This window comes from Streptomyces sp. NPDC005151 (assembly GCF_053599875.1).
In genome coordinates this window covers 1-41,507 of sequence record NZ_JBSFYR010000070.1, presented here as the reverse complement: position 1 = coordinate 41,507, position 41,507 = coordinate 1, and the positions used below count along the sequence as shown (strand labels likewise).

The window sequence follows — 41,507 nt, the reverse complement described above, 5'->3', positions numbered from 1 at the left end:
AGCTTCCTACGCCCCTGCGGCCCCCGGTCCGCGCGTATCTCGAAGTCCATTGCATCCCCTGAGCTGGGGTGTTGCAACGACCACTAGAACTCAAGCGGTGACGGAGGGCCCTTCGGCGTTTCGGCGGAGGGCCGGCCGGCATCGGCGGCGGACGACGGTGTCCGCAGCGCCGCCGGGGTCATCGGGGAGCCGGCCGCCGATGCGACGGCGCGCCTCGCGCCGCAGCGGGCGGCCGGGCGCGACGCCCCGGCAGCCCCCGCGCGGTCGGGCGGGGGCTGCCGGGGCGATCGGGGTCAGGGCCTGCGGGCCGAGGTCACGCGGTAGACGTCGTACACGCCCTCCACGCCCCGTACGGCCTTCAGCACGTGTCCGAGGTGCTTCGGGTCACCCATCTCGAAAGTGAACCGCGAGGTGGCCACCCGGTCCCGTGAGGTCTGGACGGCCGCCGACAGGATGTTCACGTGCTGGTCGGACAGGACGCGAGTGACGTCCGAGAGCAGCCGCGACCGGTCGAGGGCCTCGACCTGGATGGCGACCAGGAAGACCGAGGACTGGGTCGGTGCCCATTCGACCTCCAGGATCCGCTCCGGCTGCTGGGACAGCGAGTCCACGTTGACACAGTCGGCCCGGTGCACGGAGACGCCGCTGCCACGGGTGACGAAGCCGATGATCGGGTCGCCGGGGACGGGCGTGCAGCAGCGGGCCAGTTTGACCCAGACGTCCTCGACGCCCTTGACGACCACACCCGGGTCGGCGTTGGAGCGGCGGTTGCCGCGGCTGCGCGAGGGCGGAGAGCTCTCCGCCAGGTCCTCGTTGGCCGCGTCCTCGCCGCCGAGCGCCTGGACCAGCTTCTGCACGACACCTGCGGCCGCGACATGACCCTCGCCGATCGCCGCGTACAGGGACGAGATGTCCGGGTAGCGCATCTCGTGGGCCAGGGTGACGAGCGAGTCGCCGGTCAGGATCCGCTGGATCGGCAGGTTCTGCTTGCGCATGGCGCGCGCGATGGCGTCCTTGCCCTGCTCGATCGCCTCGTCGCGGCGTTCCTTGGAGAACCAGCCGCGGATCTTGTTCCGGGCACGCGGCGACTTGACGAAGCCCAGCCAGTCCCGGGACGGTCCGGCGCCGGCCGCCTTGGAGGTGAAGACCTCCACGAGGTCGCCGTTGTCAAGGGTGGATTCGAGTGGCACGAGCCGCCCGTTGACCCGTGCCCCTATGGTCCGGTGGCCGACCTCCGTATGCACGGCGTACGCGAAGTCGACCGGGGTCGCGCCCGCGGGCAGCGCTATGACGTCGCCCTTGGGCGTGAAGACGAAGACCTCGTTGCGGGAGAGGTCGAAGCGCAGGGACTCCAGGAACTCGCTGGGGTCCTCCGTCTCCTTCTGCCAGTCGAGGAGCTGGCGCAGCCACGCCATGTCGTTGACGGTGTCCTGGCCGCGGCCGGTGTTCTTGGGTACGTCGGTGCGGACCTTGGAGGCGCCGGCGACGGCCTCCTGCTTGTACTTCCAGTGCGCGGCGATGCCGTACTCGGCGCGGCGGTGCATGTCGAACGTACGGATCTGCAGCTCGACGGGCTTGCCACTGGGACCGATCACCGTGGTGTGCAGTGACTGGTACATGTTGAACTTGGGCATCGCGATGTAGTCCTTGAACCGGCCGGGGACCGGATTCCATCGCGCGTGCACGGTGCCGAGCGCCGCGTAGCAGTCACGGACGGTGTCGACGAGGACGCGGATGCCCACCAGGTCGTAGATCTCGGCGAAGTCCCGGCCTCGCACGATCATCTTCTGGTAGACGCTGTAGTAGTGCTTCGGCCGTCCGGTGACGGTGGCCTTGATCCGGGCTGCGCGCAGGTCGGCCTGGACCTCGTCGGTCACTATGGCGAGGTATTCGTCGCGCTTGGGGGCCCGCTCGGCGACGAGGCGGACGATCTCGTCGTACATCTTGGGGTAGAGGATCGCGAACGCGAGGTCCTCAAGCTCCCACTTGATGGTGTTCATCCCCAGGCGGTGGGCCAGGGGCGCGTAGATCTCAAGCGTCTCGCGGGCCTTCTTTTCCTGCTTCTCCCGCTTGAGGTAGCGCATGGTGCGCATGTTGTGCAGCCGGTCGGCGAGCTTGATGACGAGGACCCTGGGGTCCTTGGCCATGGCGACGACCATCTTGCGTACGGTCTCGGCCTGCGCCGCCTCGCCGAACTTCACCTTGTCCAGCTTGGTGACGCCGTCGACGAGCAGGGCGACCTGGTCGCCGAAGTCCCGGCGCAGGGTGTCCAGGCCGTACTCGGTGTCCTCGACCGTGTCGTGCAGCAGACCGGCCATCAGCGTCGCCGGGTCCATGCCGAGCTCGGCGAGGATCGTCGTGACGGCGAGCGGATGCGTGATGTACGGGTCGCCGCTCTTGCGCTTCTGACCGCGGTGCCAGCGCTCGGCGACCTGGTAGGCGCGCTCGATCTGGCGCAGCGTGGACGTCTCGATCTTGGGGTCGTTGCTGCGGACCGCCCGCAGGAGCGGTTCCAGGACCGGGTTGTACGGGCTGGAGCGCTGCACGCCGAGCCGGGCGAGCCTGGCCCGTACCCGGTTGGAGGAGCCGCTGGAGCGGACCGGGCCGACCGGGGACACGGGCTTGGCCGGGGGCTTCGGGGCGACCGGAGGCGGAAAGACGGGGGCCGGCTGGGCAGGGGACACCGGCACGGCCCCGTTCGCCTTGGGGGGAGTCTGCGAGGCGCTGCTCGCCGGTTCGGGAGCCGGGGGCTTCGGCTTCTCCTTCGCCGCAGGCTGCTTCTTCCCGGGCGTGGCTGGGACCGCCGCGGGCTTGTCGGGCTGCGGGGCGGCGACTGGCTGGGCCTCGTCTGGCAAGAGCGCTCCTCGTGCGGATCCGGACTCCCGGAAAGGCCATCGTATCGAGACTGCGGCCCGACCTCCCCCGGGGACCGTGGGACCCTCACAACGCGGGACGGGCACCCGGGTGTTCCCGGTGCCCGTCCTGTGTGTGCCGGTGTGCCGATGTCCGAAGCGCCGCAGGGGCTGAGCAGCGGCGCGATGCGTGAGGCGGGGCCCGGCCCGGCTTCTTGGAACGTGGGTGTGAATACCGCAGACGCACCATCGGGTGCCCGGAAATTGTTCCGGGCACCCGATGCATGCGTGACAGTCTCAGACGCGGATGAGCGCCTCCAGCGGAGCACCGGCCAGACCGGACTCCAGACGGGCCCGGCCGTCGAGGAAGCCGAGCTCCATGAGGACCGCGACACCTGCGACCCTGGCGCCGGCCCGCCGGATCAGCTGCAGCGACGCCTCGGCAGTGCCGCCGGTGGCAAGGACGTCGTCGATGACCATGATCTGGTCCTCGGCCGTGAGGTCCTCCGCGTGTATCTCGATCTCCGCGGTGCCGTACTCCAGCTCGTACGCCTGGCTGAGCGTGGCACCGGGCAGCTTCCCCGCCTTGCGGACGGGTACGAAGCCGAGCCCGGCCCGGACCGCGACCGGCGCGGCCAGGATGAAGCCGCGCGCCTCCAGACCGACGACCTTCGTGGCGCCGTGCCGTACGCACAGCTCCGCGAGGGCGTCGGTGAGGGCCGTGAACGCGACCGGGTCCGCGAGCAGCGGGGTGATGTCCTTGAACATCACGCCCGGCTTCGGATAGTCCGCCACGTCACGGATACGGCTGAGCAGCAGTTCCCTGGTGCTCTCGGTGGTGCTGGTCATCGACGCTTCTCCGAGGTCCGGCCGTGGCCCCTGGGGGGCTGCTGGCGCTGACCGACGACCGCGGCGGCGGGGGCGGGGTCCTCGATGACGTCGTCCTCGTACGGCTGCTCGTCCTCGGCGGACTCGCCCTTGGCGGCGGCTGCCGCGCGCTTGGCGCGGATCCGCTTCGTCAGGGCCTTCATCTGCGGGTCGAGTTCCTTGAGGTCGGCGACCAGCGGGGTGGCGATGAAGATCGAGGAGTACGCGCCGGCGGCGAGGCCGACGAACAGGGACAGCGAGATGTCGTTCAGCATGCCGGCGCCGAGGACACCGCCGCCGATGAACAGCAGGCCGGCGACCGGCAGCAGCGCCACGACGGTGGTGTTGATGGAGCGGACCAGCGTGCCGTTGATCGAGCGGTTGGCGATCTCGCTGTACGTCCAGCGGGTCTGCTTGGTGATCCCCTTCGTGCCCTCCTTGAGGCTGTCGAAGACGACGACCGTGTCGTAGAGGGAGTAACCGAGGATGGTCAGCAGACCGATCACGGTACCCGGGGTGACCTCGAAGCCGACCAGGGCGTAGATCCCGACCGTGATCGTGATGTCGTGGATCAGTGCGACCAGGGCCGCGATGGCCATGCGCCACTCGAACGCGATGGCCAGGTAGATCACCACGAGGATCATGAAGACGCCGAGGCCGGTCCAGGCCTTGTTGGCGATCTGCTCACCCCAGCTGGGGCCGACCAGGTCGGCGTTGATCTTCTCCTCGGGGACCTTGAGGTCCTTGGCGAGGTCCGCCTTGATCGCGTCGGACTTCGCCAGGTCGACCTCGGCGATCTGAATACGCAGCTTGCCGTTGCCGAGCTTCTGGACGATCGCCTGGTGGCCGGAGGCGGAAACCGCGGATTCCTCCGCCTGGGCAACCGTGGCACTGGTCGACGGGGTGGTGAAGACCGCGCCGCCCTTGAATTCGATCCCCATGTTGAGTCCGCTGACCGCCAGGGCGACGACGGCCGTGATGGTGATCAGGATCGAGATGCCGTACCAGATCTTGCGCTTGCCGATGAAGTCGTAACCGACCTCGCCGCGGTAGAGCCGGGCGCCGAGACTGCCGAGTCGCGACATCTCACGCCTCCTTCGGGTCGGTGGGGGCGTTGACACGGCGCGAGCGGCGCAGCGGCGGCTTGGCGCCGAGCCGCTTCGGGTCCAGGCCGGACCACGGGTGACCGCTGGAGAAGAACTTCGTACGGGCCAGCAGCGTCATGACGGGCTTGGTGAAGAGGAACACCACGACCACGTCGAGCAGGGTGGTGAGACCCAGTGTGAAGGCGAAGCCCTGGACCTTGCCGACGGTGACGATGAAGAGCACCGCCGCGGCGAGGAACGACACGAAGTCGGAGACCAGGATGGTGCGACGGGCGCGCGGCCAGGCACGCTCGACGGCCGGACGCAGGGTGCGGCCCTCGCGGATCTCGTCCCGGATGCGTTCGAAGTACACGATGAACGAGTCCGCGGTGATACCGATCGCCACGATGGCACCACAGACCGCGGGGAGGTTCAGCGCGAAGCCGATGGCCGGGCCGAGCAGCGCCATGAGCGTGTAGGTCAGTATGCCGGAGGCAGCGAGGCTCAGGAGCGCGATGAGCGCCAGACCGCGGTAGTAGGCCACCAGGTAGATGACGACCAGGGCCAGACCGATCGCACCGGCGATCAGACCCGCCTGGAGCTGCTCACCGCCGAGCGCCGCGGTGACCGTGGTGACCGTGTCCTCGCTGAAGGACAGCGGGAGCGCACCGTAGGACAGCACGTTCGCCAGGTCCTGGGCGGACTGCTGGGTGAAGCTGCCGGAGATCTCGGCGCTGCCGCTGAGCGTCTCGTTCACCTGGGGCGCGGAGACGACCTCGCCGTCGAGCGCGATGGCGAACTGGTTCATCGGCGGCTGCTGCGTGGACAGCTTCGAGGTGATCTGCTGGAACTTCTTCGAGCCCTTCTTGGTGAAGTCCATCTGCACGATCCACATGCCGCGCTGCTGGTCGATCGCGGCCTTGGCGCTGCCCACGTCCGTACCGGAGACCGCGGCCGGGCCGAGGACGTACTTGGCGTCGCCCTCGGAGCTGCACGCGACCGTGGTGTCGGTGGGCTTCACGTCGACACCGGCCTTCGCGCGGCCGGCCTTGGTGGAGCAGTCCAGCGCCGCGAACTTCTTCTGCAGCTCGGCGGCGGCCGGGTCGACCGGGGCCGACGGGCTCGCGGACGCCTTCGGCGTGCCGGAGGCGCTGGGGCTGGGGGACGTGTCCTTCGTCAGCGCGCCGGTGACCGCGCGGCCCTGGGTGGTGGCGCTCGCCGCGGGAGTGGCCTTGGATCCGGAGGCCGTCTCCTTGTTGCTGGGCGACGCGCTCGGCTTCGGCGAGCCGGAGGCCGAGGGGCTGGCGGTGCCGGTGGGCGTCGCCGTGCCCTCGGTGACGGCGAGCACGGGCCGGAAGTAGAGCTGGGCGGTCGTACCGACCTGTTCCCGGGCCTGCTTCGAGTTCGTTCCCTTGGGGATGTTGACGATGATGTTGTCCCGGCCCTGGGTCTGGACCTCGGCCTCGGAGACACCCAGACCATTGACACGGCGTTCGATGATGCTGACCGCGGTGTCCATGTTGGTCTGGTTGATCGCGTCCGGCTTACCGGGCTGGCTCTTCGCCTTGAGCGTGATCGACGTGCCGCCCGCCAGGTCGATACCAAGCCGTGGCGTGGTGTGACCGGACAAGAACATCCCGCCGGTGAGCGCGACCATGGCGATCAGGATCAGAGCCAGGGCGCGCCCCGGCCTGCCCTGACCGCCGGACGGCCCTCGGCCCTTCTTCGGTGCTGCCACCTTCTCGTTTCTCCCTGTCCAACCGCCCCGCGCCGGGTGTGCGCCCAGGCGGCCACGAAGTGTTGTGGGGACCTGCCCCCGCAGAAGATCGCACAGTCCTGGGGATGCCGGACGCCGGTGGGCTCATGGCATCCCCAGGTCGTGAACTACTTCGCGTCGGCCTCGCCGTCGGCCTTGTCCTCGGACTTCTCGTCGGCCTTGGCGTCCTTCGGCTCGATGTCGCCGGCCTCGGCCTTCTTGCCCAGGTCGATTTTGGCATCGTCAGCGTCGTCCGCGTCGGTGTCGACGTCCGTGTCGGCCTCGACGTGCTCGGTCAGCGAGGACGCGTCGTCCGGCACGACCGCGCCGTCGATCTCGTCGTCGTCACCGTGGACGATGCGGTTGTACTCCGCGTCGTCGAGGACGGCACCGATGGAGTTCTTGGCGTAGATGGCGTGGACGCCGGGCGCGACCTCGAGGAGAACCGTGTCGTCGTGAAGCTCCTTGACGGTGGCGTACATGCCCCCGATCGTCCGAACGCCGGTGCCGGGCTGCATCTCGTTGCGCATCTGCGCGGCAGCGGCCTGCTTCTTCTTGGCGGACCGGGTCATCAGGAACATGGCCCCGATGAGCACGATGAAGGGGAGGAGAGTCACGGGATTCACGGGACGATTTTCCTTCGCACGACCGCGCTGGAATGCGGCCTGATCTACGGGGGTGGGTACGCCGCCCTGTACGGGCGGCATCGGCGGAGTCTAAGCGAGTCCGCATCGATGGAACAACGCCCAGCATCGCACCCGGGTTCCAGTCCGGGCGAACCTGTGACGCATCACGCCCCGAACAGACCCTGTTGTCCCTTTCCGCCGTGCTGAGGGGGGACGAGACCGAGATGTGCCCAGGCCGCGGGGGTGGCGACCCGGCCCCGCGGCGTCCTGGCCAGGAGTCCTTCCCGTACCAGGAAGGGCTCGGCGACCTCCTCGACCGTCTCGCGTTCCTCCCCCACGGCGACCGCGAGGGTGGACAGACCGACCGGTCCGCCGCCGAAGAGCTTCAGGAGCGCGCCGAGCACCGCCCGGTCCAGCCGGTCGAGACCCCGCCCGTCGACCTCGTACACCCCGAGGGCGGCGGAGGCGACGCCGCGGTCGATCCGGCCGTCCGCCTTGACCTGGGCGTAGTCGCGGACGCGGCGCAGCAGCCGGTTGGCGATACGGGGCGTGCCGCGGGAGCGCCCGGCGATCTCGGCTGCACCTTCGGCGTCTATCGCGACGTCGAGGAGGCGGGCGGAGCGGTGGATGACGCGTTCCAGTTCGGCGGGGGCGTAGAACTCCATGTGTCCGGTGAAGCCGAAGCGGTCGCGCAGCGGGGGCGGCAGGAGTCCGGCCCGGGTGGTGGCGCCGACAAGGGTGAAGGGCGGCAGTTCCAACGGGATGGCGGTGGCGCCGGGACCCTTGCCGACGATGACATCGACGCGGAAATCCTCCATCGCCATGTAGAGCATCTCTTCGGCGGGCCGTGACATGCGGTGGATCTCGTCGAGGAAGAGGACCTCGCCCTCCTGGAGGGAGGAGAGGATCGCGGCGAGGTCGCCCGCGTGCTGGATGGCGGGGCCCGAGGTGATCCGGATCGGGGCGCCCATCTCGGCGGCGATGATCATGGAGAGGGTGGTCTTGCCGAGGCCGGGGGCGCCGGAGAGCAGGACGTGGTCGGCGGTGGCGCCGCGGGCCAGGGCGGCCTTCAGGACCAGGTCGAGCTGTTCGCGCACCTTCTCCTGGCCGACGAATTCATCGAGGTCCTTCGGCCGCAGGGCAGCTTCGACCGCCGTGTCCTCGCCGTCCGCGCCGGCGTCGACGACGCGCTCGTCGGTGTCGGGTCCGGTGTCGTCCCAGTTCATTCGGTCAGTCCCGCCTCGGGTGTTTCGGTGCCGGGCCGTGCGGTGCCCGGGCGTCGGGGGTGTCGCGTCCGGCCGGCGTGCGGTCAGCGTGCGCGGTTGAGGGTCTGCAGAGCGGCCCGCAGCAGCTGCGGTACGGGCGGCTGGGCGCCCTCCGCGAGCGCAGCCTCGGCCTGCGGGGCGACAGCGGTGACCGCCTCGTCGGCCTCACGGGTCGCGTATCCGAGGCCGATCAGGGCGGCCTGCAGCTTGTCGCGCCACGAGGAGGTGACGGCGGTGCCGATGCCCTGGTGGCCGATGTGGGCGCCGACGGGCTCGCCCAGTCTGTCCTTCAGTTCGAGGAGGAGTTTCTGCGCGCCCTTCTTGCCGATGCCGGGGACGGCGGTGAGGGCCTTCTCGTCGCCGGTGGAGACGGCAAGGCGCAGGGCGTCCGGGCTGTGCACGGCGAGCATCGCCTGGGCGAGCCGGGGGCCGACGCCGCTGGCGGTCTGGAGCAGCTCGAAAACCTGCCGCTGGTCGTCGTCGGCGAAGCCGTAGAGGGTGAGCGAGTCCTCCCGTACGACGAGGGAGGTGGCCAGCCTGGCCTCCTGGCCGATCCGCAGGTCGGCCAGGGTGTGAGGGCTGCACTGGACGGCCATGCCGATGCCGCCGACCTCGATCACGGCCGTGGTCGGGGCGAGTGCGGCAACGGGGCCGCTGACGAAGGCGATCATCGGGGGACCTTCCGGACGGGAACTGCGGGTGTACGGGGAACTCGGGGGCCACGGGCGGCGGCCGCGTGCGCCTGCTGGAGGCGGTTGACGGCCGGGCCCCGCCAGATGTGGCAGATGGCGAGGGCCAGGGCGTCGGCGGCGTCGGCGGGCTTCGGCGGTGCGTCGAGCCGAAGCAGCCGGGTGACCATCGCTCCGACCTGCGCCTTGTCGGCGCGGCCGCTGCCGGTGACGGCGGCCTTGACCTCGCTGGGGGTGTGCAGGGCGACGGGGATGCCGCGGCGGGACGCGCAGAGCATGGCGACCGCACTGGCCTGAGCGGTGCCCATCACCGTACGGACGTTGTGCTGGCTGAACACCCGCTCCACGGCGACGAATTCGGGGCGGTGCTCGTCGAGCCACTCCTCGATGCCTCGCTCGATCGCGACCAGCCGGTGGCCGAGCTCGGCATCGGCGGAGGTGCGGACGACGCCGACCCCGAGCATCGTCAGAGGGCGGCCTCCCACTCCTTCGACGACGCCGACGCCGCACCGGGTCAGTCCAGGGTCCACGCCCAGTACCCGCATGAAGCGTCCCCTCTGCCGATCGGTCAACTGTTCCCGCAGGCTATCGGCTCGCACTGACAATGCGACGGGCCGACGGGGTGTGTCCCCGTCGGCCCGTCGGCTCCGCCCGCGCGGAGAGTGCCCCTGTACCGCGGCCGGACGCTGCCCGTCTCCGGGTCATCCCCGCTCACGCGGGGAGGCGTCGTCCGCCGTCTCAGAGCCTGTCGGGCGACCTTCGATCGGAAAGCGGACGCGGTCTGGTGCGTACGATTCCAAGGCGCCGGAAGGCCCTCGGATGGGATCTCCCCTGCTCGAACGAAGCTGAGAGCTTGGGGAAGGAGCTACTAGGGCATTTCGGCAACGCGGAAGCGTGCGTGCCAGGGCGTGGCCGCCCGATCAGAGGTCACCCGACAGGCTCTCAGGCGTCGACCTTCTCCATGACCTCGTCCGAGACGTCGAAGTTGGCGAAGACGTTCTGCACGTCGTCGCTGTCCTCCAGCGCGTCGATCAGCTTGAAGATCTTGCGCGCGCCTTCCTCGTCCAGCTCGACCTGCATGGTGGGCAGGAAGTTGGCCTCGGCCGAGTCGTAGTCGATGCCCGACTGCTGGAGCGCGGTACGGACCGCGACCATGTCGGTGGCCTCGCTGACGACCTCGTAGGACTCACCGAGGTCATTGACCTCCTCGGCGCCCGCGTCGAGCACCGCACCGAGGACGTCGTCCTCGGTCAGCTCGCCCTTCGGGACGATGACGACGCCCTTGCGGTTGAAGAGGTACGAGACCGAACCCGGGTCGGCCATCGAACCGCCGTTGCGGGTCATCGCCACACGCACGTCGGAGGCGGCACGGTTGCGGTTGTCGGTGAGGCACTCGATGAGCACCGCGACACCGTTCGGGCCGTAACCCTCGTACATGATGGTCTGGTAATCGACGCCGCCCGCTTCGAGACCGCCACCGCGCTTGACCGCGGAGTCGATGTTCTTGTTCGGGACGGAGCTCTTCTTCGCCTTCTGGATCGCATCGACGAGGGTCGGGTTGCCCTCGGGGTCCACGCCGCCGGTGCGGGCCGCGACCTCGATGTTCTTGATCAGCTTGGCGAAGAGCTTGCCGCGCTTGGCATCAATCACGGCCTTCTTGTGCTTGGTGGTAGCCCACTTAGAGTGGCCGGACATCGCCAGCTCCTTACAACGCGTCGCCAGTAGAAATGAACAACGGAGATCCTACCGGGATCCGTTCACCCCTTGGCGCGCACCATGTCGACGAAGAGTGCGTGAACCCGGTGGTCACCGGTCAGTTCCGGGTGGAATGACGTCGCCAGGGCGTTTCCCTGACGTACGGCGACAATATGGCCGCCGTGCTCGGCGACCACCTCGGCCCGGGCGCCGACCGATTCCACCCAGGGGGCGCGGATGAAGACGCCCTCGACCGGGCCGCCCTCGATGCCGGCGACCTCGACGGCGGCCTCGAAGGACTCGTTCTGCCGCCCGAAGGCGTTACGACGCACGATCATGTCGATGCCGCCGATGGTCTCCTGGCCCGAGCGCGGGTCGAGGATCTTGTCGGCCAGCAGGATCATTCCGGCGCAGGTGCCGTAGACCGGCATGCCGGCGCGGACCCGCTCGCGCAGTGGTTCCAGCATGCCGAACAGGGTGGCGAGCTTGGACATCGTGGTGGATTCGCCGCCGGGTATGACGAGTCCGTCGACCTCGGCGAGCTCTTCGGGGCGCCGGACCGGCCTGGCCAGGGCGTCTGCCGAGGCCAGGGCGATCAGGTGCTCCCGTACGTCGCCCTGGAGAGCCAGGACTCCGATCACAGGGGTGTCGCTCATCTGTGACTACCAGCCGCGGTTGGCGTAGCGCTCGGCCTCGGGCAGGGTGTCGCAGTTGATGCCGACCATGGCCTCGCCCAGGTTGCGGGAGGCGTCCGCGATGATCTTCGGGTCGTCGTAGAAGGTGGTGGCCTTCACGATGGCGGCGGCGCGCTTGGCCGGGTCGCCGGACTTGAAGATGCCGGAGCCGACGAAGACGCCCTCGGCGCCGAGCTGGCGCATCAGCGCGGCGTCGGCCGGGGTGGCGACGCCACCGGCGGAGAACAGCACGACGGGCAGCTTGCCGAGCTCGGCGACCTCCTTGACCAGCTCGTACGGGGCGCGGAGCTCCTTGGCGGCGGCGTACAGCTCGTTGTTGTCGTAGCCGCGCAGCCGGGCGATCTCGTTCTTGATCTGGCGCAGGTGGCGGACCGCCTCGACGACGTTGCCGGTGCCGGCCTCGCCCTTGGAGCGGATCATGGCCGCGCCCTCGGCGATGCGGCGCAGCGCCTCGCCCAGGTTGGTGGCGCCACAGACGAACGGCGTGGTGAAGGCGAACTTGTCGCTGTGGTTGACCTCGTCGGCCGGGGTAAGGACCTCGGACTCGTCGATGTAGTCGACACCGAGGGACTGCAGGACCTGCGCCTCGACGAAGTGGCCGATGCGGGACTTCGCCATCACCGGGATGGAGACGGCCTCGATGATCTCTTCGATCATGTTCGGGTCGGACATCCGGGCCACGCCGCCGTCCTTGCGGATGTCGGCGGGCACCCGCTCCAGGGCCATGACGGCCACGGCGCCCGCGTCCTCGGCGATCTTCGCCTGCTCGGCGTTGACGACGTCCATGATCACGCCGCCCTTGAGCTGCTCGGCCATGCCGCGCTTCACGCGGGCGGTGCCGGTAGCCGGGGAGTCGGCGGACTGCGGGGTGCTGGGAAGCGTGGACACGGATCGACCTCACTCGGAGAAAAAGATGCTGAAAGTGCTGGGTGATGCACTGCAGAGCAAACTCTCCGGGACCAGTCCACGACAAGGGCCAATAAGAGGCCGGTGGATCATTTTGGCCGTGTACGGCCGCGTACCGCCCCGTACGGCCCCGTACGGGGCGGGCGGCGGCCGCGTCCGGGTCAGCTGACCGGGCGGTCCGCCAGGGCCACAGGCGGCTCGTCGTCCATCTCGAAGGCCAGCGGGAACGGTGCGTGCCCGGCCAGCCGGAACCAGCGCACCGTGCGGTGGCGGCGCAGCGCCCGCGCCGCGCGCACCGCGTCGTTGTGGAACCGCCGCGCCATCGGCACCCGGCGCACGGCCGCGGCCAGTTCGGACGCCGCCTCCTCACCGCCGGGAATCTCCTTCACCGCCTCCACCTGCGCCGTCTCGCCGAACACCGCCCGCAGCGCGGTGCTGAGCTCGCTCTCCGCCACCTCACGCTGTTCCTCCTCGGACTGCCGGGCGGCGTGCGCGGCCTCGTACAGCACGATGGACGCGGCCGGGTCGAGGACACCGGACGTGGCCAGTTCCTGGGTGACCGAGGCGCGGCGCAGCAATTGGGCGTCGAGGGCGGCGCGGGCGGCGTCGATCCGCGTGTGCAGCCGGTCCAGCCGTCCGGCGGTCCAGCCGAGGTACAGGCCGATCGCGACGAGCGCGACGGCGATCCAGATGAGGGTTTCGATCACGGGCCGCAAGGCTACCGTCGAGGGCGCCCCGCCCCGCCCTCCGGCCCGCCGCAGCGCGGGACACCGGGCCGGGGGCCAGGCCCCGGCGTTGCCGATGGTGCCGACGCCCGCCGCCGGGAGCGGGGTGCCGACGCCCGTCCCTCAGAGCCTGTCGGGTGACCTCTGATCGGGCGGCCACGCCCTGGCACGCACGCTTCCGCGTTGCCGAAATGCCCTAGTAGCTCCTTCCCCAAGCTCTCAGCTTCGTTCGAGCAGGGGAGACCCCATCCGAGGGCCTTTCGGCGCCTTGGAATCGCACGCACCAGACCGCGTCCGCTTTCCGATCGAAGGTCACCCGACAGGCTCTCAGCCGATACCGCCGAGCGGCCCGTCAGCGAGACGGTCCTGCCAGGTACCGGTGATCAGGAAACCGTGAACGGGCTGAGGAAGGACACCGCGTGCGCGCTCCCGCCGGCCGGCCGGGCCACTGCCGACGGCCGGGCGGAGGACAGTGCCCGCGCCGCGTAACAGCGTTCTTCCGCTCGGTCCGGGGCCGCGGACGGCGGGGTTCCGACCCGGCCATCGTGCCCCCTCGGGGGGAGCGCCCGAGCCCGCCTCAGTCCCGGGCCAGCCCGAGCCGGGCCCGCAGCCCCGTACGTTCGTCCGTCGCCACCGACGCGGCCCCGTCCGTCACCGTCTCGTACACCGCGAGGATGTCCGCCCCCACCGTCGACCAGTCGAACCGTCGCACATGCGCCCGACCACGGTCGCTCAGCTCCGCGCGCCGCTCCGGGTCGCCGAGCAACCGGATCGCCGCCGACGCCAGCGCCTGCGCGTCCTCGTTGGCGAACAGCTCGCCCGCCGCACCCAGGTCCAGTACCTGGGCGAACGCGTCCAGATCGCTGGCGAGGACCGGCGCGCCCGCCGACATCGCCTCGACCAGGATGATCCCGAAGCTCTCGCCACCCGTATTCGGCGCGACGTACACATCGACACTGCGCAGCAGCCGCGCCTTGTCCTCGTCGCTCACCATGCCGAGGAATTCGACGCGCTCGCGCATCGCCTCGGGCAGTGAGGCGACCGCCTCCTCCTCGTCGCCGCGCCCCGCCACCAGCAGCCTGGTCTCCGGGCGTGCGGCGAGGATGGCGGGCAGCGCCCGCATCAGGACGGGCAAGCCCTTGCGGGGCTCGTCGATACGCCCGATGAAGCCGATCGTCCCGCCCTGCCACTCGCCCTTGGGCTCGGCCTTGTCGAAGAAGCCGACATCGACCCCGTTCGGGATGACGACCGCGTCGCCGCCGAGGTGCTCGACCAGGGTCCGGCGCGCGTACTCGCTCACCGCGATGCGCGCACTGATCTTCTCCAGCGCGGGCTGCAGGATCGGGTACGCGGCGATCATCGCGCGGGACCGCGGATTGGAGGTGTGGAACGTGGCGACGATCGGTCCCTGCGCGGCCCAGCAGGTGAGCAGGCCGAGTGACGGCGAGGTCGGCTCATGGATGTGGATCACATCGAAGGTGCCGTCGTGCAGCCAGCGGCGCACCCGCGCCGCGGACAGGAAACCGAAATTCAGCCGGGCGACGGAGCCGTTGTACGGGACGGGCACGGCACGGCCCGCCGACACCACATACTGCGGCAGCGGTGTCTCGTCGTCGGCGGGGGCCAGCACCGATACCTGGTGGCCCAGGCGGATCAGGTGTTCGGCCAGGTCGCGGATGTGGAACTGGACGCCGCCCGGTACGTCCCAGGAGTACGGGCAGACGATGCCGATCTTCATGGCTGCTCTCCACGGGGTTCGAGGTCGGCGAGCCAGAGCCGCTGCAGCATGTGCCAGTCCTCCGGGTGCTCGGCGATTCCGGTGGCGAAGGCATCGGCCAGCGCCTGCGTCATCACAGACGTCTTCTCCGTGCGCGTACCTGACTCGGGCACCTCGACGGCCGGGTGGATCCGGGCCTTCATCACGGGGGTCGCGTCGTACCGGAGCGTCACGGGCAGCAGCAGCGCGCCGGTCTGCTGGGCCAGCAGCGCGGGTCCGGCGGGCATCCGTGCCGTGTCACCGAAGAACTGCACCTCGACGCCGGAGGCGGAGAGGTCGCGGTCGGCGACCAGGCAGACCAGTCCGCCGCCCCGCAGCCGCCGCGCCAGGGTGCCGAAGGCCGACCCGCCGGTGTGCGGCAGGACCTCCATGCCGAGCCCCTCGCGGTAGGCGACGAACCGGTCGTACAGTGACTCGGGCTTCAGCCGCTCGGCGACCGTGGTGAACGGCACCTTCAGATCGGTGGTGACCCAGGCTCCCGCCAGGTCCCAGTTCCCCAGGTGCGGCAGCGCGAGGATCACACCGCGCCCGACGTCCAGGCCCCCGGTCAGCCGGTGGACGTCCGCGACGTCTATGCCGGCCTTGATCCGCTCCGGGCTCCAGGTGGGCAGCCGGAACGACTCCATCCAGTAGCGCATGTACGAGCGCATCCCGGCCTTGGAGAGTGCGGCGAGCCGGGCCGGGCTCGCGTCCGGCACCACCCTGGCCAGGTTCGACTCCAGCCGCAGCACGCTCTTGCCGCGCCGCTTCCAGACCTGGTCGGCGAGGGTACGGAAGAGTGCCTGGGCGGCCGGCTCCGGAAGCCTCTTGACCGCGCCCCAGCCGAGCCCGTACAGCCCGTCGGTCAGCCGGTCCTTCAGCCCGGTCCTCGGTTCCCGCTCGGCACCGCTCACTGCGTCGCCTCGCTCCCCCGGTCCGCCGCGGCTGCCGCGTCGGCCTCCGCGGACTCGCGGCGCACGGTCACCACCCGCTGCACCAGTGTCACCAGGCTGCCCACGGCGACGATCCACAGCGCGATCGGCAGCAGGATGTCGATCCCCGGCACACCGAACGTGTGGAGCCCGGCGAGTCCGGCCGCCACCAGCGAGATGACCAGCCGCTCCGCCCGCTCCACCAGACCGTTGACCGCGACCGGCAGCCCGATCGACTCGCCCCGCGCCTTCGTGTAGGAGACCACCTGGCCGCTGGCCAGGCAGAAGATCGCCACCGCGCACATCACGTTGTCGTCGCCGTTGCCCGCGTACCAGAGTGCGAACCCGCCGAAGATCGCCCCGTCGGCGACCCGGTCCAGGGTCGAGTCCAGGAAGGCGCCCCAGCGGCTGGAGATGCCGGCCTGCCGGGCCATGTTGCCGTCGACGAGGTCGGAGAAGACGAAGATCGTGATGACGATCGTGCCCCAGAAGAACTCCCCCATGGGGAAGAAGACCAGCGCACCTGCCACCACCCCGGCCGTACCGATGAGCGTGACCGCGTCAGGGCTCACGCCGAGCCGGAGCAGCAGCGCGGCGAACGGTGTGAGGACACGCGTAAAAAATGCACGCGCGTACTTGTTCAGCATGGCCTTCCCGAGGGGTCGGTGGGCCGCGCGGCCCCTTCGGCCACCGGCTGGCCCATCGTAGTCACCAGTCGGACGCGTCCACTGTCCGGGCGTCCGTCCTCGTGCGTCGGCGTCCGACGTATGGACGCAGCCTGACCGGAGTGGAAAGCTCGAATTACCGCGGGCGTCGTCGTAGCCGCCGCGGCGGCTCCTCGTGCCCGCGCCCTCCTTCTCCCCTCACCGCGCCAGGCAATCTCCCCGCACAGCGCACCCCACCGGGAGGCACATCATGGGCGACAAGGCACATGCACACACCGGGGCCGCCGGCAGAGCAGCAACGGCCGACCGGCCCTCCTCCATACGGAACGTGGTGCTGGTCGGCCACAGCGGATCAGGCAAGACCACCCTCGTCGAAGCCCTCGCGCAGACGGCCGGAGCGGTCAACCGGGCCGGCCGGGTCGAGGACGGCGGCACGGTCTCCGACTACGACGAGATCGAGCATCGCCAGCAACGCTCCGTACAGCTCTCCCTGGTCCCCGTCGAATGGGGCGGGTACAAGATCAATCTGTTGGACACCCCCGGATACGCCGACTTCGTCGGGGAACTCAGGGCCGGTCTGCGGGCAGCGGACGCGGCCCTTTTCGTTGTCTCGGCGGCCCAGGAGGCCGACGCCGTGGCGGGCACCACCCGCGCGGTGTGGGAGGAGTGCGCCGCCGTCGGCATGCCGCGCGCCATCGTCGTCACCCACCTCGACACCGCCCGCACGTCCTTCGACGGGATGACCCGCGTCTGTGGCGAGATCTTCGGGGGCGACGACCCCGACGCCGTACTGCCGCTCTATCTGCCCGTGCTCGGCCCCGAGGGCCCGGACGGGCACGCCCCGCTGACCGGGCTCACCGGACTGCTCACGCAGCGTATCTTCGACTACTCCTCCGGCGAGCGGAAAGAGACCCAGCCCGCCGACGACCAGCACGCACCGCTCCAGGACGCCCGCAACCGGCTGATCGAAGGGATCATCGCCGAGAGCGAGGACGAGACCCTGATGGACCGGTACCTCGGCGGCGAGGACATCGACATCAAAACCCTGATCGACGACCTGGAGCGCGCCGTCGCCCGCGACGCCTTCCACCCCGTCCTCACGGCGGCGCCCGCCGGCGAGGGCGCCCGCCAGGGCATCGGTACGGTCGAACTCCTGGATCTGATCACCGGGGGCTTCCCGACCCCGCTGGAGCGCCCGCTGCCCGCTGTCACCACGCCGAGCGGCGCCCTCCGCCCCGCCCCGTCCTGCGACCCCGACGGACCGCTGGTCGCCGAAGTCGTCAAGACGGCCTCCGACCCGTACGTCGGCCGCGTCTCCCTGGTCCGCGTCTTCTCCGGCACGCTGCGGCCCGACGAAACGGTCCACGTCCTCGGCCACGGACTCACCGACCCCGGCCACGAACCCCGTCCCTTCCACGAGTCAGAGGTCCGCGTCGGCGCGCTGTCCGCCCCGTTCGGCAAGCAGCAGCGCGCCCTGACCAGTTGCATCGCCGGGGACCTGGCCTGCGTCGCCAAACTGGGCGGCGCCGAGACCGGGGACACCCTCTCGGCTCCGGAGGATCCGCTGCTGATGGAGCCCTGGTCCATGCCCGACCCGCTGCTGCCGCTCGCCATCGAGGCCCACAGCAAGACGGACGAGGACAAGCTCTCCCAGGGGCTCGCGCGGCTCGTCGCCGAGGACCCGACGATGCGCCTCGAACAGAACCAGGACACCCATCAGGTGGTTCTGTGGTGCCTCGGCGAGGCCCATCAGGACGTGGCACTGGACCGGCTGCGTACCCGGTACGGGGTACAGGTCGACGCCGTCTCCCACAAGGTGTCCCTGCGCGAGACGTTCGCCGGCCCGTCGAGCGGCCGCGGACGGCACGTCAAACAGTCCGGCGGCCACGGCCAGTACGCCATCTGCGAGATCGAGGTGGAGCCGCTGCCACCCGGTTCGGGCATCGAATTCGTCGACAAGGTGGTCGGCGGAGCCGTACCCCGCCAGTTCATCCCGTCCGTGGAGAGGGGGATACGCGCCCAGGCCGCCCGCGGAGTGGCGGCCGGCCACCCCCTCGTCGACGTGAGGATCACCCTGCGGGACGGAAAGGCCCACTCCGTGGACTCGTCCGACGCGGCATTCCAGGCGGCGGGCGCACTGGCCCTTCGGGAAGCGGCCGCGGAGACCCGGATCCAGCTCCTCGAACCTGTCTCCGAGGTCCAGGTCCTCGTCCCCGACGACTACGTGGGACCGGTCATGAGCGATCTGTCGGGGCGCCGCGGCCGGGTGGTCGGCACCGAGCAGTCAGGGGCGGGGCGCACGCTCGTGCGGGCCGAGGTGCCTGAGCTGGAGATCGGCCGGTACGCGATCGACCTGCGCTCCCTGTCGCACGGCACCGGCCGATTCGACCGGTCGTACGCCCGGCACGAACCGATGCCACCGCAGCTCGCCGATCGCCTCCGCGAACAGCAGGAAAACACCACAAACGGCGCCTAGGGTCTTTCGTTTGGATCAGGCCGGATCAGGGAGCGGCCCGCCGCGGAGCGGCTGGTGTCGCCGTGGCGTGTGCAGCTGCAAGGCGGAGGAAGGAGCCCACGCGGAGCGAATGGGGTCTCCCCTGCTCGAGCGAAGCCGAGAGCTTGGGGAAGACCGACGACAACGCCGCAGATGTGCGTGCCAGACCCCGCGAGCCCGGCATGATCCAAACGAGAGGCCCTAGTGCCCCTCCCGGCAAGCTTTGCCCCGTCGCACCGCCCGGCACGCCCGCTCGCCGCGTTGGACGACGCTCCTTATGGGGCAAACATTGCCGGTCACGGCACTGGCCGGGGGCTCCGCCCGCCCTTTTCCACAGGTGCGGGCGGGGCTCCGATCCGGACGATACGCTGTGGTCCCAGCTCAGAAGGTGTGCCGGGCACGGCAGTTGGGAAACAGCCGCAGGAGCGGTTCCTTGGCGGCAAGTGGGGGCGACAGTGGCCAACAACGGATTCGATTTCTCTCCCGGAGCGCAGATCCCGCTCCAGGGGGCGGCCGGACAGGCGGTGGCGACGAACGCCCTCGCCTCCGCCGCGTACCGCGACAGCCCGGTGGAGGAGATCCTCAAGGCCAACAGCGAGTGGCACAAGTCCAAGGTCGAGGAGGGCCGGTCCAAGCTCTTCAAGAGCAAGTACTTCACTCCCAACCTCGGCGAGGCATACTCCCGCGCCGTCCAGGAGCGCACTCTGGGCGGCGCCCGCAAGGCCCTCATCCAGTCCTTCGGCACCGATCCGCAGACCGTCGTCGAGCACTGCCTGTCCGCGACCCGGCTCCGCAAGGCACGGGACTCCAAACTGACCCTGGTGACCGCGCTCTTCGGCTTCCTCTTCCTGCCCGGACTGCTTCTGTGGGTCCTCGCGTTCCGCCTCCGCGACGGCCTGGGCTCCACCAAGGACAAGGCCCTCGGCGCCCTCGGCATCGCCCTGCTTCCCGTCATCGGCATTGTGGCCCTGATCTTCCTGATCAAACTGCCGGTCGGCGGTCTCCTCGCGCTGTACCTGCGCGCGATGATCGTCGCCCCTGTCATCGGCTGGCTGATCGCCAAGCGGATCGCCGAGACCTCCGCCAAGGACATGCGCGCCCGCTGGGAGGGGCTGCTCTCCGGCGGCGGGGTCATCGCCAAGATCCCCGAGGCCGTACCGAAGAATCCCAACGAGACCGCCCGCGAGGCGCTGCGCCAGGGCCTGGAGAAGCTGTCGGCCGAACAGCAGTCCAACTCCGTCTTCTATGCCGGCCCCAAGGGCATCCTCGGCATGGGCACCCGCTGGGGCAGCTGGCAGCTCGCCGAGGAGCTCGTCTCCAAGGACCCCGGCAAGGAGTTCCACCAGTTCCGCAGCTGGGACCTGATACGCGTCATCCACGACCAGCTCAAGCAGCTGGAACGCGGACCGCTGCACACCGGCGGATTCACCACGCCCTCGGTCACCCACTGGATCGTCTCGCCCGTCGGTGAGAACGCCGACTCGGTCTCCCGTCCGGAGGGCGAGGACGTCGCCACCTTCCAGATCAAGCCGCACGAGATACAGCGCATCTGCAACCACCAGCAGTTCGGCAGCGGCGACCGCCACTACCTGGGTGTCCAGTTCACCCTCTGGGACGGCCAGCTGGTCATCACCATGATGATCACCGTCACGGTGCTCCACGAGACGCTCCGGATCGAGGTCACCGGGCACGCCCTCGGCCCCGTCCACTCGCTCTTCACAAGCAAGCCCGAGGCCAGGACGAAGACGGTCAACAAGACCGTCAGATTCTGGGAGACCCGCAAGATCACTCTCCCGCTGGTGGAGTCCAAGGAGGTCGTCCGCCTGGCCCTGCGCGCCCCCTTCACCTGGTACCCGCCGCTCCTCGACTACCTGGGCGGCAAGATCACCCTCCCGGAGCCGTTCGGCCTGCGCCACGCCTGGGCAGAGAAGCCGTGGCGCCACCGCTTCATGGCGGACGACGCGATGCGCGCCGCCACCCCCGTCCTGCGTGCCGTACACAACGCGGCCATGCGTGTCCTGGACGAGAACGGCGTCGACACGGAGCGCTTCGACAACCGGTCCATGATCCTCAGCGGACTGGTGCAGGACCCGATCCCCAAGAAGGCCGACCTGTACGACGCGTAGGACAGACGGAAGAGGCGCCCGGGACATCCCGGGCGCCTCGTGCTCGTACCGCTCGGCTCAGACCGCGGGCCAGGCGTCGGCCAGCATCTTCCGGGTATCGGCGAGCAGCTGCGGCAGCACCTTCGTGTGACCGACGACCGGCATGAAGTTGGTGTCACCGCCCCAGCGCGGCACCAGGTGCTGATGCAGATGCGCGGCAATGCCGGCGCCCGCCACCGTTCCCTGATTCATCCCGATATTGAAACCGTGCGCCCCCGAGGCCGCCCGCAGCGCCGTCATCGCCCGCTTGGTGAAGTCGGCCAGCTCCAGCGTCTCCTGGTCGTCCAGCTCCGTGTAGTCGGCGACATGCCGGTACGGCACCACCATCAGATGTCCGCCGTTGTACGGATACAGGTTCAGCACGGCATAGACCTTCTCGCCGCGCGCCACGATGAGCCCGTCCTCGTCCGACTTCGCCGGGATCGCACAGAACGGACAGCCGTCGCCGGCCTCCGGGCCGGTCGGCTTGTTCTCACCCTGGATGTACGCCATCCGGTGGGGCGTCCACAGGCGCTGGAACGCGTCGGGCGTTCCCACTCCGATCTGCTGCTCCGGCTCAGTCGTCATGCAGATCAGCATATTGCTTCACTCCTGCGGAGCGTGTCGCCGGGGCCGCCCCCATCGCCGGGCGACGATCCTGAGGCCATGAGCGACCAGCCCTCGGACTCCTCCACCCCTCTCCGGTTCACGCGCTGGGAGCAGAACACGGAGGTACCGCTCTTCGTCGCGTCGCTGGTCTTCCTCCTCGGGTACGCGGTCCGCGTCCTCGCTCCCTCCACCACCCAGCCGTGGCACGACCTGGCCCTGATCCTGGTCGCCGCCACCTGGTTCCTCTTCGCGGCGGACTATGCCGTACGGATCCGGCTCAGCGGCCAGGGTCTCCGTTTCCTGCGCACCCACTGGTTGGACACGGTGGTGCTGGTGCTCCCGCTGCTGCGGCCGTTGCGTCTGATCCGGGTCTACACAGCGGTCCAGCGGAAGAGGGAGCAGCCGCGGCTGAGCCTGTACGCCCGGGTGATCGCCTACGCCGGCATGACCGCCCTGCTGCTCGGATTCTCGGCCGCGCTTGCCGTGTACGAGCAGGAGCGCGCGGCGACGGGCGCCACGATCCGGACGTTCGGCGACGCGGTGTGGTGGGCGTGCGCGACGCTCACCACGGTCGGATACGGGGACGTCACGCCGGTCACGCCGAGCGGCAGGACCATCGCGGCCGGCCTGATGGTCTGCGGTCTGGCGCTGCTGGGGGCCGTGACGGGTTCGTTCTCGTCGTGGCTGGTGCAGGTGTTCACCCGGGAGGACGAGAAGAGGCCCCCGGAGCGCGGTTAGCGCTCCGGGGGCCTCCCTGTCGGTCAGGTCAGACCTGGACGCGGTCCTCGACGGCCTTCTGGATCTTGGCGATGGCGTCCTCGACCGGGATGCCGTTCTCCTGCGATCCGTCGCGGTAGCGGAAGGAGACGGCGCCGTTGGCCATGTCCTCATCACCCGCGATGATCATGAAGGGCACCTTGGCCTTCTGCTGGTTGCGGATCTTCTTCTGCATCCGGTCCGAGGAGGCGTCCACCTCGACCCGCAGACCCTTCTTCCTGGCCTGCGCCGCGAACTCCTGGAGGTACGGGATGTGCGCGTCGCCGATCGGGATGCCGACCGCCTGGACCGGGGCCAGCCATACCGGGAACGCACCCGCGTAGTGCTCCAGCAGCACCGCGAAGAAGCGCTCGATGGAACCGAACAGGGCGCGGTGGATCATGACCGGGCGCTGCTTGGTGCCGTCCGGGCCGGTGTACTCCAGGTCGAAGCGCTCCGGCAGGTTGAAGTCGAGCTGCACGGTCGACATCTGCCAGGTACGGCCGATGGCGTCCTTGCACTGGACCGAGATCTTCGGGCCGTAGAAGGCGGCGCCACCCGGGTCCGGGACCAGGGGCAGTCCCTGCTTCTCGGCGACCTGGCGCAGCGTCTCGGTCGCTTCTTCCCAGATCTCGTCGGATCCGACGAACTTCTCCGGGTCCTTGGTGGACAGCTCCAGGTAGAAGTCGGTCAGACCGTAGTCGCGCAGCAGGTTCAGGACGAAGGTGAGCGTCCTGTCCAGCTCCTCCGCCATCTGCTCCTTGGTGCAGTAGATGTGCGCGTCGTCCTGCGTGAAGCCGCGCGAGCGGGTCAGGCCGTGCACCACACCCGACTTCTCGTACCGGTACACCGTGCCGAACTCGAAGAGACGCAACGGCAGTTCACGGTACGAACGGCCGCGCGCGTCGAAGATCAGGTTGTGCATCGGGCAGTTCATCGGCTTGAGGTAGTAGTCCACCCCGTCGTCGAGCTGCATGGGCGGGTACATGCCGTCGGCGTACCAGTCCAGGTGACCGGACTTCTCGAAGAGCTTGCCCTTGGTGGCGTGCGGGGAGTAGACGAACTCGTAGCCCTCCTCCTCGTGCCGCCTGCGCGAGTAGTCCTCCATGGCCCGGCGGATGATGCCGCCCTTGGGGTGGAAGACAGCGAGGCCGGGGCCGATCTCGTCGGGGAAGGAGAAGAGGTCCAGCTCGTTGCCGAGCTTGCGGTGGTCCCGCTTGGCAGCCTCCTCCAGGAACTCCAGGTGCGCCTTGAGCTCGTCCTTGCTGGGCCACGCGGTGCCGTAGATGCGCTGGAGCATCGGGTTCTTCTCACTGCCCCGCCAGTACGCCGCGGCGTTCCGCATCAGCTTGAACGCCGGGATGTTCCGGGTGGTAGGCAGGTGCGGACCGCGGCAGAGGTCCTTCCAGCACAGGTCGCCGGTCTTCGGGTCGAGGTTGTCGTAGATGGTCAGCTCGCCGCCGCCCACCTCGACATCCGCGCCGTCCTCCGAGGAGGCCGAGCCCTTGATGCCGATGAGCTCCAGCTTGTACGGCTCGTCGGCCAGCTCCTCGCGGGCGGCCTCGTCGGTGACGACCCGGCGGGAGAACCGCTGTCCCCGCTTCTGGATCTCCTGCATCTTCTTCTCGATGGCCTTGAGGTCCTCGGGCGTGAACGGCTTCTCGACGTCGAAGTCGTAGTAGAAGCCGTCCTTGACCGGCGGGCCGATGCCGAGTTTGGCCTCCGGGAAGAGCTCCTGCACCGCCTGCGCCATGACGTGCGCGGTGGAGTGCCGGAGGATGTTCAGGCCGTCCTCGGAGGAGATCTCGACGGGCTCGACGACCTCGCCGTCGGCGACGACGTACGCGAGGTCCTTCAGCTCACCGGCAACCCGGGCGGCGACGACGGTGCGCTCGCCGGGGAAGAGCTCGGCAGCCGTAGTGCCCGTCGTCACCACGCGCTCTTCCCGCTCGGAATCGCGTTGGATGATCACACGGACGTCTGACACCGGTCTCTCCTGACTGAAGGGGGTGCGCACCATATTCCATTGCGCACGCAAGAGGAATCGTACCGAGCCGACGGCCCCCTTCGCGAAAGGGTTCGTTCCGGCAGTCGGCGGTCACCGTGCCGGGCCCCTCTCTCCGGCTATTCGCCCGTGCAGGCCTCCTCGAAGTAGTCGACGTTCTCCTGGAGCGATTTCATCAGCCGGTCCCGTTCCGCCTCGTCGACCTGTACGGGCACGACCTGCGAGGCCCGGGTCAGCCGCCGGAAGCCGCCCCGGCTCTCCAGTCGCCCCTCCACCCGGATCGGCAGTCCGACGAGGTGGGCGTGGCCCGCGATCCGGTACGCCTCCTCGTCGAGCTCCAGCCGCACGTGCGGCACCTCGGCGCCCGCCAGCACCCGCAGCCGCACGATTCCCGCGCCACGCGGTCCCGAGCGGCGCAGCCGGACGACCGCACCGGTGATCCGGACCGCGACGGCGGGTTCGTCCTGCTGGTAGCGGGCTCCCGCCCGGCGCAGGGCGGGCAGGTCGCCCGGCGAGAACTCCACCGGTTCGGGCCGGGCGGGGCAGCCTTCGGGGGTTCCTGCGGCGGGTGCCCAGGCGAGAGAGATCCTGGTTCCCTCCGAGCCGCGGACCAGTGCGATCACGGCCTCGGTCAGCTCCCGGCTGACGCCCGCCTCGACGGCGCTGTCGAAGGCTTCCATGCCTCCGGTGGCGCGCTGGAAGTCGATGGCTTCGCGGGTGGCGTGCAGGGCGTGGTACAGCCGTACGGCGATGGCCCGGCCGGTTTCGACGGGGAGACAGGCAGTGAGGTCGCGGCCGCCCGGCGCGGGTCCGACGAGGATGCCTTCGAGCGCGGCGAGGGCCCTTCGGCGGTGGCGTGCGCCGTGGAACCCGGTACGGGCCCGTACGGCGAGCCCTCCGGCGAGCAGGATCTGCCGGGCCGCGGCGCGCAGCTGCTCCGCGGCGGTCCAGCCGGCCGCTCCGGCGGCGCTCGCGGGACCGGCGGCGCCGTCGGGGACATCGCGCCACCAGCGGATCTCGTCGCTGGGCACAGCGAGGGAGACCAGCACGTCGCGGGCGGAGGGGGCGGCGCTGCGGGCGAGCGCCGTGAGTGCTTCGCCGAGCAGGTCCTCGCTGTCGGGGAAGGCGGTGGTGTCGGGTACGAGAAGGCTCGTGCCGCCGGAGGGTGCCGCGGCCCCCGGTGGGGCCCATCGGCTGTACCGTCCGGCCGCACCGCCGCGGCGGTGCCAGCCGTGCCGGTCGAGCAGGGCGCCGAGGACCGCGGGGTCGACGCGGGCGGGGTCGGGGATGTCCCCGAGGGGTGGCAGGGCGGTGGGCCAGTGGGTCACGGTCTCGCTGGGGTGTGGTCGCGTGCCCGACGGGATCGTGCTGTCGGCGGGCTCGTCCATCGGCCGGTGCATCAGGGTCTCCCTCCCGCCCCGACCCGCGTCATGATCTCGCAGAGCGCGCGGTCGTCGAATATGCGCGTGGTCGGGATCCGCACAGTGGTCCTGTGCCGGCCTGTCACCGCGTGGCCGGCCAGGTTCGTCCAGTAGCAGCAGTGCCGCAGGTCGAGCCGTTCGTGCCCGGCGCGCAGCCAGTCGTCCTGGCTGCGCGGCACGAGCATCACGACCAGGATCTTGTGCACCGACACGGGCGTCCGGGCGAGCTTCACGAGGTGGGCGTTGTCCAGCGTGAAGGCGAACGTCGGTCCGGGTGGGTGCGGCGGTATCTGGTAGGTGCATTTGAGCTGCACCTTGATGGTCACCTCGTCGTCGACGGTGTGGCCGGGGGCGCCGTGGCTGACATGCCAGTCGATGCCGTTGTCGGGAAAGGGCTGCGACAGGGAGCACCCCGCCGCGGCCGCGACCGCGTGCAGGTAGCCCACCTGAAGGGTCTCCATGCAGGCGGTGGTGGCGAGTGTGCCGCGCAGCGGAGCGATCCGCTGGGGCAACAGCCCGCTCGGGTCGGGCTGCGCGAGCGCCATGGCTCCGTATGCCTTCCGGGCTGTGCCGATCGGTTGGTTCGGTCGGTGCGTCCTCAGGCAACGTCCTTGCCTGTCCTCTGTGTTGTCACCGCAGCGAGCGGTCCGCAAACGGCGTATCAGGCAAAGGGTGCGGGTATCACCGAATCGGGCAGGGGAATCACCCCATCTGCCGGTCAGGCACGAGGAGTTCGGGGATGACTCACTGGTACGAGGGGCCGCTGGCCGCTTTTGACACCGAGACAACGGGAGTGGACGTCGAGGAGGACCGGATCGTTTCGGCCGCCCTGGTCGTCCAGGACGCGGCGGGCGGGCGCATGCGCGTCACCCGCTGGCTGGTGAATCCGGGGGTTCCGGTGCCCGTGGGGGCGACCGAGATCCACGGTCTGACCGATGACCATCTGCAGCGCAACGGCCGGTGGCCCGCGCCCGTGGTGGAGGAGATAGCCCGGGCACTGGCCGAGCAGTGCGCGGCGGGACGCCCGCTCGTCGTGATGAACGCACCGTTCGATCTGACGCTGCTCGACCGGGAGCTGAAGCGGCACCGGGCGTCGTCACTGGCCGGCTATCTGGGGAACACGCCGCTGTGCGTGCTGGATCCGCGGGTCCTGGACAAGCACCTGGACCGCTACCGCAAGGGGCGGCGCACGCTCACCGATCTCTGTGCGCTGTACGAGGTGGTGCTGGACGGCGCTCATGACGCGGCGGCCGATGCCGCGGCGTCACTGGAGTTGGTACGGGCGGTGGGGCGTCGCTTTTCGTCGCGGCTGGAGCGGCTGTCCCCGGCGGAGCTGCACGCGCTGCAGGCGGTGTGGCATGCGGCGCAGGCGCGCGGTCTGCAGGCGTGCTTCGCGAAGAGCGGGACGCCGGAGGCGGTGGATCCGGCCTGGCCGCTGCGTCCTGAGTTGCCCGCCGCTGCGTGATCCCGGACGCCCCGGGGTGGTTCCGGACATGCAGAGGCCGGTCCGTCGGTGGTGCTGACGGACCGGCCTCTCCCGGGGTGGGCGATACTGGTTTCGAACCAGTGACCTCTTCGGTGTGAACGAAGCGCTCTCCCACTGAGCTAATCGCCCGGGAACGGACTGAACCATACAGGTCTCGGTGGATGTGGTTCAAACTCCTTCGAGTCTCGCCGCCAGTCCGCGGCGTCCCGCCCGCATCATCAGGGCGTGGTTCGCCCGGAACACCGCACGTCCGGGCACCGCGAGCAGCCGCATGATCCGCCGCCGCACCTCGACCTCCTGCTCGTACGTGGCACGGCTGCCGGTGCCGTGCGCGGTGACGGTCCAGCGGGCCCAGCCGTCGAGGTCGCCGTCGAGGGTCACTTCGAGGATCCCGGCCGCCGGGTCGCGGCGGCCGGCGCGGACGGTCATGACCAGGTCGTACGGGAGGGCGGAGCGGATGCGCATGGTTCCGGTGGTGTCGTCGACCGAGGTGACCTCGCGAACCTGCGGCCACCACTGCGGGTACTCCTCGGCGCATTCCAGGATTCCGTACACGGCATCGGGTGGGGCGGATACGTCCCAGATGCTCACAAAGCGGTAGTGGCTCCAGTCCATGGTCCCAGTCTGCGCGTACTCAGTCCCGTACCTGAGTATCCGAGCGCATGTCCGGATCTGTGGGCCGCGCCACACTCCCGGATATGGAACATGTGCCGCCGCCCGCCGAGGAATTGGCGCTCCTCGACCGCGAACTGGTCCGGCTGGACGCCCGTCGGATGCAGCTGCTGACCCGTCGTGCCTGGCTGGTGAGTGTGCTGCAGCCGCCGGCCGCGTCTCCGGGACCGGCGTCCGCGGCACCTTCCGGACGGGCGCAGCCGTATCCGCACTGGCCCGCGACCCCGTTCGGCTCTCCCGGTGCGCCGGTCCCGCCGCGCAACGCCCAGAATGTGCTGCTGAGTCTCGGCGGACTGCTGCTGACGATCGCGGCGATCGCGTTCACTCTGGTCAGCTGGGGTCATCTGGGGATAGGCGGCCGCTCGGCGGTGCTCGCCGTGGTGACGGTCGCGGCGTCGGCCGCGCCCGCGCTGCTGCTGCGCCGCGGTCTGTCGTCGACGGCCGAGTCGCTCGGTGCGCTGGCTCTGGTGCTGATGGTGCTGGATGCGTACGCACTGCACGCGGTGGCGGCGCCGGACACGGACGGTCTCGGGTTCACCGCGGTCGCGTCGGCGGTGCTCGCCGTGGTGTGGACGGCGTACGGTCTGGCACTCGGCAAGCTTCGTCTGCCGCTGCCGGTGGCCGTGGTGAGTGCGCAGTTCACGTTGGTGCTGTGGGCGTGGTCGGCGGATGCGTCGGCCTCGGTCTTCGGTTGGGCGCTGGTGCTGACGGCGATGCTGGACTCTGCGATCGCCCGGTGGGGCAAGGGCGTTGGGGTCCGGGTGACCGCGTCCGTCTGCGGATGCGTGACGGGGCTCTCCGGGGCGCTGGTGGCGCTGGCGCAGTCGGTGACAGCTGGTTCGCCCCTCTCCGCCGTTGCCCCGGGGGCACTGTTGCTGGTGGGAGCGGCGGTCGCGCTGTTCGCGGTGTGGCGGGCGCCGAAGGAGATCACGGTGGCCGGTGGAGTGGTGGCCGGGCTGGCGGTGGTCGCGGCGGTGGGTGGTGTGCTGCGCGCGGGGGTCGCCGAGGATTGGTCGGTTCCGGTGTATCTGCTGTGCGGTCTGGTGCTGTGTGCGGCGGTACGGGCTCCGCTGCCGCGTCCGGCCGGGCAGGGCGTGCTGTGGGCGTCGGCTGCGGTGGTCTCGGGCGCGGTGCTGGCGGCCGCGCCTGCGGCCGCCATGACGCTGGTGGGTCCGGCGTCGCGGCCGGGCCCGGTGTGGTCGGGTGCGCCGCACGGCAGCGCGCGCGGTGCGCTGGGACTGGAGGGCGCGGAGTGGTCGCAGCTGTGGACGGCTCCCGTGATGCTGCTGGTGGTGGCCGGTCTGCTGGGGGCGTCGTACCGCTGGTGGCCGCAGTGGGTACGGGTGGCCGGTGCGGTGATCTCCCCGGGCGAATCGTGGCGGGGTGCGGCGGGGGCCGGTGCGCTGGTGACCGGGTGGGCGGGGCTGCTGGTGGTGCCGGTTGCGCTGGACGCTCCGTACGCGGCTGCGGTGGTGGTGCAGTTGGTGCTGATCGCGGCGCTTCTCGCCGGGGCGGTACGGGTGTTGCGTCGTGGGGCGGCCCCGGTCGCACCGGCGGCGCTGGTGTGCGGTGCGGTCGGGGCGGCGAGCGCGGGGGCGCTGTCACTGGCTGCGGAGCCCGCGACCTATGCGGTGTTCGGTGCGCTGCTGGTGCTGTTCGCAGCGGCCGCGGCGGGGACGCGTGCCGAGGAGGCACCGACGGCCCGGGTGGTGCAGGGAGTTCTGGCGTGTGCGGCCGTGGTGTGCGCAATGGTGCTCGCCGGGGCCGTCGGGGTGTCGCTGGAGCTCTCGACGTACCGGGCCGCGCCGATCATGCTGGTCGTCCCCGCGCTGACGGTGCTGCTCGGGGCGCGGCTGCGGGGCAGCCCGTCGGCGCTGCCGGTCGAACTGACCGGCGCCGTGGCGGGTGCGGTGGCGATCGGGATGGCCGCGCCGGACAAGCCGTACCTGGCGCTGGTGCTCGCGCTGTGCGGGGTGCTGGCGGCGGGTACGGCGGTTCGTGCGGAACGGCGGCCGGCGGCCGGGTATGTGGCGGCGGTCCTGTTCGTCCTGGCGACGTGGGTGCGGTTGTCGGCTTCCGGGGTGTCGACTCCGGAGGCGTACACCCTGCCGGTGACGGTGCCCGCACTGGTGGTCGGTGTGGTGCGGCGGCGCCGCGATCCGGCGGCGTCCTCGTGGACGGCGTACGGGGCGGGTCTTGCGGCGACACTGGTGCCGAGTCTCGTCGCGGCCTGGACCGACCCGTCGTGGGTGCGGCCGCTGCTGCTCGGCGTGGTGGCGCTGGTGCTCACGCTCGCCGGGGCCCGGCTGCGGCTGCAGGCGCTGCTGCTGCTCGGTGGCGCGGTGCTGGCGTTGGACGCCCTGCACGAACTGGCGCCCTATGTGGTTCAGGTGGTCGGCGCGCTGCCACGCTGGCTGCCGCCTGCGCTCGCGGGTGTGCTGCTGCTGGTGGTCGGGGCGACGTACGAGCAGCGGCTGCGGGATGCGCGGCGGCTGAAGGACGCCCTGGGCCGGATGCGCTGAGGGGAACACGTGATCGGCGGGCCGGCCGCTGCTGGTCGAACATCAACCCGTACGGCACCTTCCGCCTCGACATGGACAAGCGCCTCGACGCACTCCCGGCTGCCGTCCCTGGTCCTCGGCGCGTGGCCGACGCCGACACTCGCCGTCCGGGAACGACGGCCTGAGAGGGCTTCCCGTGCGCCTCTCGGGCGGGAGGGCCAGCGCCGGCGTAGAGCCAGGTTGTAGGTTGATCGCTTGCGTCGCTCAGGTGTTTGGGCTGGTCAACAGCGGCGTGAAAAAGATATCGAAGAAAGCTGTCGTCGGATGTCGAGGACCAGGCCGCGCTCGCCCAACGGCTCTACGACGAGCGGGAGAAGACCGTCCAGCAGATCGCCGACATGTTCGGTGTCCCCCGGTCGACGGTGTATGGGCACCTCGACAAGACCAGGACCGTGCCCCGCCAGCCGAAGAAGACCGCCGTCAGGAAGTCCTGACCGCTACTTTGCGGCTGGTGTCCGCGCTGGGACTCCGGGGCCAGATACGTTTGTCGTAGTTATCGGTCCACCACTTCGTCAGGTCGGCCTCGGTGAAGCCGAGTCCGTCCTCGGTGAAGAACGCCTTGTCCTGCTGACGCAGCACCAGGTCGTAGAGGTACATGATGCCGCCGGGGCCGCTGTCACCGGCCGGCTTGCCGCCTTCGCTGATCTTCTTGGTGGCCTCGTCGTACTGCTTCCAGGTCCAGCCCTCCTCGGGCGTGACGCCGACCTTCTTGTACTCGGCCGGGTTGTAGACAAGAGCGAGGGTGTTGCCGCCGACCGGGACACCGAGCAGCTTCCCGTTGACGTCGCCCGCCTTCTCCAGTCCGGCCCGGAAGTTCTCCATGCCGAGATTTCCGGCCTTCACCTGGGAATTGAGATCGAGCAGAACCCGCTTGTCGTCGTACTTGCGCAGGAATGCGACGGAGTTCTGGAAGGATATGGACGCATTTCCCGCGGAGGCCTGGGTGTTGAACTTCTTCCAGAAATTCTCGTAGTCCTGGAAGTCAGTCTTGAGATTGATGTTCGGATGCTTCTTCTCGAACAGCGGGATCGTCTTGTTAATCAGTGTGGCCCGCTCCTGACCACCCCACCACGAGTAGCGGATCTCGACCTTTCCGTCAGCTCCGCTCCCCCGCCGCAGCCGGAGGCCATCAGCCCCAGAACCGCCACACCGATGCCGGCCACACGCAGCCCCTGGCACTCCGCCAAGTCCACATGACACACCCCTCCCGGGCAGACAGCACCCGCTGCCACGGTCGATTGAATCGCTTAAGAAAGCACTTGCTGGGACAAGCTGGGCATCGAAGGGTCAACGTCAACGGTTGGGACGGAATCCGTCGAAGCGCTTAAACCTCACGTCGCGCGGCACGGGGTACACGGCGGGCCGGCGAGGGCGTGCGGACGGGGCTCGTACCGCCGCGGAAACGGGCGGGAGAGCGCCCGATCAGTGCGGGAAACGCAGAGGGCCCGTGAGACTCTGCAGTCTCACGGGCCCTCTGTCCCGGTGGGCGATACTGGTTTCGAACCAGTGACCTCTTCGGTGTGAACGAAGCGCTCTCCCGCTGAGCTAATCGCCCGGGCACACCGCAAACATTACCCCATGTCAGCGGCACTCTCCGACCACCCCCGGGTCACTCGTGGATCTTCCACGGCATCATGATTCCGAACTTCCAGACATAGATCCCGGCCAGCACGGCGATGATCACGAGTCCGATCACGGTGAGGATGATGTTCCGCCGCCGAACCTTCGGATCGAGCGCCTTCTGGGCGGCCTCGGTGACCTTCCGGCGCGTCCAGTGCAGCACCAGCTGCGCCCAGACGAACTCGGTCGCCCAGATCGCCATGCCGCCGAAGATCACCAGCCAGCCGGGCCCGGGCAGAGGCAGCATGATGATGCCCCCCACGACCACGGCGAGGCCGACCACGAAGACGCCGACCTGCCAGCTCAGATGCAGGGCCCTGGACGTCTTGACGAACCCGGGCGCCCGGGAGCCGAGCGCCCGCTTCTCCTTGACCACACCCTCGGTGACGTCCGGCGCCGCTTCCCCCGTCACGCCCCTCGCGGCGGGCGCCGGGGCCGCCGCTCCGTCGATCTCGTCCCGCGCATCACTCTCCGCATTCATGGGCCCAACCTACCGGAACGGCCTTTGTCACCGGAATGGCCGCATAACCCAAAGTTACGCACCGCCGCACGAGCGACCTGAAGGGCCACAAAAGGGTCAGAGGGGTTTACAACGCCACCGTAGGTGGCATGTCGATTTCGCCGACGTGCGAATCCCCGAGCGCACACTGAGCGAAAGGCCCTGGCGCTTATGAACACCACGGTCAGCTGCGAGCTGCACCTGCGCCTCGTTGTGTCGAGCGAGTCCTCACTGCCTGTACCCGCGGGCCTGCGGTATGACACGGCCGATCCGTATGCCGTGCACGCCACCTTCCACACCGGAGCGGAGGAGACGGTCGAATGGGTATTCGCCCGCGACCTCCTTGCCGAGGGGCTGCACAGGCCCACCGGCACCGGAGACGTCCGCGTCTGGCCATCCCGTAGTCACGGCCAGGGCGTCGTCTGCATCGCACTGAGCTCCCCAGAGGGCGAAGCCCTGCTCGAGGCCCCGGCCAGGGCCCTGGAGTCGTTCCTGAAGCGGACCGACGCCGCGGTTCCACCCGGCACCGAGCATCGTCACTTCGACCTCGATACGGAGCTCTCACACATCCTGGCCGAGAGCTGAGCCAGGTCGAGAGCTGCACGGCGCCGTCCGACTCGGGGCGACGGCGCCGCGCGGACAACCACATAGGGCAAACACCAGCGCCGTCATCACGGAATCCACTGTGGTGACGGCGTCGGCGCGCGTTCCGCCGGAGGCATGACGGGCGCACGCCCCCGGCCCTCCCGTACGCGCTGGGCGGGCCCTGCGCGCCCTCAATGCCCCCGAGCGCCCCTGCGGGCCCCTGGTCGGCCGGTAAGTGCTCCTCGCCTGCCCCAGGGGCCCTCTCGGGCCGCTGTGTGTCCTCGCCGAGCCAGTAGAGTCAGCCGGCATCGGCGGGCGCCCGCCCGCCGGAGGCCAGGGAGCGAAAGCGTGCTGATCCCCCACGACACCCGGATCGCCCTCGACATCGTGGTCGAGCTGGTGAACACCGCACCGGAGACCGATCAGCCGGAGGGCGGACCGAGCGACGGTCTCGCCGGCATCGAAGCGCTTTACCGATTCGCCCGGCGCCACCGCATCAGCGGCGTGGCCGAACTCGGCGAGAAGGATCTCCGGGCCGTACACGACGTACGGCGCCGGTTCGCCGAGATCTTCGCGGCGCCGGACGCCGAGACCGCTGCCGGTCTCGTCAACAGCCTCGTGGCCTCAGCGGGCACCACGCCGCAGCTGAGCAACCACGACGGCTACGAGTGGCATGTGCACTACTTCGCGCCGGACGCATCGATCGCCGACCACCTCGCGGCCGACTGCGGCATGGCGCTCGCCTTCATCGTGGTGGCGGGCGAACTGGAACGACTGCGGCGCTGCGAGGCACCGGACTGCCGGGACGCGTTCGTGGACCTGTCCCGCAACCGCTCCCGCAGGTACTGCTCCAGCCGCACCTGCGGTAATCGGCTGCATGTCGCCGCGTACCGGGCACGCCGCAGGGAAGCGGCCGGCTGACCGCTCGCCGCCCGTTTCATCGCCCGCTCACAGCAGGAAGAGATCGTGCAACGCGGCCATCAACAGCAGGCCGCCGACCACCGTGAGGAAGATCATCAAAGGGGGCTGGGACAGCGCGAAGAGGCAGCCACGCGGCTCTTCGGCAGGGGGTGCGGGGGCATCGCCCGGGGAGGTGTCCACCATCTCGGGACGATCATGACGCAGACCGGCCCCCGTTGGCGATCAACACGCCTCTTTGTGACGGGAGTTCACTCCCGTCGGGGCCGGAAGGATTCGCTCCGGCGTCCGGTCCGCTGTCACATATTCGGGCTCACGGCCGGTTCTCCCGCGCCTCCCCCGGCCCGGCAGGATCAGCCGAGATCGCGCAACATCCGCAGCTGGGCGGCCCGGTGGACCGAAGAGCCGCCCTCGTGACCGTTCCAGGGGCAGACCTCGATCTCCTTCGGTCCCGCCCAGTGGTTGTACGCGGCGAAGACCGTGGACGGCGGGCAGATCAAGTCCAGCAGCACCACCGAGTAGAGCGCCGGGACGGTGGCCCGGGCGGCGAAGCTGATCCCGTCGCCGTGGGGGTCGGGGGCGGAACCCGCCGAGTGGCTGTTGGCGGCGCCCTGGCCGCGGGTGTCGACGAGCAGGGTGGCCCAGCCGACCGCGGGCCAGACGAGATGGTCGTGCGACAGCCCTCGACCGCCGCCGTAACCGAGGTAATGGACGACGCACGGAAGGGGTCCCCGGCGCCCGAAGGAACGTTCAGCCAGGCGCGTATGCGGTGTCCGCCCCAGCCGGAGGAGGTCACGTCGTGTACCTCGATGGCGCTCAACGCGGCGTCGTACGACTGGAATTCGGGGTCGAGCGGGTATGCGGCCGACTCGTCGCGGGTGCGCTTCCAGAAGGAGTCGAAGTCGGCGGGTTCACCGGACTCCGGGCGATAGTCGAGAAGTTGGTGCAGCGGCAGATCGAACAGGATCACAGTGTCTCCTTTTCGGACATGCGGCAAGGAAGGAAGGGAAGGAAATGTGGGGCGGAGCAGCGCCGGGTGGCTCAGTGCGGCGTCGCGCTGGAGGCACGGACGACGAGCTCCGGCTGCAGCACCACACTGCGGTGCTCGTGCGTGCCGTCCTCGTCGTCCGCCTCCTGCAGCAGGAGTTCCGCGGCCATCCGGCCCATCACGACGGCCGGCCGGCGGACCGAGGTGAGCGGTACGGCAGCGGCGGCGGCGAATTCGATGTCGTCGTAGCCGACGATGGCGATGTCCTGCGGCACCCGGACTCCCGCCGCGTACAGCGACTGCAGCACACCGAGGGCGAGCAGGTCGTTGGCGCAGAACACGGCGGTCGGCCGCGGCACGAGTCCGAGCAGCCGGGCCCCGGCGTCGCGGCCCGCGGCCACGTCCAGCCGGTCGGAGGGGATCTCGACGAGCGCCTCGGGCCCCAGGCCGGCCCGGTCGAGAGCCGACAGGGCGCCTTCACGGCGGTCCCTGATCTGGTGGAGGTCGCCGGGGCCGCTGACGTACGCGACCGAGCGGTGCCCGGCCGAGAGGAGGTGGCCGACGGCAAGGGAACCACCGCGGACGTCGTCGACGGAGACCGCGCAGTGCCCCGGCAAGGACGCCACCCGGTCCACCAGCACGAAGGGGATGTGGTGGCGGCTGAACGCCTCCAGATTGCGGCCGGTCGCGTCGGCCGGGGTGACCAGCACGCCGCACACCCGCTGCTCGGCGAAGAGCCCCAGATACTCGGCCTCCTCCGCTGGGCTCCGACCGGTGTTGCAGACCATCACCCCGAGGCCCGCCTCACGGGCGGCACGCTCGGCACCACGGGCCACGTCGACGAAGAACGGGTTGCCCATGTCGAGGAGCAGCAGCGCCATGATCCGGCTGCGTCCCGCCCTGAGCTGGCGCGCGGACTCGCTGCGTACGTAACCGAGCTCCTCGATAGCGGCCAGGACCCGGGCGCGGGTCTCCGGCAGCACCGCTTCGGGCCGGTTGATCACATGGGACACGGTGCCCACGGAGACTCCGGCCTGCCGGCCCACATCCTTGATCCCTGCCACACGTGCCACTTGGTCTGCCCCACTGGCGCCCTTGGCCGCACTGGCCCGCGGCCGTCGCCCCATCGTACGGACAGCGTTGCGAGGCACTCCGTGGTCCCGGGCCGGACAGCCTCGCGCGCCGGGCCGCGGCGCGGGGCGCCCGCCACGGATCACCCACCGTGGACTGAGACCGACCGGCAATTGTGAGCAGCGTCAAGAATCAGTCATGAATCGATTCATCACCGATGGCTGCCGGCGGTCCGGTTTCAGATTCCGTGCTTCTTCAGGATGGCCTCGATGTCACTGAAGTCCTCGCCCGGGGCAGCAGCCCGCTGCTCGGGCTTCGCCTTCGCCCGTGGCTGGACCGCCGGTGCGCCGACTCCCAGGGAGGGCGCCGACGCCGCCGTCGCGACGGCATCGGACTGCGCCGCCCGCGCGGCGGCCCTGCGTTCCTTGCGGGTGCCGACGCCGCGGCGTTCGACCGCGCGCGTGATCATGAAGAGCAGCCAGGCCACCCCTAGCACCCCGAAGCCGAGCCAGACGCTCGGCTTGAAGGCGATATTGGAGACCCACTCGACGACACCGGTCAGCACCAGCCCGATCGGGACCAGCGAGTAGGCGGCAATCCGGGTCGCGGTGAGGAAACGCTTCCGGTACGCGGTCACGGCGGCAATGCCCAAGCCCGCCGCTGACACCGCGGAGCAAATGGTCTCGGCAAGCATCGGGGCCTCCAGGCGCAACGGGGAAACGTCCCTTCCATCCTGCACCGCCCACCGGGGCGGCGGCCATGATCCCGGACCACATCAGGGACATTTCAGGGCCGGGATCCTCCCCAGGTGCCGATCCGAAAGATGCCGAGCCGACCGGGCCTGCGGTGCGCGGGTCCCGTGCCGGTGCCGATTGGGATGCGCGCGTGGGCCCTGGGAGACTGGTTCCATGAACGAATCCACCCCTGCAGCCCCGGTCGTCCTCGACGTCTGGTGCGAGCTCCAGTGCCCCGACTGCCACCGGGCCCTCACCGATGTGCACGCCCTGCGGGCCCGGTACGGCGACCGGCTCGAGGTGCGCCTGCGGCATTTCCCGCTGGAGAAGCACAAGCACGCGTACGCCGCGGCCCAGGCCGCCGAGGAGGCTGCGGAGCAGGGCAAGGACTGGCCGTACATCGAGGCCGTGCTCGCCAGGACCGACAAGCTCGGCCGTACCGGTGAGCCGCTGCTGATCGAGGTGGCGCGTGAACTCGGCCTGGATGCAGAGGAGTTCGACACCGCTCTGATCGACGGCCGGCACATGCTGATCGTCGACGCCGACCAGGCGGAGGGGAAGGCCATCGGTGTGACCGGCACCCCCACCTATGTGATCGGCGGCGAGCGGCTGGACGGCGGCAGGAGTCAGGACGGGCTGCGCGAGCGGATCGAGGAGATCGCCGACCGGCTCCTCGCGGAGCAGGGCTGACAGCGACGTACCCGGCTCGTCCCTCCGCCCGTCACAACGGCTTGACGAGGTTGTGCCGAGTCGTTTCGTAGCCGAGCGACTCGTACAGCCGGACCGCCGGGGTGTTGTCCGAGAGGACGTGCAGCCCCATCCGTTCGTCGCCGGCGGCCAGGGCGATGCGTTCGGCCTCCAGCATCAGCGCGCGACCGTACCCCCGGCCGCGGAACTCTTCGAGCACCTCGACGTCGAAGACGTACCCGACCACCGTCCCCGGGTGCATTTCGTACCGCGCCACCCAGACATGCCCCACGGTCCGGCCGTCGCCATCGACGAGGACATGAATGTACGTGCCCTCCGTGTCGAGACCGTCCGGCAGATGTGTCCGGTGGGAGGTCTCGGCTATACGCAGGGCCTCGTCCGCCGGGACGCCGCGCGCGACAAAGGTTTCCGCGTAGCCGGCGACGGCCGTGCTCTCCCACTGGGCGAACTCGTCCTCGGCCATCGGACGCCCGGTGACCCCGTCCGGCAGGACGGGCGGGGTCCGCGGCAGGTCCTTGACCATGTTCCTGCTGCGCTCGGTGTAGCCGAGCGCAGCAGCCAGGCGCAGTCCGGCCGTGTTGTCCGGCTCGACCTCCACGGTCAGCCGGGAACAGCCCCAGCCGCGCAGCACTTCCTCGGCGGCGAGCCCGGCAATGGTGCCGCGGCCGCGCCTGCGGTTCGGTTCGGCGATCCGCAGGCCGCGGATGGTCCCTGTCGTCCCCCCCGACCCGGGCTTGGTGCCGATCTCGAGGGCCCCGACGGGGCGTCCGTTGTCGCACACGTCGTACGCGCGCTTCCTCGCGCCGTCGGCGCCTTGCTGGATCGGCCCGGTCGGCCGGAGGGTCGTGGTCATCACCGGTGTTCTATCCGCTGCGCCGCGGCCCGTCACCCGGTTTTGCGGACCGGTTCCGCTCTACGGCCCGAACGGTGCCCGCGGCTCGGGACCGTTGTACGGCTCGGGCCGGGTCATGGGCCCGGCTCACGGATCGAGGTCGTTGCCGGCGCGCTCCTCGAAGACCCGCATGGCCTTGGCCGTCACCGGGCCGGGTCCGCCGGGCAGCTCGCGACCGTCGACCCGGTGGACGGCCTGGACGTCCCGGAGGGTGGAGGTCAGGAAGATCTCCTCGGCGTGCTCCAGGACGCCCAGGGGCAGCTCGGTCTCCAGCGCCCCGGACCATTCGACGGCCAGAGCGCGGGTGATCCCGGCGAGGCAGCCGGAGGCGACCGGCGGGGTGTGGAGCTGTCCGTCGAGGACGACGAAGACATTCGACCCGGTGCCTTCGCAGAGCTGTCCGACGGTGTTGGCGAAGAGCGCCTCGGATGCGCCCTGCTCATGGGCGCGGGCGAGGGCGACGACGTTCTCCGCGTACGAGGTGGTCTTGAGCCCGGCCAGTGCGCCGCGTTCGTTGCGGGTCCACGGGACGGTGATCACGGCGGTGGTGTCGGGGCGGCGCTCGGCCTCCCCGAGCGCGACGACCAGGCTCGGCCCGTCATTGCCGCGGTCGGAGCCGAGCGGGGAGAGGCCGCCGGTGTACGTGATGCGGAGCCGGCCGAGTTCCATCGGGTTGGCCTCGATGACGGCGGCGCAGGCCCGGCGCACCTCGTCGAGGTCGGGGTCGGGCAGTCCGAGACCGCGGGCCGAGCGGGTCAGCCGGTCGAGGTGCCGGGTGAGGGCGAAGGGGTGGCCCCCGGTGGTCCTGACGGTCTCGAAGATCCCGTCCCCGACGGTCAGTCCGTGGTCGAGCACGGACACCCGGGCGTCGGCGGCGTCACGCAGTTCGCCGTTGACCCACATCCACATCATGCGGTCCTTCCAGTTTCTTGGTGGGCGCCCGACGCTACAGCGAGCAGCCGGGCGGCCTTGAGCTCGGTCTCGTCCCATTCGCGCTCCGGATCGGAGCCCCAGGTGATCCCGGCGCCGGTGCCGAACCTGAGGACCGGGGCCACTCCGGTCCGGTCGATCCAGAAAGTCCGTATGCCGACGGCGAGACCGGCGGTGGCCCGGTCGGCGTCGACCCAGCCGATGCCGCCGCAGTACGGACCCCGGGGTGCGGTCTCCAGGGACTCGATGATGCGGAGCGCGCTGGATTTGGGTGCACCGGTGACGGAGCCGGGCGGGAACGCGGCGGCGAGCAGTTCGGGCCAGCCGGCGCCGTCGGTGAGGCGGCCGCGCACGGTGGAGACGAGGTGGACGAGCCCGGGGTGCTTCTCCACCACGCAGAGGTCGGGGACGGTGACCGATCCGGTGGCGCAGACCCGGCCCAGGTCGTTGCGGACCAGGTCGACGATCATCACGTTCTCGGCGTGGTCCTTCTCCAGCAGATCCGCCTCGGTGCGGCCGGTGCCTTTGATCGGTCCGGACTCGACGGTCCGTCCGTCCCGGCTCAGAAAGAGTTCGGGGGACGCGGTGGCGATCTCCACGCCGTGCGCGGGCAGCCGAATCGTTCCTGCGTACGGGGCGGGGTTGCCGCGCGCGAGCAGCGCGGTGAGGGCGTCGACGTCGGCGGCGGCCGGGTCCGGCAGCTCCGCGGTCATCACCCGGCAGAGGTTGGCCTGGTAGACCTCGCCCGCCGCGATGTGCTCGCGGATCCGGCGTACGCCCGCGGTGTACGCGGCACGGTCCAGGGACGAGACCCAGTCGCCGGCTCCGGGCCCGCGCCAGGCCCCGGGGACGGGTGCGGGCACCGGTTCGGTCCGTACGGTCCCGAAGCGGGCGCAGACGAGACGGCCCTCGAAATCGGCACATACCGCCCAGAAGCCGGACGAGTCGAGGGCTGAGGGGTCACTGGTCACGTCCCGCAGATCGGACGCGACGAGGCCGCCGAAGCGGGCCATTGGAGCGAGGTCGAGCACGTGGGTGAGTCTAGGACGGCGCGCGGCGACCTGCGCCGGGGCGAGCGCACCTCAGCACGCTGCACAAACGCGTTTTTGTACTGGCCCAGGAATCCGCTAGAGTTCAACACGTCGCCGGGACACGCAAGTGAAACGGAAACGACAAGCGGACGTGGCTCAGTTGGTAGAGCATCACCTTGCCAAGGTGAGGGTCGCGAGTTCGAATCTCGTCGTCCGCTCGAAGTGGGGGATCTTTTCCCGAACCCCTGCACTCCTGGTGGAGTGGCCGAGAGGCGAGGCAACGGCCTGCAAAGCCGTCTACACGGGTTCAAATCCCGTCTCCACCTCCAAGGACGATTAGCTCAGCGGGAGAGCGCTTCCCTGACACGGAAGAGGTCACTGGTTCAATCCCAGTATCGTCCACTGGTCCACAAGGATCCCCCGCGCGATTAGCTCAGCGGGAGAGCGCTTCCCTGACACGGAAGAGGTCACTGGTTCAATCCCAGTATCGCGCACGCAGTACACGCAGGGTCACCCTGCGCGATTAGCTCAGCGGGAGAGCGCTTCCCTGACACGGAAGAGGTCACTGGTTCAATCCCAGTATCGCGCACCAGCAGAAGCCCCGGTCGTCTCGACGACCGGGGCTTTGTCGTTGTTACGGTGCGGGTCGAGTCCGCCAGGGTCAGCCGGTGAAGAGCTGCGCGGCCCTGCGGATCAGTTCGTACAGGCCGTAGACGAACGGCACGGCAACCCAGAGCCGGACCAGGGCGGTGAGTGGACGGTATGCATTCCGGCGGGAGGCGCACATCGTGCGCGCCCCGACCGCACAGGGCGCGCGCACCGGACGCGGGGGGGGGGGGGCGCGGGCGCCCCGGCGGCCCCCCCGGCGC

At 70.1% G+C, this 41,507-nt stretch carries 37 protein-coding genes, 7 tRNA genes and 2 pseudogenes; 14 read left to right on the top strand and 32 right to left on the bottom strand.

Annotated features, from left to right (window positions below; genetic code table 11):
- Nucleotides 1-293: 293 nt before the first annotated feature.
- From ACWD6R_RS29360 to pgsA, 15 genes are all read right to left on the bottom strand, one after another.
- The gene (locus ACWD6R_RS29360) at nucleotides 294-2,855 is read right to left on the bottom strand and encodes a RelA/SpoT family protein (protein ID WP_451821449.1); all 2,562 of its coding nucleotides are present in this window, start codon (nucleotides 2,853-2,855) and stop codon (nucleotides 294-296) included.
- Between the two features lie 294 nt (nucleotides 2,856-3,149).
- A complete protein-coding gene (locus ACWD6R_RS29355) occupies nucleotides 3,150-3,701 on the bottom strand; it encodes an adenine phosphoribosyltransferase (RefSeq protein WP_266987914.1) in 552 nt (183 codons plus the stop codon).
- Nucleotides 3,698-4,804: a protein translocase subunit SecF gene (secF, locus tag ACWD6R_RS29350; RefSeq protein ID WP_451821448.1), complete on the bottom strand. Its 1,107-nt coding sequence runs from the start codon at nucleotides 4,802-4,804 to the stop codon at nucleotides 3,698-3,700. Before secF ends, ACWD6R_RS29355 begins: the two co-directional genes overlap by 4 nt.
- 1 nt (nucleotide 4,805) lies before the next feature.
- Nucleotides 4,806-6,542 (bottom strand): protein translocase subunit SecD, encoded by a 1,737-nt coding sequence (secD, locus tag ACWD6R_RS29345; RefSeq protein WP_451821447.1) that lies wholly within the window; start codon nucleotides 6,540-6,542, stop codon nucleotides 4,806-4,808.
- Between the two features lie 146 nt (nucleotides 6,543-6,688).
- Nucleotides 6,689-7,186, bottom strand: a complete 498-nt coding sequence (gene yajC, locus ACWD6R_RS29340) for a preprotein translocase subunit YajC (RefSeq protein ID WP_451821446.1) — start codon at nucleotides 7,184-7,186, stop codon at nucleotides 6,689-6,691.
- 164 nt (nucleotides 7,187-7,350) lie between these two features.
- Nucleotides 7,351-8,412: a Holliday junction branch migration DNA helicase RuvB gene (ruvB, locus tag ACWD6R_RS29335; RefSeq protein WP_451821445.1), complete on the bottom strand. Its 1,062-nt coding sequence runs from the start codon at nucleotides 8,410-8,412 to the stop codon at nucleotides 7,351-7,353.
- 83 nt (nucleotides 8,413-8,495) lie between these two features.
- The gene (gene ruvA / locus ACWD6R_RS29330) at nucleotides 8,496-9,122 is read right to left on the bottom strand and encodes a Holliday junction branch migration protein RuvA (RefSeq protein ID WP_451821444.1); all 627 of its coding nucleotides are present in this window, start codon (nucleotides 9,120-9,122) and stop codon (nucleotides 8,496-8,498) included.
- A complete protein-coding gene (gene ruvC / locus ACWD6R_RS29325; protein ID WP_451821443.1) occupies nucleotides 9,119-9,685 on the bottom strand; it encodes a crossover junction endodeoxyribonuclease RuvC in 567 nt (188 codons plus the stop codon). The genes ruvA and ruvC overlap by 4 nt, the downstream gene beginning before the upstream one ends.
- Before the next feature lie 397 nt (nucleotides 9,686-10,082).
- Entirely contained in the window at nucleotides 10,083-10,835 is a 753-nt protein-coding gene (locus tag ACWD6R_RS29320) for a YebC/PmpR family DNA-binding transcriptional regulator (RefSeq protein ID WP_406417694.1), read from the bottom strand.
- A gap of 62 nt (nucleotides 10,836-10,897) precedes the next feature.
- The gene (pdxT, locus tag ACWD6R_RS29315; RefSeq protein ID WP_451821442.1) at nucleotides 10,898-11,491 is read right to left on the bottom strand and encodes a pyridoxal 5'-phosphate synthase glutaminase subunit PdxT; all 594 of its coding nucleotides are present in this window, start codon (nucleotides 11,489-11,491) and stop codon (nucleotides 10,898-10,900) included.
- A gap of 6 nt (nucleotides 11,492-11,497) precedes the next feature.
- A complete protein-coding gene (gene pdxS / locus ACWD6R_RS29310; RefSeq protein WP_266987900.1) occupies nucleotides 11,498-12,418 on the bottom strand; it encodes a pyridoxal 5'-phosphate synthase lyase subunit PdxS in 921 nt (306 codons plus the stop codon).
- A gap of 179 nt (nucleotides 12,419-12,597) precedes the next feature.
- Nucleotides 12,598-13,143 carry a hypothetical protein gene (locus ACWD6R_RS29305; RefSeq protein ID WP_451821441.1) on the bottom strand — a complete coding sequence of 182 codons (546 nt, stop codon included), beginning with the start codon at nucleotides 13,141-13,143 and terminating at the stop codon, nucleotides 12,598-12,600.
- 595 nt (nucleotides 13,144-13,738) lie between these two features.
- The gene (locus tag ACWD6R_RS29300) at nucleotides 13,739-14,899 is read right to left on the bottom strand and encodes a glycosyltransferase family 4 protein (RefSeq protein ID WP_451821440.1); all 1,161 of its coding nucleotides are present in this window, start codon (nucleotides 14,897-14,899) and stop codon (nucleotides 13,739-13,741) included.
- Nucleotides 14,896-15,831, bottom strand: coding sequence for a phosphatidylinositol mannoside acyltransferase (locus ACWD6R_RS29295; RefSeq protein ID WP_451821439.1), 936 nt, complete (start codon nucleotides 15,829-15,831; stop codon nucleotides 14,896-14,898). Before ACWD6R_RS29295 ends, ACWD6R_RS29300 begins: the two co-directional genes overlap by 4 nt.
- A complete protein-coding gene (pgsA, locus tag ACWD6R_RS29290) occupies nucleotides 15,828-16,496 on the bottom strand; it encodes a phosphatidylinositol phosphate synthase (RefSeq protein ID WP_451821438.1) in 669 nt (222 codons plus the stop codon). Before pgsA ends, ACWD6R_RS29295 begins: the two co-directional genes overlap by 4 nt.
- Nucleotides 16,497-16,764: 268 nt before the next feature.
- Between pgsA and ACWD6R_RS29285 the strand changes: the two genes are divergently transcribed.
- Nucleotides 16,765-18,990 (top strand): elongation factor G-like protein EF-G2, encoded by a 2,226-nt coding sequence (locus ACWD6R_RS29285; RefSeq protein ID WP_451821437.1) that lies wholly within the window; start codon nucleotides 16,765-16,767, stop codon nucleotides 18,988-18,990.
- A 473-nt stretch (nucleotides 18,991-19,463) separates the two neighbouring features.
- Nucleotides 19,464-21,134: a hypothetical protein gene (locus ACWD6R_RS29280; protein WP_451821436.1), complete on the top strand. Its 1,671-nt coding sequence runs from the start codon at nucleotides 19,464-19,466 to the stop codon at nucleotides 21,132-21,134.
- 57 nt (nucleotides 21,135-21,191) lie between these two features.
- On the opposite strand, the gene ACWD6R_RS29275 is transcribed toward ACWD6R_RS29280, so the two are convergent.
- On the bottom strand, nucleotides 21,192-21,752 hold the full coding sequence (locus ACWD6R_RS29275; RefSeq protein ID WP_451821435.1) for an HIT family protein: 561 nt from the start codon (nucleotides 21,750-21,752) through the stop codon (nucleotides 21,192-21,194).
- A 66-nt stretch (nucleotides 21,753-21,818) separates the two neighbouring features.
- Between ACWD6R_RS29275 and ACWD6R_RS29270 the strand changes: the two genes are divergently transcribed.
- A complete protein-coding gene (locus ACWD6R_RS29270; protein WP_451821434.1) occupies nucleotides 21,819-22,499 on the top strand; it encodes a potassium channel family protein in 681 nt (226 codons plus the stop codon).
- A gap of 28 nt (nucleotides 22,500-22,527) precedes the next feature.
- On the opposite strand, the gene thrS is transcribed toward ACWD6R_RS29270, so the two are convergent.
- The 3 genes from thrS to ACWD6R_RS29255 all read right to left on the bottom strand — a co-directional run bounded on the left by thrS (nucleotide 22,528) and on the right by ACWD6R_RS29255 (nucleotide 26,488).
- Nucleotides 22,528-24,504 carry a threonine--tRNA ligase gene (gene thrS, locus ACWD6R_RS29265; protein WP_451821433.1) on the bottom strand — a complete coding sequence of 659 codons (1,977 nt, stop codon included), beginning with the start codon at nucleotides 24,502-24,504 and terminating at the stop codon, nucleotides 22,528-22,530.
- A 137-nt stretch (nucleotides 24,505-24,641) separates the two neighbouring features.
- On the bottom strand, nucleotides 24,642-25,922 hold the full coding sequence (locus tag ACWD6R_RS29260; RefSeq protein ID WP_451821432.1) for a hypothetical protein: 1,281 nt from the start codon (nucleotides 25,920-25,922) through the stop codon (nucleotides 24,642-24,644).
- Nucleotides 25,922-26,488 carry a DUF4365 domain-containing protein gene (locus ACWD6R_RS29255; protein WP_266987877.1) on the bottom strand — a complete coding sequence of 189 codons (567 nt, stop codon included), beginning with the start codon at nucleotides 26,486-26,488 and terminating at the stop codon, nucleotides 25,922-25,924. The genes ACWD6R_RS29260 and ACWD6R_RS29255 overlap by 1 nt, the downstream gene beginning before the upstream one ends.
- Nucleotides 26,489-26,682: 194 nt before the next feature.
- Between ACWD6R_RS29255 and ACWD6R_RS29250 the strand changes: the two genes are divergently transcribed.
- Nucleotides 26,683-27,408 carry an exonuclease domain-containing protein gene (locus ACWD6R_RS29250; protein WP_451821431.1) on the top strand — a complete coding sequence of 242 codons (726 nt, stop codon included), beginning with the start codon at nucleotides 26,683-26,685 and terminating at the stop codon, nucleotides 27,406-27,408.
- 78 nt (nucleotides 27,409-27,486) lie between these two features.
- Here the strand turns inward: ACWD6R_RS29250 and ACWD6R_RS29245 are convergent.
- Nucleotides 27,487-27,558, bottom strand: a tRNA-Val gene (locus ACWD6R_RS29245).
- A 39-nt stretch (nucleotides 27,559-27,597) separates the two neighbouring features.
- Nucleotides 27,598-28,044: an SRPBCC family protein gene (locus tag ACWD6R_RS29240; RefSeq protein ID WP_451821430.1), complete on the bottom strand. Its 447-nt coding sequence runs from the start codon at nucleotides 28,042-28,044 to the stop codon at nucleotides 27,598-27,600.
- Nucleotides 28,045-28,127: 83 nt separating this feature from the next.
- On the opposite strand from ACWD6R_RS29240, the gene ACWD6R_RS29235 reads away from it, so the two are divergent.
- The gene (locus ACWD6R_RS29235) at nucleotides 28,128-30,623 is read left to right on the top strand and encodes an SCO7613 C-terminal domain-containing membrane protein (protein WP_451821429.1); all 2,496 of its coding nucleotides are present in this window, start codon (nucleotides 28,128-28,130) and stop codon (nucleotides 30,621-30,623) included.
- A 293-nt stretch (nucleotides 30,624-30,916) separates the two neighbouring features.
- Nucleotides 30,917-31,096, top strand: coding sequence for a helix-turn-helix domain-containing protein (locus tag ACWD6R_RS29230; RefSeq protein WP_451821452.1), 180 nt, complete (start codon nucleotides 30,917-30,919; stop codon nucleotides 31,094-31,096).
- A gap of 64 nt (nucleotides 31,097-31,160) precedes the next feature.
- Here the strand turns inward: ACWD6R_RS29230 and ACWD6R_RS29225 are convergent.
- The 3 genes and pseudogenes from ACWD6R_RS29225 to ACWD6R_RS29215 all read right to left on the bottom strand — a co-directional run.
- A pseudogene (locus tag ACWD6R_RS29225) lies at nucleotides 31,161-31,792 on the bottom strand (ABC transporter substrate-binding protein); the annotation flags it as partial.
- 353 nt (nucleotides 31,793-32,145) lie between these two features.
- Nucleotides 32,146-32,217 (bottom strand) — tRNA-Val (locus tag ACWD6R_RS29220).
- Nucleotides 32,218-32,271: 54 nt separating this feature from the next.
- Complete coding sequence (locus ACWD6R_RS29215; RefSeq protein WP_451821428.1) at nucleotides 32,272-32,763, bottom strand: TIGR02611 family protein; 492 nt, start codon at nucleotides 32,761-32,763, stop codon at nucleotides 32,272-32,274.
- Between the two features lie 189 nt (nucleotides 32,764-32,952).
- On the opposite strand from ACWD6R_RS29215, the gene ACWD6R_RS29210 reads away from it, so the two are divergent.
- Together ACWD6R_RS29210 and ACWD6R_RS29205 are read left to right on the top strand one after the other, a co-directional pair.
- Complete coding sequence (locus ACWD6R_RS29210) at nucleotides 32,953-33,366, top strand: SsgA family sporulation/cell division regulator (protein WP_003959770.1); 414 nt, start codon at nucleotides 32,953-32,955, stop codon at nucleotides 33,364-33,366.
- 348 nt (nucleotides 33,367-33,714) lie between these two features.
- Entirely contained in the window at nucleotides 33,715-34,287 is a 573-nt protein-coding gene (locus ACWD6R_RS29205) for a CGNR zinc finger domain-containing protein (protein ID WP_451821427.1), read from the top strand.
- 27 nt (nucleotides 34,288-34,314) lie between these two features.
- Here the strand turns inward: ACWD6R_RS29205 and ACWD6R_RS29200 are convergent, their stop codons facing one another.
- The 4 genes and pseudogenes from ACWD6R_RS29200 to ACWD6R_RS29185 form a co-directional block, all read right to left on the bottom strand.
- Nucleotides 34,315-34,470, bottom strand: a complete 156-nt coding sequence (locus tag ACWD6R_RS29200; RefSeq protein WP_266987865.1) for a hypothetical protein — start codon at nucleotides 34,468-34,470, stop codon at nucleotides 34,315-34,317.
- A 167-nt stretch (nucleotides 34,471-34,637) separates the two neighbouring features.
- Nucleotides 34,638-35,254 (bottom strand): annotated as a pseudogene (locus ACWD6R_RS29195) (acetylxylan esterase).
- A gap of 71 nt (nucleotides 35,255-35,325) precedes the next feature.
- Complete coding sequence (locus ACWD6R_RS29190) at nucleotides 35,326-36,345, bottom strand: LacI family DNA-binding transcriptional regulator (protein ID WP_451821426.1); 1,020 nt, start codon at nucleotides 36,343-36,345, stop codon at nucleotides 35,326-35,328.
- Between the two features lie 236 nt (nucleotides 36,346-36,581).
- Nucleotides 36,582-37,037, bottom strand: coding sequence for a hypothetical protein (locus tag ACWD6R_RS29185; protein WP_451821425.1), 456 nt, complete (start codon nucleotides 37,035-37,037; stop codon nucleotides 36,582-36,584).
- A gap of 214 nt (nucleotides 37,038-37,251) precedes the next feature.
- On the opposite strand from ACWD6R_RS29185, the gene ACWD6R_RS29180 reads away from it, so the two are divergent.
- Nucleotides 37,252-37,767 (top strand): DsbA family protein, encoded by a 516-nt coding sequence (locus ACWD6R_RS29180; RefSeq protein WP_451821424.1) that lies wholly within the window; start codon nucleotides 37,252-37,254, stop codon nucleotides 37,765-37,767.
- A 31-nt stretch (nucleotides 37,768-37,798) separates the two neighbouring features.
- On the opposite strand, the gene ACWD6R_RS29175 is transcribed toward ACWD6R_RS29180, so the two are convergent.
- The 3 genes from ACWD6R_RS29175 to ACWD6R_RS29165 form a co-directional block, all read right to left on the bottom strand.
- Entirely contained in the window at nucleotides 37,799-38,638 is an 840-nt protein-coding gene (locus tag ACWD6R_RS29175; RefSeq protein ID WP_451821423.1) for a GNAT family N-acetyltransferase, read from the bottom strand.
- A gap of 126 nt (nucleotides 38,639-38,764) precedes the next feature.
- Nucleotides 38,765-39,586 carry an aminotransferase class IV gene (locus ACWD6R_RS29170; RefSeq protein WP_451821451.1) on the bottom strand — a complete coding sequence of 274 codons (822 nt, stop codon included), beginning with the start codon at nucleotides 39,584-39,586 and terminating at the stop codon, nucleotides 38,765-38,767.
- Entirely contained in the window at nucleotides 39,586-40,620 is a 1,035-nt protein-coding gene (locus ACWD6R_RS29165) for a chorismate-binding protein (RefSeq protein WP_451821450.1), read from the bottom strand. The genes ACWD6R_RS29170 and ACWD6R_RS29165 overlap by 1 nt, the downstream gene beginning before the upstream one ends.
- Nucleotides 40,621-40,783: 163 nt before the next feature.
- Between ACWD6R_RS29165 and ACWD6R_RS29160 the strand changes: the two genes are divergently transcribed.
- From ACWD6R_RS29160 to ACWD6R_RS29140, 5 genes are all read left to right on the top strand, one after another.
- Nucleotides 40,784-40,856 (top strand) — tRNA-Gly (locus ACWD6R_RS29160).
- A gap of 37 nt (nucleotides 40,857-40,893) precedes the next feature.
- Nucleotides 40,894-40,967: transfer RNA gene (locus ACWD6R_RS29155), tRNA-Cys, on the top strand.
- A gap of 1 nt (nucleotide 40,968) precedes the next feature.
- Nucleotides 40,969-41,040, top strand: a tRNA-Val gene (locus ACWD6R_RS29150).
- A gap of 20 nt (nucleotides 41,041-41,060) precedes the next feature.
- Nucleotides 41,061-41,132 (top strand) — tRNA-Val (locus ACWD6R_RS29145).
- A gap of 23 nt (nucleotides 41,133-41,155) precedes the next feature.
- Nucleotides 41,156-41,230 (top strand) — tRNA-Val (locus tag ACWD6R_RS29140).
- Between the two features lie 69 nt (nucleotides 41,231-41,299).
- Here ACWD6R_RS29140 and ACWD6R_RS29135 read toward each other — a convergent pair.
- On the bottom strand, nucleotides 41,300-41,425 hold the full coding sequence (locus ACWD6R_RS29135) for an MFS transporter small subunit (RefSeq protein WP_451821422.1): 126 nt from the start codon (nucleotides 41,423-41,425) through the stop codon (nucleotides 41,300-41,302).
- Nucleotides 41,426-41,507 lie beyond the last annotated feature (82 nt).

Coding starts and splice junctions, on each gene's coding strand:
- ACWD6R_RS29320 (WP_406417694.1), bottom strand. CDS start 10,835: ATGTCCGGCCACTCTAAGTGGGCTACCACCAAGCACAAGAAGGCCGTG.
- ACWD6R_RS29180 (WP_451821424.1), top strand. CDS start 37,252: ATGAACGAATCCACCCCTGCAGCCCCGGTCGTCCTCGACGTCTGGTGC.
- ACWD6R_RS29255 (WP_266987877.1), bottom strand. CDS start 26,488: ATGGCGCTCGCGCAGCCCGACCCGAGCGGGCTGTTGCCCCAGCGGATC.
- ruvA (WP_451821444.1), bottom strand. CDS start 9,122: ATGATCGCCTTCGTCAGCGGCCCCGTTGCCGCACTCGCCCCGACCACG.
- ACWD6R_RS29165 (WP_451821450.1), bottom strand. CDS start 40,620: ATGGCCCGCTTCGGCGGCCTCGTCGCGTCCGATCTGCGGGACGTGACC.
- ACWD6R_RS29260 (WP_451821432.1), bottom strand. CDS start 25,922: ATGCACCGGCCGATGGACGAGCCCGCCGACAGCACGATCCCGTCGGGC.
- pdxT (WP_451821442.1), bottom strand. CDS start 11,491: ATGAGCGACACCCCTGTGATCGGAGTCCTGGCTCTCCAGGGCGACGTA.
- ACWD6R_RS29285 (WP_451821437.1), top strand. CDS start 16,765: ATGGGCGACAAGGCACATGCACACACCGGGGCCGCCGGCAGAGCAGCA.
- pgsA (WP_451821438.1), bottom strand. CDS start 16,496: ATGCTGAACAAGTACGCGCGTGCATTTTTTACGCGTGTCCTCACACCG.
- secF (WP_451821448.1), bottom strand. CDS start 4,804: ATGTCGCGACTCGGCAGTCTCGGCGCCCGGCTCTACCGCGGCGAGGTC.
- ACWD6R_RS29355 (WP_266987914.1), bottom strand. CDS start 3,701: ATGACCAGCACCACCGAGAGCACCAGGGAACTGCTGCTCAGCCGTATC.
- ACWD6R_RS29275 (WP_451821435.1), bottom strand. CDS start 21,752: ATGCTGATCTGCATGACGACTGAGCCGGAGCAGCAGATCGGAGTGGGA.
- ACWD6R_RS29235 (WP_451821429.1), top strand. CDS start 28,128: ATGGAACATGTGCCGCCGCCCGCCGAGGAATTGGCGCTCCTCGACCGC.
- ACWD6R_RS29240 (WP_451821430.1), bottom strand. CDS start 28,044: ATGGACTGGAGCCACTACCGCTTTGTGAGCATCTGGGACGTATCCGCC.
- ACWD6R_RS29215 (WP_451821428.1), bottom strand. CDS start 32,763: ATGAATGCGGAGAGTGATGCGCGGGACGAGATCGACGGAGCGGCGGCC.
- ACWD6R_RS29135 (WP_451821422.1), bottom strand. CDS start 41,425: ATGTGCGCCTCCCGCCGGAATGCATACCGTCCACTCACCGCCCTGGTC.
- ruvB (WP_451821445.1), bottom strand. CDS start 8,412: ATGAACTGGGACGACACCGGACCCGACACCGACGAGCGCGTCGTCGAC.
- ACWD6R_RS29170 (WP_451821451.1), bottom strand. CDS start 39,586: ATGTGGATGTGGGTCAACGGCGAACTGCGTGACGCCGCCGACGCCCGG.
- ACWD6R_RS29175 (WP_451821423.1), bottom strand. CDS start 38,638: ATGACCACGACCCTCCGGCCGACCGGGCCGATCCAGCAAGGCGCCGAC.
- ACWD6R_RS29200 (WP_266987865.1), bottom strand. CDS start 34,470: ATGGTGGACACCTCCCCGGGCGATGCCCCCGCACCCCCTGCCGAAGAG.
- ACWD6R_RS29250 (WP_451821431.1), top strand. CDS start 26,683: ATGACTCACTGGTACGAGGGGCCGCTGGCCGCTTTTGACACCGAGACA.
- ACWD6R_RS29300 (WP_451821440.1), bottom strand. CDS start 14,899: ATGAAGATCGGCATCGTCTGCCCGTACTCCTGGGACGTACCGGGCGGC.
- ruvC (WP_451821443.1), bottom strand. CDS start 9,685: ATGCGGGTACTGGGCGTGGACCCTGGACTGACCCGGTGCGGCGTCGGC.
- ACWD6R_RS29270 (WP_451821434.1), top strand. CDS start 21,819: ATGAGCGACCAGCCCTCGGACTCCTCCACCCCTCTCCGGTTCACGCGC.
- ACWD6R_RS29210 (WP_003959770.1), top strand. CDS start 32,953: ATGAACACCACGGTCAGCTGCGAGCTGCACCTGCGCCTCGTTGTGTCG.
- ACWD6R_RS29185 (WP_451821425.1), bottom strand. CDS start 37,037: ATGCTTGCCGAGACCATTTGCTCCGCGGTGTCAGCGGCGGGCTTGGGC.